The sequence below is a fragment of the Pseudoalteromonas sp. McH1-42 genome (genome assembly GCF_022347845.1).
Lineage (GTDB): Bacteria > Pseudomonadota > Gammaproteobacteria > Enterobacterales > Alteromonadaceae > Pseudoalteromonas > Pseudoalteromonas rubra_D.
The window spans coordinates 115,344-162,787 of the sequence record NZ_JAKRFU010000011.1 but is presented as its reverse complement, the minus strand read 5'-3'; the positions used below and the strand labels follow the sequence as shown (position 1 = coordinate 162,787).

At 48.3% G+C, this 47,444-nt stretch carries 47 protein-coding genes and 6 tRNA genes; 15 read left to right on the top strand and 38 right to left on the bottom strand.

Going from position 1 to position 47,444, the window contains the following annotated elements; genetic code table 11:
- The 15 genes from MHN31_RS11660 to deoC all read right to left on the bottom strand — a co-directional run.
- A partial coding sequence (locus MHN31_RS11660) for a GTP-binding protein (protein ID WP_235408380.1) occupies nucleotides 1-99 on the bottom strand: 99 nt, incomplete at its 3' end.
- A gap of 57 nt (nucleotides 100-156) precedes the next feature.
- Nucleotides 157-2,271, bottom strand: coding sequence for an elongation factor G (gene fusA / locus MHN31_RS11655; protein WP_010387306.1), 2,115 nt, complete (start codon nucleotides 2,269-2,271; stop codon nucleotides 157-159).
- A gap of 27 nt (nucleotides 2,272-2,298) precedes the next feature.
- Nucleotides 2,299-2,769 (bottom strand): 30S ribosomal protein S7, encoded by a 471-nt coding sequence (rpsG, locus tag MHN31_RS11650; RefSeq protein ID WP_010387307.1) that lies wholly within the window; start codon nucleotides 2,767-2,769, stop codon nucleotides 2,299-2,301.
- Between the two features lie 102 nt (nucleotides 2,770-2,871).
- Nucleotides 2,872-3,246, bottom strand: coding sequence for a 30S ribosomal protein S12 (gene rpsL / locus MHN31_RS11645; protein WP_010387308.1), 375 nt, complete (start codon nucleotides 3,244-3,246; stop codon nucleotides 2,872-2,874).
- A 191-nt stretch (nucleotides 3,247-3,437) separates the two neighbouring features.
- Nucleotides 3,438-7,619 (bottom strand): DNA-directed RNA polymerase subunit beta', encoded by a 4,182-nt coding sequence (gene rpoC, locus MHN31_RS11640; RefSeq protein ID WP_194867999.1) that lies wholly within the window; start codon nucleotides 7,617-7,619, stop codon nucleotides 3,438-3,440.
- 95 nt (nucleotides 7,620-7,714) lie between these two features.
- The gene (gene rpoB, locus MHN31_RS11635) at nucleotides 7,715-11,740 is read right to left on the bottom strand and encodes a DNA-directed RNA polymerase subunit beta (RefSeq protein WP_125563174.1); all 4,026 of its coding nucleotides are present in this window, start codon (nucleotides 11,738-11,740) and stop codon (nucleotides 7,715-7,717) included.
- A 264-nt stretch (nucleotides 11,741-12,004) separates the two neighbouring features.
- Entirely contained in the window at nucleotides 12,005-12,367 is a 363-nt protein-coding gene (gene rplL / locus MHN31_RS11630; RefSeq protein WP_023400585.1) for a 50S ribosomal protein L7/L12, read from the bottom strand.
- 70 nt (nucleotides 12,368-12,437) lie between these two features.
- Nucleotides 12,438-12,932, bottom strand: a complete 495-nt coding sequence (rplJ, locus tag MHN31_RS11625) for a 50S ribosomal protein L10 (RefSeq protein ID WP_010387318.1) — start codon at nucleotides 12,930-12,932, stop codon at nucleotides 12,438-12,440.
- Nucleotides 12,933-13,264: 332 nt separating this feature from the next.
- Nucleotides 13,265-13,969 carry a 50S ribosomal protein L1 gene (gene rplA, locus MHN31_RS11620; protein WP_010387319.1) on the bottom strand — a complete coding sequence of 235 codons (705 nt, stop codon included), beginning with the start codon at nucleotides 13,967-13,969 and terminating at the stop codon, nucleotides 13,265-13,267.
- Nucleotides 13,970-13,975: 6 nt separating this feature from the next.
- Nucleotides 13,976-14,404, bottom strand: coding sequence for a 50S ribosomal protein L11 (rplK, locus tag MHN31_RS11615; protein ID WP_010387320.1), 429 nt, complete (start codon nucleotides 14,402-14,404; stop codon nucleotides 13,976-13,978).
- Nucleotides 14,405-14,580: 176 nt separating this feature from the next.
- Complete coding sequence (gene nusG / locus MHN31_RS11610) at nucleotides 14,581-15,138, bottom strand: transcription termination/antitermination protein NusG (protein ID WP_010387321.1); 558 nt, start codon at nucleotides 15,136-15,138, stop codon at nucleotides 14,581-14,583.
- Between the two features lie 37 nt (nucleotides 15,139-15,175).
- The gene (gene secE / locus MHN31_RS11605) at nucleotides 15,176-15,553 is read right to left on the bottom strand and encodes a preprotein translocase subunit SecE (RefSeq protein WP_010387322.1); all 378 of its coding nucleotides are present in this window, start codon (nucleotides 15,551-15,553) and stop codon (nucleotides 15,176-15,178) included.
- A gap of 130 nt (nucleotides 15,554-15,683) precedes the next feature.
- A tRNA-Trp gene (locus MHN31_RS11600) sits at nucleotides 15,684-15,760 on the bottom strand.
- A 128-nt stretch (nucleotides 15,761-15,888) separates the two neighbouring features.
- On the bottom strand, nucleotides 15,889-16,329 hold the full coding sequence (locus MHN31_RS11595; RefSeq protein WP_125563188.1) for a hypothetical protein: 441 nt from the start codon (nucleotides 16,327-16,329) through the stop codon (nucleotides 15,889-15,891).
- Nucleotides 16,330-16,418: 89 nt separating this feature from the next.
- A complete protein-coding gene (gene deoC, locus MHN31_RS11590; RefSeq protein WP_239444318.1) occupies nucleotides 16,419-17,165 on the bottom strand; it encodes a deoxyribose-phosphate aldolase in 747 nt (248 codons plus the stop codon).
- Nucleotides 17,166-17,618: 453 nt separating this feature from the next.
- On the opposite strand from deoC, the gene cysG reads away from it, so the two are divergent.
- From cysG to MHN31_RS11545, 9 genes are all read left to right on the top strand, one after another.
- On the top strand, nucleotides 17,619-19,040 hold the full coding sequence (cysG, locus tag MHN31_RS11585; protein ID WP_194868001.1) for a siroheme synthase CysG: 1,422 nt from the start codon (nucleotides 17,619-17,621) through the stop codon (nucleotides 19,038-19,040).
- A 43-nt stretch (nucleotides 19,041-19,083) separates the two neighbouring features.
- Nucleotides 19,084-19,983, top strand: coding sequence for a sulfate adenylyltransferase subunit CysD (gene cysD / locus MHN31_RS11580; protein WP_010387327.1), 900 nt, complete (start codon nucleotides 19,084-19,086; stop codon nucleotides 19,981-19,983).
- Nucleotides 19,983-21,398: a sulfate adenylyltransferase subunit CysN gene (gene cysN / locus MHN31_RS11575; RefSeq protein WP_125563169.1), complete on the top strand. Its 1,416-nt coding sequence runs from the start codon at nucleotides 19,983-19,985 to the stop codon at nucleotides 21,396-21,398. Before cysD ends, cysN begins: the two co-directional genes overlap by 1 nt.
- Before the next feature lie 33 nt (nucleotides 21,399-21,431).
- Nucleotides 21,432-23,156, top strand: coding sequence for an SLC13 family permease (locus tag MHN31_RS11570; RefSeq protein WP_081694378.1), 1,725 nt, complete (start codon nucleotides 21,432-21,434; stop codon nucleotides 23,154-23,156).
- Between the two features lie 12 nt (nucleotides 23,157-23,168).
- Nucleotides 23,169-23,768 carry an adenylyl-sulfate kinase gene (gene cysC, locus MHN31_RS11565; RefSeq protein WP_125563167.1) on the top strand — a complete coding sequence of 200 codons (600 nt, stop codon included), beginning with the start codon at nucleotides 23,169-23,171 and terminating at the stop codon, nucleotides 23,766-23,768.
- Between the two features lie 15 nt (nucleotides 23,769-23,783).
- On the top strand, nucleotides 23,784-24,551 hold the full coding sequence (cysQ, locus tag MHN31_RS11560; RefSeq protein ID WP_138539484.1) for a 3'(2'),5'-bisphosphate nucleotidase CysQ: 768 nt from the start codon (nucleotides 23,784-23,786) through the stop codon (nucleotides 24,549-24,551).
- A gap of 63 nt (nucleotides 24,552-24,614) precedes the next feature.
- Nucleotides 24,615-24,980: a cupin domain-containing protein gene (locus MHN31_RS11555; protein ID WP_239444317.1), complete on the top strand. Its 366-nt coding sequence runs from the start codon at nucleotides 24,615-24,617 to the stop codon at nucleotides 24,978-24,980.
- 454 nt (nucleotides 24,981-25,434) lie between these two features.
- Nucleotides 25,435-25,511 (top strand) — tRNA-Ile (locus tag MHN31_RS11550).
- A 152-nt stretch (nucleotides 25,512-25,663) separates the two neighbouring features.
- Nucleotides 25,664-26,239 carry a hypothetical protein gene (locus MHN31_RS11545; RefSeq protein WP_049865212.1) on the top strand — a complete coding sequence of 192 codons (576 nt, stop codon included), beginning with the start codon at nucleotides 25,664-25,666 and terminating at the stop codon, nucleotides 26,237-26,239.
- 13 nt (nucleotides 26,240-26,252) lie between these two features.
- On the opposite strand, the gene MHN31_RS11540 is transcribed toward MHN31_RS11545, so the two are convergent.
- Nucleotides 26,253-26,747 (bottom strand): YbaK/EbsC family protein, encoded by a 495-nt coding sequence (locus MHN31_RS11540; RefSeq protein WP_125563157.1) that lies wholly within the window; start codon nucleotides 26,745-26,747, stop codon nucleotides 26,253-26,255.
- 269 nt (nucleotides 26,748-27,016) lie between these two features.
- On the opposite strand from MHN31_RS11540, the gene MHN31_RS11535 reads away from it, so the two are divergent.
- The 4 genes from MHN31_RS11535 to MHN31_RS11520 all read left to right on the top strand — a co-directional run bounded on the left by MHN31_RS11535 (nucleotide 27,017) and on the right by MHN31_RS11520 (nucleotide 30,958).
- A complete protein-coding gene (locus MHN31_RS11535) occupies nucleotides 27,017-29,512 on the top strand; it encodes an EAL domain-containing protein (protein ID WP_239444316.1) in 2,496 nt (831 codons plus the stop codon).
- A gap of 43 nt (nucleotides 29,513-29,555) precedes the next feature.
- Nucleotides 29,556-29,990, top strand: a complete 435-nt coding sequence (locus MHN31_RS11530; protein WP_010386279.1) for a transcriptional repressor — start codon at nucleotides 29,556-29,558, stop codon at nucleotides 29,988-29,990.
- 72 nt (nucleotides 29,991-30,062) lie between these two features.
- Nucleotides 30,063-30,530 carry a chemotaxis protein CheX gene (locus MHN31_RS11525; RefSeq protein ID WP_010386278.1) on the top strand — a complete coding sequence of 156 codons (468 nt, stop codon included), beginning with the start codon at nucleotides 30,063-30,065 and terminating at the stop codon, nucleotides 30,528-30,530.
- Nucleotides 30,527-30,958 carry a secondary thiamine-phosphate synthase enzyme YjbQ gene (locus tag MHN31_RS11520; protein WP_125563153.1) on the top strand — a complete coding sequence of 144 codons (432 nt, stop codon included), beginning with the start codon at nucleotides 30,527-30,529 and terminating at the stop codon, nucleotides 30,956-30,958. The genes MHN31_RS11525 and MHN31_RS11520 overlap by 4 nt, the downstream gene beginning before the upstream one ends.
- Here the strand turns inward: MHN31_RS11520 and alr are convergent, their stop codons facing one another.
- The 19 genes from alr to orn form a co-directional block, all read right to left on the bottom strand.
- Nucleotides 30,959-32,056 (bottom strand): alanine racemase, encoded by a 1,098-nt coding sequence (alr, locus tag MHN31_RS11515; protein ID WP_239444315.1) that lies wholly within the window; start codon nucleotides 32,054-32,056, stop codon nucleotides 30,959-30,961.
- Nucleotides 32,057-32,104: 48 nt separating this feature from the next.
- A complete protein-coding gene (gene dnaB / locus MHN31_RS11510) occupies nucleotides 32,105-33,484 on the bottom strand; it encodes a replicative DNA helicase (protein WP_046004973.1) in 1,380 nt (459 codons plus the stop codon).
- Between the two features lie 118 nt (nucleotides 33,485-33,602).
- On the bottom strand, nucleotides 33,603-34,544 hold the full coding sequence (locus MHN31_RS11505) for a DUF4097 family beta strand repeat-containing protein (RefSeq protein ID WP_239444314.1): 942 nt from the start codon (nucleotides 34,542-34,544) through the stop codon (nucleotides 33,603-33,605).
- Between the two features lie 9 nt (nucleotides 34,545-34,553).
- Nucleotides 34,554-35,039 carry a hypothetical protein gene (locus MHN31_RS11500; protein ID WP_138539481.1) on the bottom strand — a complete coding sequence of 162 codons (486 nt, stop codon included), beginning with the start codon at nucleotides 35,037-35,039 and terminating at the stop codon, nucleotides 34,554-34,556.
- The gene (locus MHN31_RS11495; protein ID WP_125563146.1) at nucleotides 35,032-35,583 is read right to left on the bottom strand and encodes a sigma-70 family RNA polymerase sigma factor; all 552 of its coding nucleotides are present in this window, start codon (nucleotides 35,581-35,583) and stop codon (nucleotides 35,032-35,034) included. Before MHN31_RS11495 ends, MHN31_RS11500 begins: the two co-directional genes overlap by 8 nt.
- A 153-nt stretch (nucleotides 35,584-35,736) precedes the next feature.
- Nucleotides 35,737-37,479: a polymer-forming cytoskeletal protein gene (locus MHN31_RS11490; protein WP_239444313.1), complete on the bottom strand. Its 1,743-nt coding sequence runs from the start codon at nucleotides 37,477-37,479 to the stop codon at nucleotides 35,737-35,739.
- Between the two features lie 4 nt (nucleotides 37,480-37,483).
- Nucleotides 37,484-38,008, bottom strand: coding sequence for a prepilin-type N-terminal cleavage/methylation domain-containing protein (locus MHN31_RS11485; protein WP_194868009.1), 525 nt, complete (start codon nucleotides 38,006-38,008; stop codon nucleotides 37,484-37,486).
- The gene (locus tag MHN31_RS11480) at nucleotides 38,005-38,400 is read right to left on the bottom strand and encodes a prepilin-type N-terminal cleavage/methylation domain-containing protein (RefSeq protein ID WP_125563140.1); all 396 of its coding nucleotides are present in this window, start codon (nucleotides 38,398-38,400) and stop codon (nucleotides 38,005-38,007) included. The genes MHN31_RS11485 and MHN31_RS11480 overlap by 4 nt, the downstream gene beginning before the upstream one ends.
- Nucleotides 38,391-38,852 (bottom strand): GspH/FimT family pseudopilin, encoded by a 462-nt coding sequence (locus tag MHN31_RS11475; RefSeq protein WP_049865203.1) that lies wholly within the window; start codon nucleotides 38,850-38,852, stop codon nucleotides 38,391-38,393. Before MHN31_RS11475 ends, MHN31_RS11480 begins: the two co-directional genes overlap by 10 nt.
- The gene (locus MHN31_RS11470; protein WP_125563138.1) at nucleotides 38,839-39,258 is read right to left on the bottom strand and encodes a type IV pilin protein; all 420 of its coding nucleotides are present in this window, start codon (nucleotides 39,256-39,258) and stop codon (nucleotides 38,839-38,841) included. Before MHN31_RS11470 ends, MHN31_RS11475 begins: the two co-directional genes overlap by 14 nt.
- A gap of 411 nt (nucleotides 39,259-39,669) precedes the next feature.
- Nucleotides 39,670-40,122 (bottom strand): 50S ribosomal protein L9, encoded by a 453-nt coding sequence (rplI, locus tag MHN31_RS11465; RefSeq protein ID WP_010386264.1) that lies wholly within the window; start codon nucleotides 40,120-40,122, stop codon nucleotides 39,670-39,672.
- A 35-nt stretch (nucleotides 40,123-40,157) separates the two neighbouring features.
- Entirely contained in the window at nucleotides 40,158-40,385 is a 228-nt protein-coding gene (rpsR, locus tag MHN31_RS11460; protein ID WP_010386263.1) for a 30S ribosomal protein S18, read from the bottom strand.
- 12 nt (nucleotides 40,386-40,397) lie between these two features.
- The gene (priB, locus tag MHN31_RS11455) at nucleotides 40,398-40,727 is read right to left on the bottom strand and encodes a primosomal replication protein N (protein ID WP_125563136.1); all 330 of its coding nucleotides are present in this window, start codon (nucleotides 40,725-40,727) and stop codon (nucleotides 40,398-40,400) included.
- A gap of 30 nt (nucleotides 40,728-40,757) precedes the next feature.
- Complete coding sequence (gene rpsF, locus MHN31_RS11450) at nucleotides 40,758-41,099, bottom strand: 30S ribosomal protein S6 (RefSeq protein WP_010386261.1); 342 nt, start codon at nucleotides 41,097-41,099, stop codon at nucleotides 40,758-40,760.
- A 222-nt stretch (nucleotides 41,100-41,321) separates the two neighbouring features.
- Nucleotides 41,322-41,397: transfer RNA gene (locus MHN31_RS11445), tRNA-Gly, on the bottom strand.
- 198 nt (nucleotides 41,398-41,595) lie between these two features.
- A tRNA-Gly gene (locus tag MHN31_RS11440) sits at nucleotides 41,596-41,671 on the bottom strand.
- A 49-nt stretch (nucleotides 41,672-41,720) separates the two neighbouring features.
- A tRNA-Gly gene (locus tag MHN31_RS11435) sits at nucleotides 41,721-41,796 on the bottom strand.
- 49 nt (nucleotides 41,797-41,845) lie between these two features.
- A tRNA-Gly gene (locus MHN31_RS11430) sits at nucleotides 41,846-41,921 on the bottom strand.
- A gap of 258 nt (nucleotides 41,922-42,179) precedes the next feature.
- Nucleotides 42,180-42,725 carry an oligoribonuclease gene (orn, locus tag MHN31_RS11425; protein ID WP_010386260.1) on the bottom strand — a complete coding sequence of 182 codons (546 nt, stop codon included), beginning with the start codon at nucleotides 42,723-42,725 and terminating at the stop codon, nucleotides 42,180-42,182.
- A 173-nt stretch (nucleotides 42,726-42,898) separates the two neighbouring features.
- On the opposite strand from orn, the gene rsgA reads away from it, so the two are divergent.
- Together rsgA and asd are read left to right on the top strand one after the other, a co-directional pair.
- A complete protein-coding gene (rsgA, locus tag MHN31_RS11420) occupies nucleotides 42,899-43,951 on the top strand; it encodes a small ribosomal subunit biogenesis GTPase RsgA (RefSeq protein ID WP_239444312.1) in 1,053 nt (350 codons plus the stop codon).
- A gap of 34 nt (nucleotides 43,952-43,985) precedes the next feature.
- A complete protein-coding gene (gene asd, locus MHN31_RS11415) occupies nucleotides 43,986-44,852 on the top strand; it encodes an archaetidylserine decarboxylase (protein WP_125563132.1) in 867 nt (288 codons plus the stop codon).
- Nucleotides 44,853-44,936: 84 nt separating this feature from the next.
- On the opposite strand, the gene MHN31_RS11410 is transcribed toward asd, so the two are convergent.
- The 3 genes from MHN31_RS11410 to thiE are packed head-to-tail and all read right to left on the bottom strand — an operon-like array spanning nucleotide 44,937 to nucleotide 47,437.
- Nucleotides 44,937-45,110, bottom strand: a complete 174-nt coding sequence (locus MHN31_RS11410; RefSeq protein WP_164517606.1) for a hypothetical protein — start codon at nucleotides 45,108-45,110, stop codon at nucleotides 44,937-44,939.
- Nucleotides 45,111-45,167: 57 nt separating this feature from the next.
- Entirely contained in the window at nucleotides 45,168-45,920 is a 753-nt protein-coding gene (locus MHN31_RS11405; protein ID WP_125563129.1) for a HesA/MoeB/ThiF family protein, read from the bottom strand.
- Nucleotides 45,917-47,437 (bottom strand): thiamine phosphate synthase, encoded by a 1,521-nt coding sequence (gene thiE / locus MHN31_RS11400; protein WP_239444311.1) that lies wholly within the window; start codon nucleotides 47,435-47,437, stop codon nucleotides 45,917-45,919. Before thiE ends, MHN31_RS11405 begins: the two co-directional genes overlap by 4 nt.
- Nucleotides 47,438-47,444 lie beyond the last annotated feature (7 nt).

The window sequence follows — 47,444 nt, the reverse complement described above, 5'->3', positions numbered from 1 at the left end:
AGTGATTGCTGCAGTTAGGGTAGTTTTACCGTGGTCAACGTGGCCGATAGTACCAACGTTAACGTGCGGTTTCGAACGTTCAAACTTTTCTTTTGCCATTTTAAAAATTCCTATAAAGAAATTAAAGTCCAGCCCTAAGACCGGACCGAACTAAAATTACTTAACAGCGCGAGCTGCAATAATTGCGTCAGCAACGTTTTTCGCCGCTTCTGCGTACTTGGAAAATTCCATTGAGTACGAAGCTCGACCTTGTGTTGCAGAACGAAGATCAGTTGCATAACCAAACATTTCAGACAGTGGGACCTGAGCATTAACTTGCTTCAGACCACCAAATGAGTCGTCCATACCTTCGATTATGCCTCGACGACGGTTCAGGTCGCCAACGACATCACCCATGTTTGCTTCAGGGGTGGTGACTTCTACCTTCATAACGGGTTCAAGAATCACTGGCTGCGCATCAAGCGCGCCCTTCTTAAAGCCCATTGCGCCGGCAATCTTAAACGCCATCTCGTTTGAGTCAACATCATGGAATGAGCCATCAAACAAGGTAGCTTTCACACCCAGCATAGGATAACCAGCAAGAACACCTTGCTTCATCTGTTCCTGGATGCCTTTGTCAACCGCAGGAATGTATTCCTTAGGTACCACACCACCTACGATTTCATTAACGAACTCGTAAATTGGTGCGTCTTCATCAGCAACTTCCATAGGTTCGAGCTTCAACCAAACGTGACCATATTGGCCGCGTCCGCCTGATTGACGTACGAATTTACCTTCGGCTTCAACCGAACCGCGGATCGTTTCACGATAAGCAACTTGAGGCTTACCTACGTTACATTCAACACTGAATTCACGCTTCATACGATCTACGATGATATCCAGGTGGAGTTCACCCATACCTGAAATAATGGTTTGGCCTGATTCTTCGTCGGTTTCAACTCTGAAAGACGGGTCTTCCGCAGCCAGCTTACCTAACGCGATACCCATTTTTTCTTGGTCAGCAACGGTCTTAGGCTCTACTGCAACTGAAATCACTGGCTCTGGAAATTCCATACGCTCTAACGTGATAACAGCATCATGAGCACAAAGCGTGTCACCTGTGGTGACATCCTTCATACCAATTGCAGCGGCAATGTCCCCGGCGCGAACTTCTTTGATCTCTTCACGCGAGTTAGAGTGCATCTGAACGATACGTCCAAAGCGCTCTTTTTTGCCTTTAACTGGGTTATAAACCGAGTCACCCTGACCTACTGTGCCGGAATAAACTCGGAAGAAGGTAAGCGTACCAACAAATGGGTCGGTGGCGATTTTAAACGCCAGAGCAGAAAACGGCGCATCATCGTCCGCAGGACGCGTTGCTTCGCTTTCATCGTCCAGGATACCCTGGATCTCTTTAACCTCTGTTGGAGACGGCATGTATTCAATCACGGCATCAAGCACAGCCTGAACACCTTTGTTCTTGAATGCACTACCACAGCTCATTGGCACAATTTCATTGTTCAATGTACGCTGACGGATCGCGGCCTTAATTTCGGCCTCGCTCAGTTCACCTTCTTCAAGATATTTGTCCATTAGCTCTTCAGATGCTTCTGCGGCAGATTCGAGTAGCTCTGCGCGCCACTCTTCTGCCAGCTCCTGAAGCTCTGCCGGGATCTCTTCATAGTTGAAAGTCATCCCCTGGTCTTCAGCATTCCAGTTGATGGCTTTCATCTTGATGAGATCGATAACACCTTTAAATTCATCTTCAGCACCGATTGGTAACTGAATTGGCACAGGTGCAGCGCCAAGACGCTTTTTCACCTGATCCACAACGGCCAGAAAGTCTGCACCGGTACGGTCCATTTTGTTGACGAAAATCATGCGAGGTACTTCGTACTTGTTCGCCTGACGCCAAACGGTTTCCGTTTGTGGTTGTACACCTGATGAAGCACATAATACGACTACAGCGCCATCTAGTACACGTAATGAACGTTCTACTTCGATGGTGAAGTCTACGTGTCCGGGAGTATCGATGATGTTTATACGATGCTCGTCAAACTGAGCATCCATCCCTTTCCAGAAACACGTGGTCGCAGCAGAAGTGATGGTAATACCACGCTCCTGCTCCTGCTCCATCCAGTCCATAGTTGCGGCACCATCATGCACCTCACCAATTTTGTGAGACAGGCCCGTGTAATAAAGTACACGTTCCGTGGTGGTGGTTTTCCCCGCATCTACGTGAGCACAAATACCGATATTACGGTAACGCTCAATAGGAGTTGTACGTGCCATATTATCCTCTTAAAGGTCTTGGGCAGATTACCAACGGTAGTGAGCGAATGCTTTGTTCGCTTCAGCCATACGGTGAACGTCTTCACGTTTCTTAACCGCAGTGCCTTTGTTGTCAGCAGCGTCGATCATCTCTTGAGCCAGACGAAGGCCCATTGATTTTTCGCCACGCTTACGTGCAGCTTCAACCAACCAACGCATACCTAGTGCGTTGCGACGAACTGGACGTACTTCAACTGGTACCTGGTACGTAGAACCACCAACACGGCGAGATTTAACCTCAACCTGTGGACGTACGTTCTCAAGTGCAGACTCGAAGATTTCTAGGTGCGACTTGCCTGATTTTTCAGCAGCCACGTCTAGCGCACCATATACGATTTTTTCAGCAGTAGACTTCTTACCGTCAAGCATTACTACGTTAACGAATTTAGCAAGAAGCTCTGATCCGAACTTCGGATCTGGAAGAATTTTACGTTGACCTATTACGCGTCTTCTAGGCATTTTCTTTCTCCGGTATCTTCAGGTTCGTCTTACTACGACGAATTCCCAAAACAAAATATATAAATTAAAACTTAAGTGCTTGGCCTTACTAACGGAGAACCATTAGCCCTTAGGACGTTTTGCACCGTACTTAGAACGACCTTGTTTACGGTCATTTACGCCAGCACAGTCCAGCGCGCCACGTACTGTGTGGAAACGCACACCTGGTAAGTCTTTAACACGACCACCACGGATTAGGATAACACTGTGCTCTTGCAAGTTGTGGCCTTCACCACCAATGTAAGATGTTACTTCGAAGCCGTTCGTTAGACGAACACGCGCTACTTTACGTAGTGCAGAGTTTGGCTTCTTAGGTGTAGTTGTATATACACGAGTACATACACCACGCTTTTGAGGACAAGCTTTAAGAGCAGCTGAGTTGCTCTTAGTAACCTTGCTGCGACGTGGCTTACGTACTAGCTGGTTAATAGTTGCCATTAAATAGCTCCTGAATTAATAAAAATTACTACTGAAAAAATCAAATTTCGCCAATTTAAGCGTTCTGTTATTCGAACGAATAAATGGGTGGCGGAATTTTAATGAGCAAAGTTTAACCTGTCAACCAAAACAACTAAAAAGGCAGCGTTAAAGCTGCCTTTTTATTGCAATTGACGTGTTTTTCGTCAATTTTAGTCTTGGCCACCAAGCAAGTCTGCATTTAGTGCGTCTGTCAGTGCCTGAGATGCTTCTTCAGCACTTACAGTTTGCTCTTCAACTGCAGCTTCATTTTGCTTACGACGGTTGATGCGATCTAAGTGGTAAGAGAAACCGGTACCCGCAGGGATCAGACGACCCACGATAACGTTTTCTTTCAGACCACGAAGCTCATCGCTCTTACCATTTACTGCGGCTTCAGTCAGGACACGTGTCGTCTCCTGGAACGAGGCTGCAGAGATGAAAGATTCTGTTGCCAGTGAGGCTTTGGTAATACCCATCAGCTGAATTTCGAACTTCGCTGGGATCTTACCTTGTTTCTCTAGCTCACGGTTTGCGATGTTAACGCGCGCCACTTCGGCTTGTTCGCCTGCCAGGAACTCACTGTCACCACCATCAAGGATGATACATTTACGTAGCATCTGACGAATGATGGTTTCGATGTGCTTGTCGTTAATCTTTACACCCTGTAGACGATATACTTCTTGTACTTCGTTTACGATGTAGTTAGATACGTCAGTTACACCACGCAGACGTAAGATGTCGTGCGGAGATTCAGGACCATCGGCGATAACTTCACCTTTCGATACCTGCTCACCCTCGAACACGTTCAGCTGACGCCATTTCGGGATCATTTCTTCGTATGCATCACCCTCTTCCGGTGTAATCACCAGGCGCTTCTTACCTTTGGTTTCTTTACCAAAGCTAACGGTACCTGTGATTTCTGCCAGGATTGCTGGATCTTTCGGCTTACGCGCTTCAAACAAGTCAGCAACTCGAGGTAGACCACCCGTGATATCACGAGTCTTCGAACCTTCCTGCGGAATACGTGCCAGAACGTCACCCGGCTGTGCCGTTGCACCATCTGTGATTTCGATGGTAGTGAACGAAGGCAGACGAATTTCCTGCAGACCACGCTCTTCATTTTCAATGATCAGCTTAGGCTCTTTTGCATTCACCTTAGCAAGGTCTTTAACAACCACACGCGTCAGACCAGTTAGCTCGTCTGTTTGTGCTTCAGTGTTAGAATCGTCGATGTCGCTGAACGATACTTTAGACTCGTGCTCGATGATGATTGGGTGACTATGCGGGTCCCAGGTCGCGACGATATCGTTACCTTTCACTTCTGCACCGTCACTCACTGACAATACGGCACCGTAAGGCACTTTATAGCGCTCTTTCTCACGGCCTTGTTCGTCAATAACCGTAATTTCGGTTGAACGTGAGGTGATCACGATCTTGCCGTCGGTATTGATTACGAACTTCGCATTGTGCAGCTTCATGCTACCGTTGTTCTTAACCTGAACGCTGTTTTCTGCAGACGCTCGAGATGCCGCACCACCGATGTGGAAGGTACGCATCGTAAGCTGTGTGCCCGGCTCACCGATTGACTGTGCCGCGATAACACCAACAGACTCACCCGCGTTGATGATGTGGCCACGAGCAAGGTCACGACCGTAACACTTAGCACATACACCAAAGTCGTTTTCACAGGTGATAACTGAACGTACTTTTACTTCGTCCACTGAGTGCTCTTCTAACAGATCACACAGCTTCTCATCAAGCATCACGTTACGTTCAACCAGCACTTCGTCAGTGCCTGGGATAACCACGTCTTCTGCAACAACACGACCCAATACACGCTCACGCAATGGCTCTACAACGTCACCACCTTCAATCAGCGGCTTCATCACTGTACCTTCAAGGGTACCACAATCTGTTTCGTTGATGACCAAATCTTGTGCAACGTCTACCAGACGACGAGTCAGGTAACCCGAGTTCGCTGTCTTAAGTGCGGTATCCGCAAGACCTTTACGCGCACCGTGCGTCGAGATGAAGTACTGTAGTACGTTCAGACCTTCACGGAAGTTTGCTGTAATAGGTGTTTCGATGATTGAACCATCCGGACGAGCCATCAGACCACGCATACCGGCTAGCTGACGGATCTGAGCAGCACTACCACGTGCGCCCGAGTCGGCCATCATAAACACTGAGTTGAAAGAGTCTTGCTCTTCTTCTTCACCCTGCGCATTCACAACCGTGTCTTTCGACAAGTTCGCCATCATCTCGCGTGATAAGTTTTCATTAACACGTGACCAGATATCGATAACTTTGTTGTATTTCTCACCCGCAGTTACAAGACCAGACTGGAATTGCTGGTTGATTTCTGTAACTTCAGCTTCTGCCGCTTCGATGATGCCTGTTTTAGTTGGTGGGATTTCCATATCGTTGATACCGATAGAAACACCTGACTTCATCGCATAGTGGAAACCGGTGTACATCACTTGGTCCGCGAAGATAACGGTATCTTTCAGACCCAGACGACGATAACACTCGTTCAACAGGCCAGAGATCTGCTTTTTACCTAGCGCACGGTTGATTAGTTCAAACGGCAGGCCAGTCGGCATGATCAAAGACAGGATCGCACGACCTACCGTGGTTTCAACCACTTCGGTCACATCTTTACGCTCACCTGTTTCGCCATCAATATGTACTTCTGCGATACGTACTTTTACGCGTGCGTGTAGCTCTGCAGCGCCAGTACGGTATGCTTTTTCAGCTTCTTTCGCATCTTTAAAGGCAATACCTTCGCCTTTTGCATTGATACGATCACGCGTCATGTAGTACAGACCCAATACAACGTCCTGTGAAGGTACGATGATTGGCTCACCATTCGCAGGAGACAGAATGTTATTGGTCGACATCATTAACGCACGCGCTTCAAGCTGTGCTTCCAGCGTCAACGGTACGTGTACCGCCATTTGGTCACCATCGAAGTCAGCGTTATACGCCGCACACACTAGTGGGTGCAGGTGGATTGCTTTACCTTCGATTAGTACTGGTTCAAACGCCTGGATACCAAGTCTGTGAAGTGTTGGTGCACGGTTCAGTAGAACCGGGTGTTCACGGATCACTTCGTCAAGTACGTCCCAAACCTCTGGTACTTCGCGCTCTACCATCTTCTTCGCAGCTTTAATGGTAGTCGCCATGCCGCGGCGCTCCAGTTTGCCGTAGATGAATGGCTTGAATAGCTCAAGTGCCATCTTCTTAGGCAGGCCACACTGATGTAGTTTCAGTGTAGGACCAACTGTGATTACAGAACGGCCAGAGTAGTCTACACGCTTACCTAGTAGGTTTTGACGGAAACGACCTTGCTTACCTTTGATCATGTCTGCAAGCGACTTCAGAGGACGCTTGTTAGAACCTGTGATCGCACGACCACGACGACCGTTATCTAGTAGTGCATCCACCGCTTCTTGCAACATACGCTTTTCGTTACGTACGATGATATCCGGAGCTGCGAGATCAAGTAGACGCTTAAGACGGTTGTTACGGTTGATAACACGACGGTATAAGTCGTTTAGATCAGACGTCGCAAAACGACCACCATCCAGTGGTACAAGTGGACGTAGATCAGGTGGCAGAACTGGTAATACGCTCATTACCATCCACTCAGGATTATTACCTGACTGGTGGAATGCTTCCATCAACTTAAGACGCTTAGTAATTTTCTTACGCTTAGTTTCAGAGTTGATGGTTGGCAGCTCTTCACGCATTTCAGCGATTAGCTGGCCCAGGTCCAAATCACGTAGCAGATCAAGTACCGCTTCGGCACCCATCTTCGCTTCGAATTCATCACCGTGCTCTTCCAGTGCATCCAGGTACTCTTCTTCACCTAATAGCTGACCACGCTCAAGCGTTGTCATGCCAGGTTCAGTTACTACGAATGATTCGAAGTAAAGTACACGCTCGATATCACGAAGCGTCATGTCCAGCATCAGGCCGATACGAGACGGCAATGATTTAAGGAACCAAATGTGTGCAACTGGGCTAGCCAGCTCAATGTGACCCATGCGGTCACGGCGTACTTTAGTCAGTGTAACTTCAACGCCACACTTCTCACAGATCACACCACGGTGCTTTAAGCGCTTGTACTTACCACACAAACACTCATAATCTTTTACTGGGCCGAAGATACGGGCACAGAATAAGCCGTCACGCTCAGGCTTGAAAGTACGGTAGTTAATTGTCTCAGGTTTCTTTACCTCACCGTAAGACCATGAACGCACCATGTCCGGCGAAGCAAGACCAATACGAATTGCATCGAATTCTTCGGTCTTATTTTGTTGCTTCAGAAACTTAAGTAAGTCTTTCACCTTAGCTCTCCTGTCGGAGTTAATCTTGAGGGCAAGCCTGGGCTCGCCCCTTCATTCTTTTCAGTCCGGTCTGGGCCGCTTGGCGGCCCGGCGGATCAACTTTCTTCCAATTCGATGTTGATACCCAGCGAGCGGATCTCTTTCAACAATACGTTGAACGATTCCGGCATGCCCGGTTCCATCTTATGGTTGCCGTCTACGATGTTCTTATACATCTTAGTACGACCGTTTACGTCATCCGACTTAACTGTCAACATTTCCTGTAGCGTGTAGGCAGCACCGTATGCTTCAAGTGCCCATACCTCCATCTCACCGAAACGCTGACCACCGAACTGTGCCTTACCACCCAGCGGCTGCTGAGTAACCAGGCTGTAAGAACCGGTAGAACGTGCGTGCATCTTGTCATCAACAAGGTGGTTCAGTTTCAGCATGTACATGTAGCCAACTGTTACCTGACGCTCAAATGCATCACCAGTACGACCATCATATAGCGTTACCTGACCACTTCTTGGATAACCACCCAGCTCTAGCATGTCTTTGATTTCAGCTTCGCGTGCACCGTCAAATGCTGGCGTTGCGATTGGCAGACCACCTTTCAGGTTATGTGCCAGACGACGGATCTCATCATCAGAGAAGTTAGCAATATCAACTTTCTGACGGCAATCACCGATTTCGTAGGCTTTCTTGATGAAATCGCGCATTTCGTGGAGTTCACGCTGCTCTTTCATCATGTCTTCAATGCGCTCACCAATACCGCGTGCAGCAAGACCCATGTGAGTTTCAAGGATCTGACCGATGTTCATCCGCGATGGTACACCCAGTGGGTTCAGAACGATGTCTACCGTACGACCTTTTTCATCGTAAGGCATGTCTTCAACAGGCACGATAGTAGAGATAACACCCTTGTTACCGTGACGACCCGCCATCTTATCACCCGGTTGGATGCGACGCTTAACTGCCAGGTAAACCTTAACGATTTTAAGCACGCCCGGCGCCAGATCATCACCTTGGGTGATCTTGCGACGTTTGTTTTCAAACTTCTTATCGTATTCCGCTTTCAGCTCGTCATACTGCGCAGCCAGTTGCTCTAATTCAGCTTGCTGCTCTTCATCAGCCAGGCTTTGCGTCAGTAGCTTTTCAGCGTTCAGATCTGCGATCTTATCTTCGCTCAGACCAGCACGTACCAGCAGGTCACGCGCACGAGTCAGAATACCACCTTCAAGGATACGGAACTCTTCGTTGAAGTCTTTCTTCGCTTCGCGAAGCTGCATGTCTTCAACTTCCAGTGCGCGCTTGTCTTTCTCTACACCGTCACGGGTAAAGACCTGAACGTCGATAACCGTACCAGATACAGAGTTAGGTACACGTAGCGAGCTGTCTTTCACGTCAGACGCTTTTTCACCGAAGATAGCACGTAGTAGCTTTTCTTCAGGCGTCAGCTGCGTTTCACCTTTCGGCGTTACTTTACCAACCAGGATATCGCCGCCTTTTACTTCAGCACCGATGTATACAACACCTGATTCGTCCAGCTTGCCTAACGCAGACTCACCCACGTTCGGGATATCCGCTGTGATCTCTTCTGGACCAAGCTTAGTATCACGAGCAATACACTGGAGTTCCTGGATGTGGATCGTAGTTAGACGATCTTCCTGAACAACACGCTCTGAAAGTAGGATTGAATCCTCGAAGTTATAACCATTCCACGGCATGAATGCCACGCGCAGGTTTTGACCAAGAGCCAGGTCGCCCAGGTCAGTCGAAGGACCATCCGCCAGAACGTCACCACGTACAACCGGCTCACCAACCATACAAGTTGGTTTTTGGTTGATACAGGTGTTCTGGTTAGAACGGGTGTATTTCGTCAGGTTGTAGATGTCGATACCCGCTTCACCAGGTACGCGCTCTTCTTCGTTAACGTTAACAACGATACGGCTTGCATCTGCATACTTCACCACACCGCCACGCTTAGCAACAATGGTTACACCAGAGTCTTTTGCCAGCGTACGTTCAATACCTGTACCTACCAGCGGCTTGTCTGCGCGCAGTGTTGGTACAGCCTGACGTTGCATGTTCGATCCCATCAATGCACGGTTCGCATCATCGTGTTCAAGGAATGGGATAAGTGCCGCTGCCACAGAGATAACCTGCTGTGGTGATACATCCATATACTGGATGCTGTCGCTTGGCATAAAGGTTGATTCACCTTTATAACGACATGGGATCAGCTCTTCTGCAAACTGGTTTTCTTCAGTCAGGTTAGTGTTCGCCTGTGCGATTACGAACTGACCTTCTTCAATTGCAGACAGGTAATCAACGTCATCCGTTACGACGCCGTCAACCACTTTACGATATGGGGTTTCAAGGAAACCATAATCGTTGGTACGTGCGTACGTAGACAATGAGTTGATCAGACCGATGTTTGGACCTTCAGGAGTTTCGATAGGACAAACACGACCGTAGTGCGTTACGTGAACGTCTCGAACCTCAAAGCCAGCACGCTCACGAGTCAGACCACCCGGACCAAGTGCAGAAATACGACGCTTGTGCGTTACTTCTGACAGCGGGTTGTTCTGGTCCATAAACTGAGACAGCTGTGAAGAACCAAAGAATTCTTTAACGGCAGCAGAAATTGGCTTAGCGTTGATCAGATCCTGAGGCATTACATTGTCCAGATCACCCAAGCTCAGACGCTCACGTACAGCACGCTCAACACGTACTAAACCAACGCGGAACTGGTTTTCTGCCATTTCACCTACAGAACGGATACGACGGTTACCTAAGTGGTCGATATCGTCCACATCGCCTTTACCGTTACGGATGTCGATCAACACCTTCATCACGCTAACAATGTCTTCTTTGCTCAGCGTGCCAGGACCTGTGTCAGTATCATAACCAACACGGCTGTTGAACTTCATACGACCAACCGTTGACAAGTCATAACGCTCGTCAGAGAAGAACAGATTATCGAATAAGGCTTCTGCTGCTTCTTTTGTTGGTGGCTCACCCGGGCGCATCATGCGGTAGATTTCTACCAGTGCTTCCAGACGGTTTGCCGTGCTGTCGATACGAACGGTTTCTGACATGTAAGCACCGCTGTCTACATCATTGATGTACAGGGTGTCGATTTTTGTGTGACCAGCTTTAACCAGCTCGGCCATCAACTCCAGAGATAGCTCAGCATTTGCTTCAGCAATGATCTCGCCAGTTGATTCATCGATGTAGTTTCTCGCAACCACACGACCAATGATGTACTCATGCGGTACTTCTAACTGGTCAATGCCCTTTTTCTCGATTGTTTTTATATGACGGGCTGTGATACGGCGACCCTGCTCAACCAGGACTTCACCGTCTGCATCTTTGATATCAAAAGCAGCGGTTTCACCACGTAGTCGAGATGGTACCAATTCCATCATCACTTTGCCGTTAGTCACTTCGAACGCAGTCGTTTCGAAGAACATGCCTAGGATTTCTTCTGTTGAGAATTCAAGGGCACGCAGAATGATTGACGCAGGCAGTTTACGACGACGGTCGATACGTACAAACAGGTTATCTTTTACATCGAATTCAAAGTCTAACCACGAACCACGGTAAGGGATCACGCGTGCGTTATATAGTACTTTACCCGACGAGTGTGATTTACCACGGTCGTTATCAAAGAATACACCAGGTGAACGGTGTAGCTGAGAAACGATAACACGTTCAGTACCATTGATAACAAAAGTACCTGTGTCAGTCATGAGCGGGATTTCGCCCATGTAAACTTCTTGCTCTTTAATGTCTTTGACTGTGCCTGGTGCTTCTTTGTCCATTAGCACAAGACGAAGTTTTACGCGAAGTGGAGCAGAAAAAGTCACACCGCGAATTTGACATTCTTTTACATCGAATACTGGCTCTCCAATACGGTAGCTAACGTATTGAAGCTCAGAATTGCCCGAGTAGCTTTTGATCGGGAACACAGAACGGAATGCCGCTTCCAGTCCGGTATCACCATCCGCGTCCGGTGTAATGAACTTTTTGAACGATTCCAACTGCGTTTGCAAAAGGAAAGGTATGTCCAAAACTTGTGGACGTTTACCAAAATCCTTACGGATACGTTTCTTTTCAGAATAAGAGTAAGCCATGGGGTTCCTCAGCTTGCTGATCTTTGACCCAACCTGTTCATGGAGAACAGACTTCATTGGCATCTAAGCCATGATAACAACATCTAATTGTCGTCCTATGAGTCACTCACTTTCAAAATACTTCTAACAGATTGAAAAATAAGAAAAACATAGGAATTTATTGCGCAACAGGAAAGCGTCGCTCTATAGCGCAAAAGGGCCGGTGATTAAATAATCACCAGCCCTTGCCTGATTGCTCAGGCAGCGAACCTAGCAAATGCCAGATTACTTGATCTCAACTTCAGCACCAGCTTCTTCAAGATCTTTCTTAAGTGCTTCAGCTTCTTCTTTAGAAACAGCTTCTTTGATTGGCGCAGGAGCAGACTCAACAAGAGCTTTTGCTTCTTTAAGGCCAAGACCAGTTGCACCACGTACAGCTTTGATAGCAGCAACTTTGTTACCGCCAGCGCCAGCTAGGATTACGTCGAACTCAGTCTTCTCTTCAGCAGCTTCAGCAGGACCAGCAGCAACAACAGCAGCAGCTGCAGTTACACCGAATTTTTCTTCCATTGCTTCAACTAGTTCAACAACTTCCATTACTGACATTTCAGCAATCGCGTCAAGGATTTGGTCTTTAGTTACAGACATTTTAAGTTTCCTAATTAATCACGAACCATGGGGTTCTAAAAATTTATTTGTGAAAGTAAGAAGCGTGCTATTAAGCAGCTGCTTCAGCTTTCTGAACACGTACAGCTTCAATTGTTTTACACAATTTACCAGCTGACGCTTCTTTCATAGCGCTCATTAGGCGTGCAACAGCTTCGTCGTAAGTAGGCAGCTTAGCTAGCATGTCTACGTCTACAACATTGCCTTCAAATGCAGCCGCTTTCAGTTCGAACAACTCGTTCTTCTTCGCGAAATCAGCGAAGATACGAGCTGCAGCACCTGGATGCTCTGAAGAGAAAGCGATTAGGCTTGGGCCCACTAGCGATTCGTTAAGGCACTCATAGTCAGTACCTTCTACAGCGCGCTTAGCTAGGGTATTACGGACAACTTTCATCCATACGCCTGCTTCACGAGCTTCTTTACGAAGTGCAGTGATCGCATCTACTGTTACACCACGAGAATCTGCAACAACTGCAGACAGAGCACCTTTGGCAGCTTCGTTGACTTCAGCAACAATTGCTTTTTTGTCTTGAAGATTTAAAGCCATGGGTGTTACTCCTGGTTATGATGGGAACATGTCCCAGTTCTACTTTACTCATCGTCTTACGACTGTGAGCTGCTTTTTACGGCGAGAACCAGAAGATTAGGAAAATCTAGCTGGGATTCACACCGTCTACGTAGGGAATTAAGTAACTAGGTTACACCTACGGTCTTGGACGGAAACGCAATTTATCGGATCATTGTAGACTATAAAGTCTACAAAGTGCCGAAATTATGCGCTTCAACCCGAATTCTTTGCTTCGTTTTGAGCTCAGCTCTCAACGAAATGGCGCAAAATTATAGTCTAATTTTTACGCCATGTAAACGCTTATCTCTAAATTAAGCCACTTGCGTGTTTAGAGTAGCTTGGTCTACAGCAACACCCGCGCCCATAGTCGTTGAGATGCTTACTTTCTTCACGTAAGTACCTTTTGCTTGTGAAGGCTTAGCCTTCTTAAGCGCAACGATAAGTGCTTCCAGGTTTTCCTGAAGCTGGTTCGCGTCGAAATCAACCTTACCAATAGTGGTGTGGATGATGCCGTTTTTGTCGTTACGGTAGCGAACCTGACCCGCTTTCGCGTTTTTAACTGCTTCTGCAACGTTAGGCGTTACAGTACCAGTTTTAGGGTTAGGCATAAGGCCACGTGGACCTAGGATTTGACCTAGTTGACCAACAACACGCATTGCATCCGGAGAAGCAACAACTACGTCGAAGTTCATTTCGCCTTTCTTAACCTGTTCAGCAAGGTCTTCCATGCCTACCAGATCAGCGCCAGCTTCTTTTGCTGCGTCAGCGTTTGCACCTTGAGTGAATACCGCTACGCGTACTTCACGACCAGTACCGTGAGGTAGTACAGTTGCACCACGTACGTTTTGGTCAGATTTACGAGCATCGATACCCAGGTTTACAGCAACGTCTACACTTTCAACGAACTTAGCAGTAGCTAGTTCTTTAAGAAGAGCAACAGCTTCGTTGATTTCGTATTCTTTAGTAACATCCACTTTTTCGCGGATAGTACGCATACGCTTAGTTAATTTAGCCATTCTCAATTACCCCTCTACGTTCAAGCCCATTGCACGTGCAGAACCTGCGATCGTGCGTACAGCTGCGTCCATATCAGCAGCAGTAAGATCCGGACGTTTAGTCTCAACGATCTCTTCAAGCTGAGCGCGAGTAACAGTACCCACTTTCTCAGTGTTAGGACGGCCAGAACCAGACTTGATACCAGCTGCTTTCTTAAGAAGGTAAGAAGCAGGTGGAGTTTTCATGTCGAAAGTGAAAGAACGGTCGTTGTAAACAGAAATGATTACAGGAACCGGTGCGCCTTTCTCGATAGACTCTGTACGTGCGTTGAACGCTTTACAGAATTCCATGATGTTTACACCGTGTTGACCTAGTGCAGGACCTACTGGAGGACTAGGATTAGCCATACCAGCAGCAACTTGTAGCTTGATTAAAGCTTCAACTTTTTTAGCCATGATAATACCTCGTTATGTGGGTCTTAGCCTTGTGCGCGCGAGGACGCGTACTCAGACGGCTTCCCAATTAAAAAACTGTCTTTTTGTGCGTCATAGTAATGACATACAAAAAGGCCGCTGATTATAGATTAACCAGCGGCCTTTGGCAATAACTTTTGCTGTTTTAAACAGCAAAATTATTTATCTTGTTCAACCTGTCCAAATTCCAGGTCAACTGGCGTAGAACGACCGAAAATAAGTACTGACACTTTCAGACGGCTCTTCTCGTAATCAACTTCTTCCACAACACCGTTAAAGTCAGCAAATGGACCATCGATAACACGAACCACTTCACCTGGCTCAAACAGAGTTGCTGGCTTAGGTGCTTCTGCATTTTCCTGCAGACGGTTAAGAATGCGATCCGCTTCTTTTTTGCTGATTGGTGCTGGACGATCTGACGTTCCACCAACAAAGCCCATCACGCGTGGTGTGCTGTTAACCAGGTGCCAAGATGCATCATCCATCACCATTTCAACTAACACATAGCCCGGGAAGAATTTACGCTCAGACTTACGTTTTTGTCCGGCACGCATTTCCACAACTTCTTCAGTTGGGACCAGTACTTCACCAAAGTAGTCTTCCAGACCTTCGATTTTAATGTGCTCAAGAATAGTTTGAGCGACGCGCTTTTCAAAACCTGAAAACGCCTGAATTACGTACCAACGTAATTTCTTTTCTTTGTTCTCATCCGACATGGGATCAGATCTCCAATCCAGTTAAAACGCTAACCTGTTACGAGGCCAAACCGGTTAAATAGCCAACTGCACGAAACAGAATGCCATCCAATCCCCACAGGATCAGTGCCATTACTACTGTTGCAGCCATTACGATAAAGGTCGTGTGTGTTGTTTCCTGACGCGTTGGCCAAACTACCTTGCGAACCTCAATTCTAGACTCTTTGGCAAAAGCGATAAAGGTACGCCCTTTTTCGGTTGTTGCTGCAATACCCAATGCTGCACCGACAGCGACCACAACGCCAATTGCGCGAGTCAATACTGAGATATCAGCATACATATAATTACCAACAACTGCGCCAGCCAGTAAAACGACTGCCAACATCCACTTTACCGTGTCCATCGAGCTAGACGGGTTTTCAACATTAGTGCTCATAATTTATTTTTACCTTAAATACAGACACAACAACCCTACATGAGAGCAGGGTTAATCCATTTCAATCCAAATTTACAAATAAGCGGTGGTGATAAGACCCATTATTTTAGATTTGGACTGATTATAAGAGTGGCAGGGGCGGCAGGACTCGAACCCGCAACCATCGGTTTTGGAGACCGCTGTTCTACCAATTGGAACTACGCCCCTGCAAAGTGGATGCCCATTATACTGACGAACAAACTGAAAACAAGAGTAAAAGATGCGCAAAGCGGTATTTGTGCCAATTTCAGCTAGGTGAAACTCATACTGAACCTCACTCAGTGGAAGTTTCTTAGTTAATACAAGCGCAGAGGATCACCATAAAAGAAGTCGCACAACAGCCATATCTGTTCAAAAGGATGACAATCTGGTACCACCAGATGCGCTAGCTCATTTTCAAAATCAGCCCGGTGCCACATCGGACTGGCATTGCGGATCAACAGCCAGACGCGCTGAGAGTGGTAACGCTTGCCCGCCTTTTGCTTGAGTAAGCGAGCAAGACCCGTATGCAACCGCTGTGTACTCGGAGCCTGTGCCATCAACGCCAGTTCGCGCTGCATGGTCAGCGACAAAGGGCGGCCAAGCACAGCCATGGCCTCCGTTTCACTGGCATAGAGATGCGCTACTTCAATATCTAAGCGCGACTGCGCCAGGTAACAGCTGACATCAGGTTTGGCCGGTTGGTTATGCCAGATGTGACGCATCGGCGTGTGAGTCAGTCGCTCATAACTTCGCATGAACAATTTGGCAGCGCCATGTTCCAGCTGCAGTTTTTCCCGCTCACTATCACGTATTACTGCCTGATCATGCTTCACACTACTTTCCGCTAGTCTGCACTGTCCAGCTCCCGATGGACATCTTGCAACAAGCTCGACGCACCAAAGCGAAAATGCTCGGCGGTAAGCCAGTCATCACCCATTGTCTTTTTTGCAAGGTGTAAGTAATCACTTGCTTGCTCGACGCTTTTAACTCCTCCGGCGGCTTTGAAGCCCACCGTCTTACCCGATACATGGATCCGCTCCAGCATGACTCTAGTTGCTTCCAGTGTGGCGTTCACCGGCACCTTACCAGTACTGGTTTTAATAAAGTCGGCACCAGCCAGAATCGCGACATCGCTGGCCTGCGCGATTTGTTGCGTATTTTCGAGTGCACCAGATTCAATGATCACTTTTAATTTGGCCTGAGCACCACACAGCTGCTTGCTTGAGCGTACATATTGCCATGGCGTATCCGGATCGCCCGCCTGTAACTGCTGATAAGGCATCACCAGATCAATCTCATCGGCTCCAGCCTGCAACGCCTCTTTCGTTTGTGTCAGCACCTGTTGCAATGAATGCTTACCACAGGGAAAGTTGGTCACAGTCGCGACCTTTACCTCAGTCCAGCCTCGGCGGTTTAATTCCTGTTTACACAGCGCGACAAACTGGGGATACACACATACGGCTGCGGGTAGCCCTAATTCGGGACGAATGCTGTCTAACAACGCAATGATGCTGGCCTCGTTATCTTGCTCGTTTAACGACGTCAGATCCATTAATCCAAGCACCTCGCGTGCGACGGCTTGCATTTTCATATTGGTTTCCTTTTAACTGCACCCTGCTCTGTGGACAAGCTGCATCATATGAGTCGGACCTCAACGTTAGCTGCTTGCCCTACCGGACCACAGGACATTTGTCCGCACCTTTTATGAGTGTACATCGGTCAAATGTTACTAAGCAGCCCCTGTCACCTGGTCAGAAAACAGCAAACATAGCGCTTCACAGGGGTGTCAATACGCCCGGCAAACGCTAAATTGTGGAAATTATAACTCATAACCAATAGCTATAACTGTGAACAAGTGTGTGCTGTCACGCTAAACCCCTTGATATATATGAGGTAAGCCATTTCGCTCCGTTTGATATAACTTTTAGTTATAAAAACTGGGTTTAAGTTATTTTTTCCCTGCCAGTACGCGGGATATTCTGCCACTCTAGAAAAAGCCAGAGTTGGCTTATATCAAGTTTTACGATGTTTAAGGGGCAACAGCGTGCAGTACTTACCTATCTTTACCAAGTTGGACAACAAACCCGTGCTGGTCGTCGGCGGCGGTGAAGTTGCTCTGAGAAAGATCCGCGCACTGCTCAAAGCTCGCGCCGATGTAACCGTATTGGCCCCTGAATTCTGTGACGAACTCATGCAGTTGTCTGAAGAAGGCGAACTGCACCTGAAAACAGCCTACTTTAGCGCCGACGCCGTTGACAGCATGGCGCTGGTTATTGCTGCCACCGACAACGATGACGTCAATGCGCAGGTGCGCGATGCAGCGGATGCGCGCAATATTTTCGTCAATGTGGTGGATGACCAGCCCAAGTGTAGCTTTATTTTCCCGTCTATCGTCGACCGCAACCCCATTACAATTGCGATTTCCAGTGCCGGTACAGCACCTGTCTTGGCGCGCCGCTTAAGAGAAAAACTCGAAACCCTGATCCCTCAGCATATCGGTCCACTGGCTGAACTGGTTGGCGGATTCAGAGACAAGGTCAAAGGCCGTTTTAAGCATTTTGCTGATCGCCGTCAATTCTGGGAGCGAGTATTCGACTCACATGTTGTCAGTAAAGTACAAAGCGGAGACACACAAGGTGCACAACAACAGCTGCATGATATGCTGAACGACACTGCAGAGCCACAAGGCGAAGTCTATGTCGTAGGCGCAGGCCCGGGCGATCCGGAGCTATTGACGCTCAAAGCACTACAATTGATGCAACAAGCTGATGTTGTGGTGTATGACTACCTAGTGTCCGATGAAATTATGGAACTGGTCAGACGCGATGCCGACCTCATCTGTGTCGGTAAACGTGCCGGACACCACAGTGTTAAACAAGAAGACACCAATCAGATGTTGGTTAAGCTGGCCCAGCAAGGTAAAAAGGTATGCCGTATTAAAGGCGGTGACCCGTTCATTTATGGCCGGGGTGGCGAAGAAGTTCAGGTACTGGCTGCGGCTAACATCCGCTATCAAATCGTCCCGGGCATCACAGCTGCTGCTGGATGCAGTGCCTATGCGGGTATTCCGCTTACACACCGTGACCACGCTCAGGCGATTCAGTTTGTCACTGGACACTGTAAAAAAGAAGGCCAGGAGCTGGACTGGCAGTCGCTGGCCAAACCGAATCAAACTCTGGCCATTTATATGGGGGTCATTAAGTCTCCACATATTCAGGCCCAACTATTGGCCCATGGTCGCAGTGAACACACACCGGTGGCCATCGTCGAAAATGGCACCCGCAAGTCGCAGCGTGTTGTGACCACTGAGCTTGGCCAGCTGGCAGCACAAATCGAAGCCAATAATATCCAGTCACCGGCATTACTGATCATTGGCGAGGTCGCTGCACTGCATCAGGAACTGGCCTGGTTTGGTAAAACAGAACAAATTGCAAGTTACGCTCAGCCGCTCGCTAAGATCGCCTGACGCATGAACCACTTTATTTTTAGTATTAAGTAGGACGACGACAATGGCTTTAACTCACCTTCAGCAACTTGAGGCTGAAAGTATAAAGATTATTCGCGAAGTCGCTGCTGAGTTTGAAAACCCAGTGATGCTTTACTCCATCGGTAAAGACTCATCGGTACTCCTTCACTTAGCACGTAAAGCGTTTTTCCCGGCAAAGATCCCTTTCCCTCTGCTGCATGTAGATACGGACTGGAAATTCCGCGAGATGATTGAGTTTCGAGATCGTCTGGCCAAAGAATACAACTTTGACCTGATTGTGCATAAAAACCCGGAAGGGTTAGAGATGGGCGTTGGTCCATTCACGCACGGCTCAGCCAAGCACACCGACATCATGAAAACCCAGGGCCTTAAACAGGCATTAAACAAGTACGGCTTCGATGCCGCATTTGGTGGTGCGCGTCGTGATGAGGAAAAATCGCGCGCGAAAGAGCGTGTCTATTCTTTCCGCGATAAACACCATCGCTGGGACCCTAAAAATCAGCGCCCTGAGCTATGGAATACCTACAACGGTCAGGTGAACCCGGGCGAAAGTATCCGTGTATTCCCGCTGTCAAACTGGACTGAGCTGGATATCTGGCAATACATCTACCAGGAAAACATTGAGATCGTGCCGTTGTATCTGGCAGAGAAACGCCCCGTGGTTGAGCGTGATGGCACGTTAATCATGGTCGACGACGAGCGTATGCCGCTGGCGGAAGGTGAAGTGCCTGAAATGAAGTCGGTACGCTTCCGTACACTGGGCTGCTACCCGCTGACCGGTGCAGTTGAGTCAGAAGCAAACACCCTGACCGGGATCATCGAAGAAATGTTGTTATCGACCTCTTCCGAGCGTGAAGGCCGGGTCATTGACCATGACTCATCCGGGTCAATGGAGAAGAAAAAACGTGAGGGGTATTTCTAATGTCTACCGCAAATGAAGTAAAAGAACTGGGGATTGAAACCTACTTATCACGCCAACAGGACAAAAGCCTGTTACGCATGATGACCTGCGGCAGTGTAGACGATGGTAAATCCACCCTGATCGGTCGCTTGCTGCACGACAGCCACCAAATCTATGAAGATCAGTTGGCGGCGCTGCACAAAGACAACGAAAAAGTAGGTAACGCTGGTGAAGAGCTGGATCTTGCGTTGCTGGTTGATGGTTTGCAGGCAGAACGAGAACAAGGGATCACCATTGATGTGGCGTATCGCTATTTCTCCACTGCGAAGCGCAAGTTCATCATCGCCGATACACCGGGACACGAACAGTATACCCGTAACATGGTGACGGGTGCTTCAACCAGTGATCTGGCGATTATTCTGGTGGATGCCCGCTATGGTGTACAGATCCAGACCAAACGCCACAGCTTTATCTGTGACTCACTGGGTATCAAGCAATTTGTTGTTGCCATCAACAAAATGGACATCGTTGACTTTGATGAAGCCGTGTTCGAGAAAATCAAAGCCGATTACCTGAAGTTTGCTGAGCAATTGGACGTCAATGACATCAAGTTTGTGCCTATTTCGGCTCTTAAAGGTGACAATGTTGTGACTCGCTCTGAGCACACGCCTTACTACACAGATCAGCCACTGATGGCGCTACTGGAAGACTCTCCGGCTGCTGAACCAAACAGTGCATTTGAAGCCCGCTTCCCGGTGCAGTATGTAGTACGCCCTAATCTGGACTTCCGTGGTTTTCAGGGCACGTTGACCTCTGGCGCGCTAACTGTTGGTCAGGCGATTAAGATTTTACCTTCGGGTAAAACCAGCACCATCAAAGAATTGGTGACGTTCGACGGTAACCTCGAGCAAGCTGAAACCGGTCAGGCACTGACCATCACTTTGAATGACGAAGTGGATGTCAGTCGTGGGGATGTAATTGTCCCGGCAGACTCATCGACTAAGGCAACCAACCTGATCCAGGCCAAGCTGGTATGGATGCACGAGGCGCCTCTGGTGCTAGGCAAAACGTACAACTTCAAGCTGGGCGCGAAGAGTACGGCTGCCATCGTGAAGCAGATTGATCACACCATTGACGTCAATACTCTGGAGCATGGCAAGGCTGACAGTCTACAACTGAACGAAATTGCAATCGTTACACTTGAGCTGACGGAAACCATCGCTGCCGATGTGTATCGTGATAACCACGAAACAGGTGCCTTTATCCTGATTGACCGTCTGAGCAACCTGACCGTAGGCGCAGGCATGATCGATGCCATTCTGGATGAGCAAGTTAGTGAAAATCAGCAATTCAGCGAATTTGAGCTGGAGCTGAATGCCCTGGTTCGCAAGCACTTCCCACACTGGCAAGCGCTTGATTTAAGCAAGCTGAAGTAACGGCTGTATGCCTGTTAACGGGAGTTATCTATGCTGCTAGAGCAGATCATCTTAACAGGCATCATGCTCGTGCTGGTCGCGTGTCTTTTTGGCACGCGGCTCAACCCGGCCTGGTTATTTGTTGGCGCTATCAGCAGCGCTTACCTGGCTGGGCTCATCGATCTGGAAACCATGCTGGTCAATTATGCGAACCCATCGCTGATCACCCTGGTTTTACTGGTTTTGGTATCTATCGCCATCGAAAAAACCACCCTAGTACAATACCTGGCGCGCTCACTGGCCAACGGCTCGCTGGCACGCTCGGTAATGAAACTGGGATTATCCACGGCTTTTTTATCGTCTTTTACCAATAACACCGCCGTGGTGGCGTCTTTGATCAGTACCATCAAAGACAGTAAAACCCATTCACCGTCTAAGCTATTATTGCCACTGTCCTATACCGCTATCCTGGGCGGGACGCTGACCCTGATCGGCACGTCAACTAATTTAATCGTTAATGGTTTCGCCATTGAGGCCGGTATGGCGCCGTTGGGCTTTTTTGACTTTACGCTGGTCGGTATTGGCGCGCTGGGTGTTGGCCTGGTTACCATTATTCTATTACTGAAGTTTTTGCCCGATCACGGCCGCAAAGAAGAAGAGGTTGTGCCTTTTTATCTGGAAGGGAAAGTAACCGCAGGCTCGAAACTGATTGGCCGGACAGTCGAAGAAAACGGCCTGCGTGACCTGCGTGACTTGTTCCTCGCTGAGATCATCCGCGGCGAGCGTCGTATTTGTGCGGTCACACCACAACAGGAAATACAGCAGGGCGATGTTCTGCTGTTTGTCGGCGACATCAAATCTGTGCCTTTATTGCGCCGCTTCGACGGCTTGCAGGTGGTACATGACAAACACGAAAAAGACGCCGAACACCTGGTGGAAGTCGTGATCAGTCAGTCGTCTAAGTTTTTAGGCAAAACACTCAAAGAGATCCGCTTTCGCGAACAGTTTCATGCCGCGGTGATTGCCATTCGCCGTGGTCACGACCGCCTGCCTGGTGGCCTGGGTCAGGTCAAACTGCAGGCAGGAGATTCTTTGATCCTAGCCCCTGGCGGAGATTTTTATCAGCTACCCGACCTAAAACGCGAATTTGTTTATATCTCTGGCCTGGACCTGCAAACCCATTTAACGCAGCCACAATCGAATAAAGTGATGGCTGCCTTTGTTGCCGTGCTCGGTCTGGGTATCTTCGATGTTGTGCCTTTAGTCAAAGGCCTGATGGTTTTATTACTCGGACTGGTGCTGTTTGGCTCCATCAAAGTCAGCGAGATGAAGCGCCGCTTTCCCATTGAATTGCTTGCCATTGTCGGCAGTGCCATTGGCTTAGCTAAGCTGATGATAGACACAGGGTTAGCCGGGCAAATTTCCGATGCGCTGTTTTATGTACTGGGCGACTTTGGTCCGTATGGTGCCTTTATCGCCATTTTTGTGATGACGGTGGTGTTCACCGAATTGATCACCAACAATGCGGCCGCCGCGCTGTCATTTCCTGTGGCATACGCACTGGCGATTGGTTTTGGTGTGAACCCACTGCCATTTGTGATGGCAGTCGCCTTTGGCGCATCGGCCAGTTTTATTTCCCCTTTTGGCTATCAGACTAATCTGATGGTATATAGTGCAGGTAATTACCGGATCAAAGACTATGTGACCGTCGGCCTGCCGCTCTCAATTATTTACTCGATCACTGTGCTGACGCTGATCCCCTTGGTTTTCCCGTTTTAGTGGATAGGAATTATGGATACGAATATTGTCTGGCATAACTATGCCGTAAATAAAACACATCGCAGCGAACAAAAAGGCCACCGTCCTGTTATTTTATGGTTTACTGGCTATTCTGGGTCGGGCAAAAGCACCGTCGCCAATGCACTAGAGAGTGCCCTGCAGCAACTTGGCGCACACACTTATTTACTCGATGGTGACAATGTGCGTCATGGTCTGTGTAAAGACCTCGGATTCAGCGACGAGGATAGAGTCGAAAACATTCGTCGTGTGGGTGAATTGAGTAAACTCATGGTCGATGCCGGCCTGATCGTACTCACCGCCTTTATCTCGCCCTTCCAGGCTGAGCGTGACCTGGTTCGAGAGCTGGTTGAAGAGGCCGAGTTTATTGAAGTGTATCTGGATACACCGCTGGAGGTGTGTGAACAACGCGATCCAAAAGGGTTATATAAAAAGGCCCGTGCCGGTGAGATCAAACACTTTACTGGCATAGACTCTGACTATGAGCCACCAAAAAACCCGGAGATCCGCATTAATACCGGTGAAAATAGTCTGGACCAATCGGTGCAACAGCTGGTAGCGTATCTACAACAGCGCGAGATAATCCATCTGTAGTACCAAGGAAAAACCATGAACGACACCGACTTACTCGAGGAGATAGTGAATCTGGCACGACGCGCCGGAGACAAGATCCTCACCATCTATGCCAAAGACTTTAACGTAGAGTACAAAGACGACAAAAGCCCGGTGACCGACGCCGACTTAGCCGCTAATGACGTGATCACAGCGGGTCTGAAAGCCCTTACCCCGGATTTACCGATCCTCAGTGAGGAAAGCGCAGAGATCAGCTGGCAGGAACGCCAGACCTGGCAACGTTACTGGCTGGTCGACCCCATCGACGGCACTAAGGAGTTTATTAAGAAAAACGGTGAGTTCACGGTCAACATCGCCTTAATTGAAAATGGCGAACCCGTCATGGGCGTGGTCCATGCACCGGCACTGAACGTGAGTTACTTCGCTGCCAACAGCATCGGCGCTTTTAAAGAGTGTGACGAAGCACGCATTGAGCTGAAAGTCACCCGTATAGCCAACCAAGGCACCATCCAGGTGGTTGGCTCACGCTCTCACCCATCACCTGATTTAGCTGAGTATCTCACACAGTTTGACGATGTGAACATGGTGCCAAAAGGCAGTTCATTAAAACTGTGTCTGGTCGCTGAAAGTGCTGCTGATGTCTACCCCCGTTTAGGCCCAACCAGTGAGTGGGATACCGGTGCAGGACACGCAGTCGCGAAAATCGCCGGTGCAACCGTTACCCAGCTGGACGGCAGCCCACTGCTATACAATCAAAAAGAGTCTTATCTGAACCCCTACTTTGTGGTTTCACGACTCAACTAATCTCTGAGCCTTATCCACCCGGATAAGGCTTGCTTCTCACGCCCGTCACCATAAGGAAATACTATGTCACACGCTGCGATCAATTTTGCCGAAAAGCTGGCGCTATTTTCAGAGCACTGGAGCCCTAAAGTCATTGCTGAAATGAACGACTATCAGTTCAAACTGGTGAAACTTCAGGGCGAATTTGTCTGGCACGATCATCCCGATACCGACGAAGTGTTCATTGTGCTATCCGGTGAGATGCACATAGCCTTTCGGGAGCGCACAGAGCATCTGAAAGAAGGTAACATGCTGGTTGTGCCCAAGGGCGTAGAGCACAAACCCTATGCCGAGCAAGAGTGTCAGGTATTGATTGTCGAACCCAAAGGCGTCGTCAACACCGGAGATGCCGACAGCTCACTCACCGCACAAAACGATGTCTGGATCTAGCCAGGCCGTGAGCAGACCTGAACCCAGTACTGAAACAAACTTAATGACCTATTCTGGCTTTTTATTAAGCAATTGAATCAGATATGTGAGACTTTTTCTTCTTTTGCTAGTGACAAGCCTGTTAAAAATTTTTATACTGCCAGCGCTTTTTAGGTCTCTGCTAAAGAGTATGCTCAATTTAGTGAGCACTACAATCTAAAAAATGGCCCTATAGCTCAGTTGGGCGAAACAAGACCGAAGCACCGCTTCGCAGCTTGTTGAGGTGGAGGCAGGACGCCGACAGGACCTCGCTTCATGGATGAATTTATTGAGCACTACAATTTAAAAATGGCCCTATAGCTCAGTTGGGCGAAACAAGACCGAAGCATCGCTTCGCAGCTTGTTGAGGTGGAGGCAGGACGCCGACAGGACCTTGCTTCATGGATGAATTTATTGAGCACTACAATTTGAAAATGGCCCTATAGCTCAGTTGGTTAGAGCACCCGACTCATAATCGGTAGGTCCCTGGTTCAAGTCCAGGTGGGGCCACCATTTTTCCTCCGCAATTATACTTCTGTAGTAAACTTCCACCTCTCAATGTGATTTTTATTATTCTCAAATAATTTACCTTACAAGCAAAAACCATAGCGCCCCAACCTGGTTCCAAGTATCCTAACAACTCCGCATATCAAAGGATTTTAATCATGCCTAATCAAATGTTTACCGATGTCGAACTGCGTATCATGTCTATTCACGTTAAATCGCTGGGCCTGGTGGACAAGTTACTCAGTGAGCGCAAGTTTGAGATCAAAGTGTTCAGTGCAGTAAGCGACGGGGTCGCGGATCATGCATTTAATATGGAACTCAATGTGATGCCAGTCAGTGAAGGCGGCACCATCAGCTTTGGCCCTGCTGGTTACACAATTTATCGTAACCGGGCCGGTCAGATCCCCCGTTTTCTGGATGCGCATATTGCCGTATTGGAAGATGACAGTGACATCCGCAGTACAGCTAAGCTCATGGCAAAAGTCAGAAAAACTACGGCATTTGGCGAGCTCACTCGCACTGTAGCAGCTGCGGCAGCAAACCCTTTGTTTGCTGTTGGGATGAATGTCGCGGAAAGCCTGATGGATATTTCTATTGATGTATTAAAAGAGAACCAGGATGACCTGTGGCTAAGGCGCTTTTTCAGCTTTAATTACAATATCGAAGGCTATGAGGGCGTCGCCGAGTTTGAGTCAGACGAAGTGCAGATCACACTACAACTCTTTACCGGATAACGCCCCATCATTATCAGGCTTTTACAGCAATCACCGTGCCCTGAGTCAGTGGTTCCAGTTTAGCCGCTGGCAACGAAAACACAGCGTGTGGCGTGCCAGCCGCAGCCCATATCGTCTCGTATTGCAGCAGGTCCTGGTCAATATAAGTAACAGGGAGGGTAAGGTGCCCGATGGGCGGAATACCGCCAATGGCAAACCCGGTTACCTCACGGGTAAATTCAGCATCGGCTTTTACCAGCTTTTCTCCCAGATGTTTTGCCACAACCTTTTCTTTTACCCGGTTGCTGCCACTAACCAACAACAACACTGGCTTACCGCTTTCTTTACCTTTAAAAATCAGTGATTTTACGATTTGCCCCAGTTCACACCCTATGGTGTGTGCCGACTCCTCCGCCGTACGCGTACTGCCGGGCAATTCCAGTACGGTAAATTCACACCCCGCAGACGTTATCGCATCCTGAACCCGCTGAGCACTTTTACTCAATGTCTTTGTATCTTGGCTGGTCATATTCACTCCTTTAGTTATTTTTTGCCAACCACTTCACCTTAACCAATAAACCGTACATCGGCCAAATAGATCAGCTTTAGCGCTATTGAAAATCTTTCATCCACTTGGCTCAGATCGAAAAAGCAGTATAAAAATGAGGATCCTGGTAGCAAATTGCCCATTTCAACTACACTTAATGTCAGGACAGTGGCGATAGCTGTGCCGTGAGCCAGGCACGTCAGAATGCAAATTATACTCGTCACAACAAATTCACTAAGTGAGACGTTCAGGTGACAAAACTGTACTCCATAGATCTCAAGTTCTGGTTAACGCTCGGTGCCTTTGTATTTGCAGCATTATTGGCCGCAGGGTTAATGCAGCTGCATCATCACACACAGAAAGAGAGCCTGCTGTCACTTAGCGAGGCCACCATCAGAAAAGATTTATCAATCCTAAACTTAACATTGCATCACCATTTTGCGGAAGATGAATACACAGAAGTGCAACGTACCCTAAGCGCGTTTTCTCAAGATCAGGGTTATAAATACTTAGCACTACTCAATACTCAAAACGACATTTTATATAGTAGTGGTTCCATTCAGCCACCGCCGTCCAGCAAAACTAATCTTAGACAAGGCGAAGTCTTAGAACAAAATGCGCAGACCCCGGCTGATTTCAGTATTCACTATACAAAAGAACAGTATCTATTCAGAGCTTACGTCAGATACCAGAAAGACATAGAGACACAACACACAAATAAGTTACCTGCAATTATCTATGCTGAGTATTCTATCGAGCCACACGCAACACGACTGCTCCATTATAACCACATTAAAATCGCAGCCATTTTGGCTGTTGCACCAATGCTCACAGTCATGGTGTTGTATTTTACACGGCTCTTTATTCACCGCCCGGTTACGCAACTAATGCTGCTCAGTGAGCATGTCAGCCGCTTTGATTTTAGTGATAAGCTGGAAACAAAAGGAACTGGTGAATTTAAACGCCTTGCCGACAATTTAAACAACATGGCACGTAGCCTGCAAAATGGCTGGAAACAAACGCAGCAGGCCGAAGCACAGGCTAAACGTAAACATGAAATACTAGAGGGTATCTTTGCTGCGCTACCGGACTTGTTCTTCGTGGTTGACAGGGAAGGGACGATTTTGGAGTATCACTGCGGTCAAAAAAGTGACCTGTTTGTCGCAGATAGCGAGTTCATGGGACGAACCATGCAGGATGTGCTTCCAAGCCAGACAGCGCGTTCATTTCACCGTGCCATACATGCCATTGACAAGCCAGGTCAGCTTACTCAAATTGAATATGCACTACCATTCGGCGATGGCAATCGACATTTTGAAGCCCGACTGAGTGCACTGCCGGGTTCAGATTATCTCGTCGTCGCAGTAAGAAATATCACAGATAAAAAGCGCCAGGAAGAGATCATTCTTCACCATGCCTTTTACGACACATTGACAGACTTGCCCAATCGCTTTTTGGTGCTCGATCGTCTCCAGCAACTGATCCATGATGCCAGACGAGACAAGTCACTGGTTGGTGTTGGCTTTATTGACCTGGACGACTTTAAAAAAGTCAATGACTCGATGGGACATGAAGTCGGTGATAAAGTCCTGATCCACTCAGCGCAGCGACTCAAATCGGCACTGCGAGAAAAAGACACGGTAGCTCGCTTAGGGGGCGATGAGTTCATCATTTTGCTGGGAGATCTGAAAACCAGTGCTGATATCCATCCTATTGCAACCAAGCTGGTTAAACTCTTTCATGCCCCATTCGACATTGACGGTCGCGCTTTTAATATTTCGCTGAGTCTGGGGATCGCGATTTTCCCTCAAGATGCCGACACCCCTAATGATCTGCTGCGTAAAGCCGACTCAGCCATGTATAACGCAAAGCAACAAGGTCGCAATACCTATTGCTTGTTCACTGAAAGCATGAGTAATACGCTACAGCGGCGACTGATGCTTGAAGAAAGCATGCAAGGTGCGCTAGAGCGAGGGGAGTTTGAAGTCTACTATCAGCCTCAGCTTGACCTCCAGGCACGTAAAGTCGTCGGCGCAGAGGCATTGTTACGCTGGCACAGTGAAACCATGGGACCAATCTCACCCGCTGAGTTTATTCCATTGGCTGAGCAAACAGGCTTTATTATTGAATTGGGTAAGTTTGTTTTAAACTCAGCAGCCAGTACGTTGCAACAGATCCATACGCAGTTTAATACGTCATTGCGTTTGGCGGTCAACTTATCACCCCGCCAGTTTAACGATCCGGATCTGCTCAGCCATGTGAAACACCTGATAGCACATTGTGCTTTACAACCCGGTACTCTTGAACTGGAGATCACAGAAGGCTTGCTATTAAGCGGTGACAGTACTATTAAGGCCACCCTTAACACCCTGCAAAAAATGGGGGTCTTAATCTCAATGGATGACTTTGGTACCGGCTACTCTTCGTTGAACTATCTGCGCCAATACCCATTTGACGTATTAAAAATTGACCAGAGCTTCATCGCCGACATGCATGCAGGCAACGAATCAGCATATCTGGTCAAAAATATCATTACCATGGCGCATGGCCTGGGGCTCAAAGTGATTGCAGAAGGCATAGAAGATCACGAGCAGCTAAACCGCCTGGTAGAATTCAAGTGTAACATTGGACAGGGCTACCTGATCGGTCAGCCAATGCCTGAAGCGGCATTTCAGGATTGGCTTGAACACAACTTTTCCCGTCCTGAGAATATAATGAATAAATCCCTGTCGATACAAGACTATTAAAAAGAATATGTTAGTATTGCATGGCAGTGTAAGGATTTAGAACATGAATATAGAACAACTGGTAAGTAAAGCTAAGCAAGTTTGTGACAACCGGGGTGCACGTTTTACCCCTATCCGAGAGAAAGTTTTTCGCTTACTCGCTGCCAAACAAGGCGGCGTAGGCGCCTATGACCTGTTGGAAGAGCTCAAGCTGACCGAATCCGGGGCTAAGCCAGCAACTGTGTATCGCGCATTGGATTTTCTCTCAGAGCTCGGGTTTATTCACAAGATTGAAAGCACAAATGCATTTATGTTGTGCCATCACTTCGATTGTATTCACCCTGTGCAATTATTGATCTGCGATTCCTGTGGTCACGTACAAGAGCTGCATTCCAATTCCATTTCACATGAACTGAATAACCTGGCTGCCGAGCATGGCTTTCTTGTTAAAGCACAAACGATTGAAGCACACGGGCGTTGTGGAAAATGTAATGAGTAGTGCAGCATAGTAAAAAGCCCACTACACTTAATTCAGCGTCCGTTACAATGTAGGAACCTAGGGAAGAAGCATATGAATGTAGAATTCATCAACCCTTTTTTATCGTCTCTGATGAATGTACTGGCCACCATGGCACAAACAGAACTAACGCCTGGCAAGCCTAAGATTAAAAAAGATGAAGTGGCACGTGGCGACGTGTCCGGGTTGATTGGCATGGTGGGCCCACAGACCAAAGGCTCCTTTTCTATCAGCTTTGATGAAGGTCTGGCTCTGACCATTATGGAAAGAATGCTGGGCGAGCGTCCGGAGAAAATTAACGAAGAAGTCACTGATATGGTGGGTGAAATCACCAATATGGTCACCGGTGGCGCAAAAAATTTACTGGGCGAAAAAGGCTATGAGTTTGATATGGCCACCCCAATCGTGGTGTCCGGGCCTGGCCACACCATCACGCACAAGTGTGAAGGCCCTAAGATCATCATGCCGTTTACGTCAGATGACGGCAACGCCAACATAGAGGTGAGCTTCGATAAGCTATGAGCTGGCATCAAACACACATCACACTCAGGCCGCGTCAACGCGGCTTTCATTTGATTGATGACGAAGTTCTGACCCAACTACCACAGCTGGGTTACTACAAAGTAGGCTTACTGCATTTGTTTATCCAGCATACATCTGCCAGTCTCACCATCAATGAAAATGCCGACCCCACCGTACGTATGGATATGGAAAGTCACTTCAACCACTTTGTACCTGAACGGCAGAGTTACTATCGCCATGATTACGAAGGGGACGATGACATGCCTGCGCACATTAAGTCGAGTACGCTGGGCTGCGAGGTCACGATCCCGGTAAGTCAGGGACGCCTGCAATTAGGCACATGGCAGGGGATCTATCTCGGGGAACACAGAGACCAGGCGGGCAGTCGCGCTATCGTCGCAACCTTGCATGGTCAGCTGCTGGAATAGTCAGTCTACTTGGTCTGTCTGAGCAAGGTAGTCATAGCTCACCCGAGGTGTGATATTGCATAGCAATTCATAGGGGATAGTACCTGCACACGATGCCACTTCTTCCACTGGCAGTGTAGGGCCCCACATTTCAACCTCGTCGCCAACGCGAATATCATCCGGGTTTCTCCCTATGTCCACCGTGATCATATCCATAGATACTGCGCCAACAATGCCATAGCGTTTATCCCTTATAACTACAGGTGTACCATCTTGCGCGTTACGCGGATAACCATCACCATACCCCATGGCCACGACAGCAAGCTGAGTTTGTTTATTGCTTTGCCAACGACCGCCATACCCGACTTTCTCTCCTGCATCCACTGTTTTGATAGCGATCACACGTGTTATCAAGCGCATCACAGGTTTAAGGCCATGCTCTGTGCCGACCCGGTTCAGCATCGGTGAGACGCCATACATCATCAAACCAGGTCGGATCCAGTCGCCATGAGACTGAGGCCAGCCGATCACCCCGGCAGAGTTAGCCAGACACTTGGCTTCCGGTTTACTCTGAACCAACCGCTCAAATGCGGCAATCTGGCTTGATGTTTGTGTATTATTGACATCATCCGCACAGGAGAAATGCGTCATCAGCTTAATCTTGGGGTCGACATTCTCACAGGCTTTAAGGCGCTGATAAAACGCTTCAAACTGCTCAGGCTCCACACCTAGTCGGTGCATTCCTGTATCTACCTTGAGCCAAACCGGCAAACGCGCGTCCAGCTGACTGGATTCAATGGCCCGCAACTGGTTTTCATCATGAATAATGGTTTCAAAGTTATTGGCGATCAGAATAGGCAAATCAGCACGGTTGAAGAAGCCCTCAAGTAACACGATTGGTTTAGTCAGGCCACCGGCACGCAACGCCAGCGCTTCATCAATGCGCGCAACCGCAAAGGCATCAGCATCATTAAGGTGCTGCGCAATCTTGACCAAACCATGGCCATAGGCATTGGCCTTAAGCACGGCCATCACCCGGGCACCTGGAGCCAGTGCCTTGATCTGTTTTAAATTATAACTTAATGCCGCGAGGTTAATTTCGGCGGTTGCCAGGCGCATGCTTACTCCTAATTCAGGCTGCCGAGTCAGTCACAACTGACAAATATCTTAGTATTCGTCATCCACTGCAGGGCCAGCATAATTGTCGAACCGAGAGAATTGCCCCTGGAAGGTTAACCTAACCTTACCAATCGGGCCATTACGCTGTTTACCGATAATAATCTCTGCAACGCCTTTATCCGGGCTGTCGTCGTTATACACTTCATCCCGGTAGATAAACATGATTAAGTCGGCATCCTGCTCGATAGACCCCGATTCACGTAAGTCTGAGTTAACCGGGCGCTTATCCGCCCGTTGTTCCAGTGTACGGTTAAGCTGCGACAGGGCTATCACCGGACACTGAAGCTCTTTTGCCAATGCCTTAAGTGAACGAGATATCTCGGCGATTTCTAAGGTCCGGTTATCCGACAAACTGGGGACTCGCATTAATTGCAAGTAGTCCACCATAATCATGCTGATCCCGCCATGATCCCGCGCTATCCGCCGCGCCCGAGAGCGCACATCGGTCGGTGTCAGGCCAGAGGCATCATCGATGTACATCTGGCCCTTTTCCATTAGCAAGCCCATAGTTGAGGACAGGCGTGCCCAATCGTCATCATCCAGTTGACCGGTCCTGACCTTAGTCTGGTTAATTCGTCCCAGTGAGGCCAGCATCCTCATCATGATCTGTTCTGAAGGCATCTCCAGCGAGTAAATAAGTACAGGCTTGTCTTGCGTCATCGCCGCATGCTCGGCCAGGTTCATCGCAAAAGTGGTTTTACCCATCGACGGACGTGCCGCGACGATGATCAGGTCTGACGGTTGTAGGCCTGCGGTCATCTGGTCAAGGTCAGAGTAGCCCGTGCTCACCCCGGTTACACCATCCTGCGGCGACTGGTAAAGCTCTTCGATCTTATCCACGGTTTTTTCCAGAATGCTGTGAATACTCTGCGGACCTTCGGTACTCTTAGTGCGTTGCTCAGCGATTTTGAATACCTTACTTTCCGCCAGGTCCAGTAATTCGTGGCTGTCGCGTCCTTCCGGGTTGAAACCCGCTTCGGCAATTTCATTGGCAACCGTGATCATCTCACGGACCACGGCACGCTCGCGGACAATACTGGCATAAGCATCAATGTTCGCCGCACTGGGGGTATTTTTCGCAATCTCAGCCAGGTAAGCAAAACCACCTACTGTGTCCAGCTGGTTATTCTTCTCAAGATTTTCCGAAATAGTGATAAGGTCAATCGGCTGGCTGGCCTCGACCAATTTGGTCATTGCCTCAAATATCAGCTTATGAGTGCGGGTATAAAAATCCTGCGCGACGACCAGCTCTGCCACTCTGTCAAACGCCTGGTTATCAAGCATGAGTCCGCCAAGCACAGACTGCTCAGCCTCGATGGAATGGGGGGGAACTTTCAGGGTATCGACTTGTTGATCAGGTTTCGCCATATCACTACAAACACTAAGGGAAAGACCTGTTATTGTATACGCAAATGGGGTGGAAATGAATCTTGATTATCTGTCTGATGATGACCACAGGAGGCGCACTGCGCCCCCACCGTTTGCTTTACAGTTTCTTCAATGCTATGCGTCCGCTGACAGTATCGATTTCCACATCCACATCTCCATCTTTGACCACAAATTCCAATTCCCGGGATGGACCATATTTGGCTTTCTTCTCTTTGTCTGTCGAAAGCTCATTGACGATCCTTCCACCTGCATGGGCATCAATATCGAAGCGTGCGGACAGTTCTGCCGGGAAGTAAAAGTCGACATCTCCGCTGACCGACTCAAAACGAATATTCGCGCTTTTTTCGAGTGCTCTTAGACGCACGTTGATCTCACCATTCACCGTACTCATACGTAAGTCTTTCAGGCTGGCAATGTCAAAATCTACTTCTCCATTGACGTTTTCAACGCGAATATCAGTAGCCTGAGTCACACTCTCAATGCCGCCATTGACCGCATTGAAACGCAACTTGCCATTTGATGCCATATCTTCAATGTCACCATTGACCGTTTCATAACGAATATTGCCAGATAACTTTTTGCCTTCAATATCGCCATTCACGGTCTCCAGTTCAACCTTGCCGCTGAGTTCATTGGCCTCAATGTCCCCGTTGACTGTGGTTACGGCCACACCAGCATCAAAGTGACTAACATCCACGTCAACACTCACCCCTTCAAAGTTAAGCTCGCTTTGCCGTGGCATATAAATCGTCAGCCGAGAGCCGTCTCGCTGGTTATTCCAGCTTTTACTGCGGCGTGGCATTTTAACGATAAACTCGGTCACACTGCCCTGAGTTTCCAGCGTATAGCCTTCGGCCAGTTCATCCAGTTCACCAATGACCTGAAAGCTTGGCTTATCCCATGATTTAATTGTCACTTTGCCTCGCTGGCTTTCGATAACGACTTTGCCATCCAGCGGTATCTCTATCTGTTCGTCAATCTTGTCACCCGCCAGGGCAAACAGCGGCAGCGTAGCCAGTCCAAAAATGATTGCTTTCATGCTTCTCTCCTAAATCTGTTGCCACTGGGGCTGATGTACCTTAGTGATTAAATCTAACTGCTGCTGGTAAACCTGTGCCAGCATCTTAAGCAGGGCAGCGTTGTCAGGGTCTTTCATCAGTGCAAGCTTAATCGCCTGCTCTGCTTCCTCTAGTTCCTGCAATGGCACTTGCCAGTCTTTCGTCAAGGCCGGCTGTGCCTCATACTGAACCAATAATGTCTGTTTCTTCTGTTCAAAAAAAGCACTCATATGGGTCATGGTATCTTCTCTGGGCTGCGTCATAATGACCTGCCAGCTCAGTAAACCTGCTGATACACAGGCTGCCACTCCCGCTAACTTTATCCAGGGGCTAGGTGGCGGAGCCACTGTACTGGATACATTGATGGCTTTTTCAATGCCCTGCCACAAGTCTTTTTGTGGTTCAGGCAGCTGGTCCTGATCTTGCTGGCGCGGCAGCTGTTGTTTCAGAAACTGCTCAAATGTTGGTTTACTCATTGTCATACCACTCCTGTAACAATTTCCTGGCCCGGTGAAACTGCGATTTACTTGATCCCACCGCCATATTCAACATGCTGGCAACTTCTTCGTGGCGGTACCCTTCCACCGCGTGCAAAACAAACACCAGACGTGCTCGCTCTGGTAAACGTAAGATCAGTTTGTCGAGCCCATTGAGCGATTGGCATTGCATTATCTCGGCGTATTCCATCCCACTGTCTTCGAGACTTACCACTTTTTGCAGCCAGTTTTTTTGTTTACGTAAATAACTGATCGCGACATTCGATGTGACACTGTGCAACCAGGTAGTGAATTTTGACTGCCCCTGAAACTGGGCAATTTTGTGCCAAAGTTGTACAAACACCTCCTGTGTCGCATCTTCCGCATGGGCCTGATCAGCGAGCAAACGCAAACACAGTCCATACACCCTGCGATAACACTGCTGATAGAGCTGTTCAAATGCCGCTTGCTCGCCTTGCTGAGCACGCTGCACTAACAACTCAATCGTGTCTGGATTAAATGCCTCTTTGGCATTGATTATCATAGAGTATTCCTTCGCTTGCGTGTCATCATCGTGACATATCAGGTGCCATAAAGAAAGTAACCCAATGGTGCGATGTTTAGAGGATAAGACGAGCGTGGAACAACAAAAGGTTTAAACAGGAAAGAAAAATTTTCTAAATAACTGACAGGCAGGTTACTCTTCGTCTTCATCCGGTGCCTGGTAATCTTCACCAGACTCAAAACGCCACCCCATAAACTCCAGTTTCGCCGGCGTAATCACGCCACCATTGCCAAGATTGAAGTTTTTCAGCGCTTCATCAAAGTGCACACCACTGCCGCCAGTCGCATCTATAGTTGCGCCGCGAATGGTGCCATAAAACTGGCCACTCCCGCGCATAGCAATGCTGGTCACCGGCGCATATATAACAGCATACATTGAACTGGCGCCGCGCATTGTGATGCCATTCTGGCCTGAATAGGATGAGAAAATGCTCAAGCTTGGAAAACCACTGTTAGTCAATCCTTCCTGCTCTGTGATGACTACCCCACTGGCGCCAAAATCCACTTTACCGGTGACAAAAATGGCCAGGCTGCTGCCTGCTTTGATGGTGATGCTGGTATGGCCCGTCATTTTGAAGTCTCCATCAACCAGCCAGATCACATCACCGCCTTCTATGGTAATGGTGCCATCACTGGTAAGCTTCATGTTTTTCATACCAAAGACATATTCGCCGCTGGTATTACTCTGGCCATGATTTTGCGTCAAATGCTGGAACAAATAGATGTCAGCAGGGCTCGAAGACCAGGTATCGCTACCACCCCGTATATAACGCCCCTCACTTGGCGTGAATACATAGTCGGTCTGTGCACCCACCGTAAAATCCGTGTAAGTGTTATTGCTGTCGATCACGGAAGGCATATTGAGCGGTAAAGCCAGTGGGTCACATTCTTTGTCAGGGTCATTAGGGTCATAATCTGGCGAACTTGGATCATAGACACGAACCGCTTCAACTTCAGGGTTCACATTGAAACGATCCGCTGAATAATGGAGCCCGTCCTGTACATGACTACTTTGAAAACTCCCCGTTCCCCCATACATGATATCTAGCTCAGCCTGATTTTGATTGAGGATCTCAGCACCCCACTTCATGCTTACGTCACCGTTTGCGCGCAGCACACCTGTGATCTGGCCGCCATTGTGTTTTACATACCCCTGAGTGAGTACATCTCCATCAACCCGCACCCCACTTCCCGCCGAAATGTCGATCCCGGTATTCGATTGCACGGTGCCCACGACAGGTGAAGACCCTTTGAGATACAAAACGCCAGATGCTTTTACATCTCCCATAATCGGTGAGTGACCATTCAATACCACATCTGCATCACCAATCACAGTATTCACGTCACCATTGCTGGTGCGCGTGTCTTCATAACTACCAACAGTAGAGTCATAGCTGTCAACCAGACCGCTACCTGCCAGATTAACGCCTTTACATCCAGTTACCGCATTTTGAAACACTGAACTGCGTTCGGCGGGCGTGTATTTAAAATAAGAGACCATTCGCGCATGCGCCTGATCATCATAACGCTGACCGAGGCTGGCAATCGACACTTCGTCTCCATTGACTGACAACTGTGCGTTATAGCTTGTCCCATCCAGCTCGCCAGTACCCAGCCCGGCGCCTATCTGCTGCACGGCTTGCTCAAGTGTCAGATTGGCGTTATTGGTGATGGCGGCTTTAAGTGCTTGGCCCCGCTCTATAACCCCTTTTTCGGCTAGGAGACGCGCGTTGAGGTCTTTTTGATAGTTACCACTCAGGCGCTCCTGCACCAGGGTATCTTTAAATGCAGCAAACACAACCACGCTGGCCACTGAACTCAGTAGCATGACTTTAATCAGGGTAAATCCACGTTGTCGTAAACTCTGCATCTTCATAGTGTCACCAATTAGCCGTCGCGAGCACTTGCTGGCTCGCAGCTACGTCTATTTGGATCCCCGCAGCATACTGCACAGGAATCCCCACCGGCGTTACAGTGATCGACGTGATCAAGCCGTTGACTGAAAAGCTCAAAGCATTCACACCGCGCAATAAGCGTTGTGCAGGCAAGTTATCCGAGCTGATATCACACAACAAATAACCATCAAGCAAAGAAAAAGTTTCTGTATAAGTGACTGCAGGTACACTGCCATCACAGGCCGGCGTGTTGGCTACCTGCGTAACTTCTAACGCGCTACCATTGAGTCTGACCTGGGGCGTAGAAGCTGTTTGTTTGATACTTCGGGTCATAAGCTGACTGGTGTAGCGGATAACTTCCTGCGCTTGTGCCAACTCCTGATTAACAGCAATGGTGCTGCGAATGGTCGAATAGGCCACTGCAATACCACCGAGCATAAACAGCCCTATCGATAATGCTATCAAAAGCTCCAACAGGGTAAATCCGCGGCTGTTCATCAGACGTCTCATAAGCAAACATTAACAAAGCTGGCATGCAGGGAAATTTGATCCACCCCCGTATCAGTCATACGTTCGTCATGCCAGCTGACTGACACACTCATATCAAGGTTAAACGTGTCGGGTAGCGTCAGCTTGAAACGCGGATCATTTGGGTACAATCCCGCCGCGGTAGGATTCGTACCAGGATTCAGACTGGTATTGACACTTTGGTAGTGACAAATATCCGGCCAGATACGTTCAATTGCATTCTGTCCATGGATCAGGGCAATGGTGTAGTTAAAGCTATTCTGTGCAAACTGTATGGCTTTTATCTGCGCCGCAGCAAGCCCCAGCAAGGCAATGGCCGCGATGACCATAGACACCATGACTTCCAGCAATGAAAAACCTTTTACTACGCGCAATTATCTGTCGCCTTACCCAACCAACTTTGCCCACTATGTAGAATGCACAAACGTACATCATCCGTTGCCGCATCGTTATCTGAAATCAGTATGTTACTAAATGCACTCAACTCACCACTTGAACGTAATGTTCTGTCGACCAGGTTCACCGCTACTTGGTTATGATCAATCGTAAAACGCTTTAAGGTCACTTCCTGACCTTGCTCAACCACCTTCATGACCCAGTCGCTGTTTTCCAACTCTAGCTTTACCGGCACTTCACGCTTTACCGCTTCACTGCGCGCAAAGCGATAAAAACTACTTAACTCATTTGCCGTGGTATTAACCCGGTCTTGTTTAATCTGACCAATTAAAGAAGGTGCTGCAACCATAGCCAGAATGGCAATAATCGCCAACACCACCAACAATTCAATGAGCGTTACGCCGCGCTGGGTGTGTTTACCAACAGTCATTCAGGTTGCCTCCCTGATTGCCCAAATGGTCTAAAGTCAGCACGCCACACACGTCTCTGTTCTGGCCCTCATCAGCCACTGGTGTCGCTCTTAAAATATAGCCCATATTGCGAAAATCACCGTTCGCACCTTGTGGCTTATTACGCGCCTCGTAGCTGAACGTGTAGAACTCAGCAGCAGGCAGACCCTGAAATGTTGCTGTATTGGGGTAACCCCCATTGCGGGAATAGATACGCTCCAACGTGGCACTGGTTTGCAACAACAAGTGTTGTGCATCCAGTCGTCTGCTTTCACGCACATACTCGCTGTAGTTTGGCAATGCCACACTGGCCAGGATGGCGACGATCGCAATGGCGATCAGCAGCTCTATCAAAGTAAATCCACGCATTCTGGAGGTCTTAAGCATATTGGGTTTCCCACCTAAATGATAACGCTGTCATAAATCATTGAGTAGACTGTATGACATTTAACCAATAAAAAAAAGTGCCTGTAATAAAAACAGTTAACTAAAATATCACAAAACAGAATTAGCTAAAACAGGAACGCGCTTACAGTCTATAACAGCCGGGCTTTTTACCCTAGAACAACCGTGAGGTCAGACCATTAGATTTTAGCTTCAATTGTTCCCGTAATGACTATAAGCCGTTTACGAGCGCCGTTGTTTTGATTTGGATTAATTTTCCGACTTGTGTTGTAAACCTTCCATGATGATCCCGATAATCATCAGATCCACACACTGAAAATTGGAGTTGTTATTGTCTTTCAGAGATTGGGAATACAACCGCGCACAGATGCGCGCGGTTGGTGCTTAATAAAATTAAGCTTCAGCGATCACGATTACTTTGATAGCTGTTGTCACGTCAGTGTGAAGCTGGATAGTTACGTCGAACTCACCTGTCTCACGGATAGTACCGGTAGGCAGACGAACTTCTGACTTAGCAACTTCAAGACCTACTGCAGTGATAGCATCGGCGATATCGCGAGTACCGATAGAACCGAATAGCTTACCTTCGTCACCCGCTTTAGAAACCAGAGTCACTTCAGCAAGTGCTTCTAGTTTTTCAGCGCGCGCTTGTGCAGCAGTTAGCTCTTCAGCGATTTTCGCTTCAAGCTCAGCACGACGTGCTTCGAAAGTTTCGATGTTAGCTTTAGTTGCAGGAACTGCCTTGCCCTTAGGGAAAAGGAAGTTACGTGCGAAACCAGATTTAACTGAAACCTGGTCACCTAGGCCACCTAGGTTTGCGATCTTGTCTAGTAGAATAACTTGCATGTCTCTACACCTTTTAAAAACTGTTAATCAGCTGCTTACTTGTGTAAGTCAGTGTACGGAAGAAGGGCTAGGTAGCGAGCACGCTTGATAGCAGTTGCTAGCTGACGCTGGTATTTAGCGCTAGTACCTGTGATACGGCTAGGTACGATTTTGCCACTTTCAGTTACATAGTTTTTAAGAGTAGCCAGATCTTTGTAATCGATTTGTTGTACGCCTTCCGCTTTGAAACGGCAGAACTTACGACGTCTGAAATAACGTGCCATGAGTAAATTTCCTCAATTAATTCTTTCAATATGTTGTGCATGTAATACAAGTTGACTCAAGCCACTGCGACTTTCGTGTCGGTTTAAAAAACCGCGTACCTGTAAGGTCTGCCCAACGTATAAATGCTCTAGTTGAGTCCGGAACTGCTGTCCGCTGGCAACCACCTGAATACGTACATAACTGTTACGATTTAGGTCGGCTTCTACCTGCATCGATTTATGTTCTAAAACAAAAATACAATGCGCGATGCCGGCGGGGCTTTGACTGTACTTAGGTGGCTTACAGACCGTGCCAGATAATACCAGCTGGTTTGTATACAGTTCAGACTGAGTGCTCACCAAACTACCAGGTCAATTCCGAATCAATAACGATTAAGCAGTTGCTGCTTCTTTTTTCTCTTCTTTAGCAAGAGGAGACGCTTCAGTTACAGCGTTCTTAGTACGCATAACCAGGTTACGAAGCACTGCATCGTTGTAGCGGAAAGAAGTTTCAAGCTCGCTGATTACTTCAGTAGGTGCTTCAACGTTCAACAGAACATAGTGTGCTTTGTGAAGCTTTTCGATTGGGTAAGCCAGTTGACGACGGCCCCAGTCTTCTAGACGGTGGATTTTACCGCCAGCTTCTGTGATGGCACCAGTATAACGCTCGATCATACCAGGTACTTGCTCACTTTGGTCTGGGTGAACCATGAATACGATTTCGTAATGACGCATGGATATTCCTTACGGTTAATATAGCCTTGTCCCGTTTCGGCCAGTCGGGGTAAGGCAAGGAACTAAAGTTAGTTAGGCCGAAAGAGCGCGTATTTTACGTGCCGCGCTAAAAATAAGCAATCAGTTTATCTCTGAAAATTGGTGGAATAAGATTTAAAGTTGAGTGAGTAAGTCAGAATGAAAAAATAAGGGTAAAATGAAGGTCGAAAACGAGAGGAAAGTTGGAGCGGCACACGAGGTTCGAACTCGTGACCTCGACCTTGGCAAGGTCGCGCTCTACCAGCTGAGCTAGTGCCGCATCACAATGTAGCTCTTAGTTTCCCGCTGGGCGCAACTTTGAGGTCGCGTCTAACGTTTAGCAGCTGAGCCAGTGCCGCATCACAATGTAGCTCTTAGTTTCTCGCTGGGCGTAACCTTGAGGTCTCGTCTAACGTTTAGCAGCTGAGCTAGTGCCGCTTCATAATAAAGTATCTAGTTTATACACCTGAAGAAGTGTTGGAGCGGCACACGAGGTTCGAACTCGTGACCTCGACCTTGGCAAGGTCGCGCTCTACCAGCTGAGCTAGTGCCGCATCACAATAAATACTCGTTTTTAATCAGTTGAGTAAACTGCTTATAGATTGGAGCGGCACACGAGGTTCGAACTCGTGACCTCGACCTTGGCAAGGTCGCGCTCTACCAGCTGAGCTAGTGCCGCATCACCATAAGTACTCTTTTTTAGTCAGTTGAGTAAACTGATTGTAGATTGGAGCGGCACACGAGGTTCGAACTCGTGACCTCGACCTTGGCAAGGTCGCGCTCTACCAGCTGAGCTAGTGCCGCTTCATAAGTTATGGAATATTAAAACGCTGGTGCGCGACGGGTCGCGTTTAACGTTTTAGCAGCTGAGCCAGTGCCGCATTCCACAATTGCTCGATTGTTTTAAACACTGGAGCACGACGGGTCGCGTCTAACGTTTTAGCAGCTGAGCTAGTTCTGCTTTACAATACAACGCCCCAGAGACAAATAAGCTTTGCCGTCTTGAGCGGGGCAGGATTCTACAAGATAGAAAAAGCATTGCAAGTACTTTTTCTAAATTTTTTAAAGATTGAAGAATTTTTGCTGATAGACCTTCAACTCCATAATGGAGTCTTTAATGTCGTCCAGAGCCAGGTGAGAGCTCTTTTTGTGGATCCCGTTCAACAGCTCAGGCTTCCAGCGACGTGCCAGCTCTTTAATCGTGCTAACGTCCAGGTTGCGGTAGTGGAAGTATTCTTCCAGCTCAGGCATGTATTTATTGAGAAAACGACGGTCCTGACCAATCGAATTACCACACATAGGCGATTTGCCCGGCGGCACCCATTGCTTCAGGAAGTCCAAGGTTTGTTTGATTGCATCAGATTCAGAATGAGAACTGGCCTTACAACGCGCAGTCAGGCCTGAGCGGCCATGCTGGTTTGTACACCATTCATCCATATTATCAAGTAATTCATCACTTTGATGGATAGCAATTACAGGTCCCTCAGCCAGTACATTAAGATCACAGTCTGTGATCACAGTGGCAATTTCGAGGATCCTATCTGTTTTAGGTTCCAGACCCGTCATTTCTAAGTCGAGCCAGATCAGGTTTGATTCATGAAAAGACATACACTACCTAACGGTACTTTCCTTTAGATCCAATGCAATTAGATATATCATATTAGCTTCATCACTCGACCAAAAGCTTTTTTTTACAAAGCGGGGCAATTTATTGAGTTATAGTCCATGATTGGCCTGTATACCACTCGATAGCAATAAATCGTGTCGCGAGTTTATTAGATATGGCAAAACGCAAAAAACTCAGTAAAGGCCAATCCAGACGGATCAGTGCCAATCATCAAAAACGCTTGCATAAAGCGAAACAACAATCCGACACTCAGGTAAACTGGCAAACAGACAATCTGGGCCCCACAGAACCCGCCGTGGTGATCAGTCGCTTTGGGCAACATGCCGATGTCGAGTGCGAAAATGGCGACGTGCTACGCTGCAATATCCGCCGTACCGTCACCAGCTTAGTGTGTGGTGACGAAGTGATTTTCCGTCGCGCCAAAGTGAGCGAAGGCGATTTGGCCGGCGTCATAGAAGCCGTCGAGCCTCGACGCTCTCAGCTTACCCGTCCGGATTTTTATGATGGCGTTAAGGTGGTGGCAGCCAATATAGATCAGATTTTAATGGTGTCCGCCGTGGTGCCTGAATTTACCCCACAGATCATTGACCGTTACCTGGTCGCCTGTGAAGACATGGGTATTGAACCAATTCTGTTGCTCAACAAGGTTGATCTGCTCGATGACGAAGGCCTCGACTATGTCGATGAAGTCTTGGATATCTATCGCGACTTAGGCTACCGCGTCTTACTGGTCAGTAACAAGACAGGCGAAGGGATCGATGAACTCAAAGCCCTGCTAACCGATAAGAACAATATCTTCGTTGGTCAGTCTGGGGTCGGGAAATCAACACTGGTCAATACGGTACTGCCTGATGCAGCCATCCTGACCCAGGAAGTGTCTGAAAACAGTGGCCTGGGTCAGCACACCACAACCGTCTCTAAACTGCATCATTTACCTAGTGGCGGTAACCTGATCGACAGCCCGGGGATCCGTGAGTTTGGTCTGTGGCACCTCGAAGTAGAACGCGTTACCTGGTGCTTTAAAGAGTTCCGTGAGTTTATCGGTGGCTGCCGTTTTCGAGACTGCAAACACCTCAACGATCCTGGTTGTCTGATCCTGGAAGCGGTTGACGAAGGCAAAATAAGCGAACTGCGCTTCGACAGCTATCACCGCATTCTGGAGTCGATGGCAGATGGCCGTGCAGGTGCGCGCGCGCCAAGAGTTTGATACTATCTTCAAAATTTTTTCAGGAATAATAAAAGTGAACTTGGATAAACTAAAAATTGCCCTGCAATATGCTTTACCCAAACATGCCGTATCACGTTTGGTGGGAAAACTGGCAGCAGCCGAAGCGGGTGCACTGACAACCACCTTAATTAAACTGTTTATCAAACAATACAAGATAGACATGAGTGAAGCGCTGCATGAAGATCCAGCTCACTATAAAACCTTTAATGAATTCTTTACTCGCCCGCTCAAGCCGGGGATCCGCCCGCTTGCTGAGGAAACCAGCATCGTGGCACACCCGGTTGACGGCGCCATCAGCCAGCTGGGCGATGTAGTAGATGGTCAGATCATTCAGGCTAAGGGTCATGACTACAGCCTGCAAACCCTACTGGGTGGCAAAGAGTCAGACGTAGCGCCGTATCTGGGTGGTAAATTTGCCACTATTTACCTGGCACCCAAAGACTATCACCGTATTCATATGCCCCTTGATGGTACGCTGAAAAAGATGATCTACGTACCTGGCGATCTGTTCTCTGTAAACCCTTTGACAGCACAAAACGTCCCGAACCTGTTTGCACGTAACGAGCGCGTTGTGGCCATCTTCGATACTGAAATCGGTCCCCTTGCCATGGTGTTGGTGGGCGCAACCATAGTCGCCAGCATTGAGACCATCTGGGCAGGCACTGTCACTCCACCCGCAGGCAAAGACGTCTTCAGCTGGGATTACCCGGCCGAGGGTGATAACGCCGTTAAGCTGAAAAAAGGCGACGAAATGGGTCGCTTTAAGCTGGGCTCCACGGTGATCCTGGCCTGGGGAGAAGATAAAGCCGACTTCCTCGCAAACCAGTTGCCAGAAACAGTCACCCGCATGGGCACGCCATTCGCGACCATTCGTGAATAACCCCACCCAAATAAGACACTAAAAAGCCCGCGCATGCGGGCTTTTTAGTGTCAGAGTACCAAGATATGAGTGCTAAACTGAACGTTAAGGACATCCAATCAGCGTACACACAGACCAGACGCACGAACCAGCCGGGCCTGTATAGCAAGGCGCAAGTACCGACACCCCACCAGCAACTTTAGGGGTTTCCTGCGGGTTTATCTCACGTCTTTGCGAGCTTAATTGTTTGAGGTTCTTTTTAGAGAGTGTGATTTTCATAATGTTTCCTTATTGATGAATAAATCGACAATACGAAAACACATTAGCATGACAGGATTAGCAGCACACCGTACATGCGGGATCTTTTTCCAGTGCAAATTGCCTCTGCTGCAAACTTAACGCATCAACCACTATCATCTCACTCGCCTTGTCTGGTACACCAGAGACAATCAAACTGACCGCTTTCATAGCCTGCATAGAGCCAATCATGCCAAGCAATGGGCTGACTACGCCGGCATTCTGACAATTTAATTCGGTAGATTCTGGCGACTCAGGGAAGACGCAATGATAGCAAGGAGACGATGCTCTGAAGTCAAACGTCATAAACTGTCCCTGAGTGCCCAGCGCTGCGCCAGAGATAAGTACTTTACGTTCACGCAGGCAATACTGATTCAGTAAGTAGCGCGTGGCGAAATTATCGCTGCAATCGAGGATCCAGTCACTGTCTTGCAAAACCGAGTCTATATTGCTCGTGTCGAGCTTCAATGACAGTGGGATAAGTGAAATTTGATTATTCAGACTCGCTAAGACTTTTCCTGCTGCTTTTGCTTTTGACTGGCCAATGTGATTAATCTTATACAAAATCTGCCTTTGCAAATTCGACAATTCAACCGCATCATCATCACAAAAGGTCAACTGACCAACACCGCTTGCCGCTAAGTAAAATAGCGCAGGGCTTCCCAGGCCACCACACCCAATTACGGCCACTCGGGCCGCTTTGAGCCGCATCTGGCCAGCTTCAGATACTGCATTGAGGAGCAAATGACGACTGTACCTAAGCCGCTCTTTGTCATTGAGCTCTGTACTCATGATTCGCCCGTGGCCCGTTTCAGGTCAATAATCGCTTGCCTGTGGTCACTGGCCTCTGTAATGGCACGCACCACCGCGACGCTCCCGACCCCCGTCGCAGCGACCTGAGGAGCACGAGTCAGGTCGATCCCCCCAATAGCCACTGTAGGGTACGTCTCACGCATCAGGGGCACAAAATGTCTAAGCTTCTCCAGCCCCTGGATCTGACCTGTCATGTCTTTCGTCGTCGTAGGGTATATTGCCCCAAACGCCAGATAGCTGGGTCGGTAGTTATGAGCGCGTAGCATTTCGTAAAAACCATGTGTTGATACCCCAAGACGTAAACCCGCCTGTTGAATGGCAACCAGGTTAGCCGAATCCAAATCTTCCTGACCAAGATGGACACCATAAGCTCCGTGGCGAATGGCCAGTTCCCAATGGTCATTGATAAAAACCCGACCCTGATACTTATCCCCCAAGGTGATCGCACACTGTATGTCTTCTTCCAGCGTAGTTTCGTCAGCCTGTTTAATTCTGAGTTGCACGGTTTTCACGCCCTCAGCCAGACATTTTTCCACCCAGTCTACAGAATCAACAACAGCATAGAGCCCCAACTCTTCTCCCACCGGAGCAAAGCCTGCGGCAAAGTTAAACTCTTCGCTAACCGCAAACTCCAGCTCATCGCCCAGCCAGCTGCCCGCCTCTATGACCTGGGGAAAATCGCTGATCTGCTCGGGGAACCCGGCGTGGGCCAGTGGCCCCCTGCCCTCACCAAATCGTTGTGCTACTTTCAACCCCTGATTGATGTAAGCTTTGGCCAGAATAAAGGCATCTTTAATAGGGTAACCTTTCGCCAGACATGCAGCGACAGAGGATGCAAAGCTACAACCAGTGCCATGACTATGTGGTGTTTGTATCGCCTCATTCCCAAGCCAATACTCCTCGCCCTCGCTCCAGCAATAATCTATACAGTAACCGTTAGGGTAATCCCAGTGACCCCCTTTAATAATCACCGATTTCACCCCAAGCTCCCTCAGTTTACGGGCAGCGTCCCTGACTGCGTCTGGGCCAATCAGATATACTCCAGTCAGTACTTGTGTTTCCTGCGTATTGGGCGTGATCACGTCAACCAGTGGCAAGAGGTACTTTTTCAGCGCATCCAGGGTATCTTCTTCGGTCAGCGCATCGCCACTGGATGCAATGGCAACAGGATCAAAAACCACCACAGGCGGTCTTTCCCAGCGGCTTTTGTACTGTGCCAAGTGCTCTGCAACCAACTGGATCTGCGTACTATTAGCGAGCATGCCAATCTTAATCACAGTCGCTTTTAAGTCAGCTTCGAGCGCCAGCAACTGAGATTCCAGTACTTCACTGGACACCGCGTTAATTTCCTCTACCGCGAGACTATTTTGCGCCGTCAGTGCGGTTACGGCCGTGCAGGTTTGCACACCAAAGCTGTGCATAGCTTTCACATCAGCCTGTATGCCTGCTCCCCCACCCGAGTCCGACCCTGCAATGGTCCATACCAGTTCAGCCACAATTACT

Bases quoted from the DNA above. Each gene is read 5' to 3' on its own strand.
- fusA (WP_010387306.1), bottom strand. From the start codon at position 2,271: ATGGCACGTACAACTCCTATTGAGCGTTACCGTAATATCGGTATTTGT.
- rpsG (WP_010387307.1), bottom strand. From the start codon at position 2,769: ATGCCTAGAAGACGCGTAATAGGTCAACGTAAAATTCTTCCAGATCCG.
- rpsL (WP_010387308.1), bottom strand. From the start codon at position 3,246: ATGGCAACTATTAACCAGCTAGTACGTAAGCCACGTCGCAGCAAGGTT.
- rpoB (WP_125563174.1), bottom strand. From the start codon at position 11,740: ATGGCTTACTCTTATTCTGAAAAGAAACGTATCCGTAAGGATTTTGGT.
- rplL (WP_023400585.1), bottom strand. From the start codon at position 12,367: ATGTCTGTAACTAAAGACCAAATCCTTGACGCGATTGCTGAAATGTCA.
- rplJ (WP_010387318.1), bottom strand. From the start codon at position 12,932: ATGGCTTTAAATCTTCAAGACAAAAAAGCAATTGTTGCTGAAGTCAAC.
- rplA (WP_010387319.1), bottom strand. From the start codon at position 13,969: ATGGCTAAATTAACTAAGCGTATGCGTACTATCCGCGAAAAAGTGGAT.
- rplK (WP_010387320.1), bottom strand. From the start codon at position 14,404: ATGGCTAAAAAAGTTGAAGCTTTAATCAAGCTACAAGTTGCTGCTGGT.
- nusG (WP_010387321.1), bottom strand. From the start codon at position 15,138: ATGTCGGATGAGAACAAAGAAAAGAAATTACGTTGGTACGTAATTCAG.
- secE (WP_010387322.1), bottom strand. From the start codon at position 15,553: ATGAGCACTAATGTTGAAAACCCGTCTAGCTCGATGGACACGGTAAAG.
- MHN31_RS11595 (WP_125563188.1), bottom strand. From the start codon at position 16,329: ATGCGAAGTTATGAGCGACTGACTCACACGCCGATGCGTCACATCTGG.
- deoC (WP_239444318.1), bottom strand. From the start codon at position 17,165: ATGAAAATGCAAGCCGTCGCACGCGAGGTGCTTGGATTAATGGATCTG.
- cysD (WP_010387327.1), top strand. From the start codon at position 19,084: ATGGCTTTAACTCACCTTCAGCAACTTGAGGCTGAAAGTATAAAGATT.
- cysN (WP_125563169.1), top strand. From the start codon at position 19,983: ATGTCTACCGCAAATGAAGTAAAAGAACTGGGGATTGAAACCTACTTA.
- cysC (WP_125563167.1), top strand. From the start codon at position 23,169: ATGGATACGAATATTGTCTGGCATAACTATGCCGTAAATAAAACACAT.
- cysQ (WP_138539484.1), top strand. From the start codon at position 23,784: ATGAACGACACCGACTTACTCGAGGAGATAGTGAATCTGGCACGACGC.
- MHN31_RS11555 (WP_239444317.1), top strand. From the start codon at position 24,615: ATGTCACACGCTGCGATCAATTTTGCCGAAAAGCTGGCGCTATTTTCA.
- MHN31_RS11545 (WP_049865212.1), top strand. From the start codon at position 25,664: ATGCCTAATCAAATGTTTACCGATGTCGAACTGCGTATCATGTCTATT.
- MHN31_RS11540 (WP_125563157.1), bottom strand. From the start codon at position 26,747: ATGACCAGCCAAGATACAAAGACATTGAGTAAAAGTGCTCAGCGGGTT.
- MHN31_RS11530 (WP_010386279.1), top strand. From the start codon at position 29,556: ATGAATATAGAACAACTGGTAAGTAAAGCTAAGCAAGTTTGTGACAAC.
- MHN31_RS11525 (WP_010386278.1), top strand. From the start codon at position 30,063: ATGAATGTAGAATTCATCAACCCTTTTTTATCGTCTCTGATGAATGTA.
- MHN31_RS11520 (WP_125563153.1), top strand. From the start codon at position 30,527: ATGAGCTGGCATCAAACACACATCACACTCAGGCCGCGTCAACGCGGC.
- alr (WP_239444315.1), bottom strand. From the start codon at position 32,056: ATGCGCCTGGCAACCGCCGAAATTAACCTCGCGGCATTAAGTTATAAT.
- dnaB (WP_046004973.1), bottom strand. From the start codon at position 33,484: ATGGCGAAACCTGATCAACAAGTCGATACCCTGAAAGTTCCCCCCCAT.
- MHN31_RS11505 (WP_239444314.1), bottom strand. From the start codon at position 34,544: ATGAAAGCAATCATTTTTGGACTGGCTACGCTGCCGCTGTTTGCCCTG.
- MHN31_RS11500 (WP_138539481.1), bottom strand. From the start codon at position 35,039: ATGAGTAAACCAACATTTGAGCAGTTTCTGAAACAACAGCTGCCGCGC.
- MHN31_RS11495 (WP_125563146.1), bottom strand. From the start codon at position 35,583: ATGATAATCAATGCCAAAGAGGCATTTAATCCAGACACGATTGAGTTG.
- MHN31_RS11490 (WP_239444313.1), bottom strand. From the start codon at position 37,479: ATGAAGATGCAGAGTTTACGACAACGTGGATTTACCCTGATTAAAGTC.
- MHN31_RS11485 (WP_194868009.1), bottom strand. From the start codon at position 38,008: ATGAGACGTCTGATGAACAGCCGCGGATTTACCCTGTTGGAGCTTTTG.
- MHN31_RS11475 (WP_049865203.1), bottom strand. From the start codon at position 38,852: ATGACTGTTGGTAAACACACCCAGCGCGGCGTAACGCTCATTGAATTG.
- MHN31_RS11470 (WP_125563138.1), bottom strand. From the start codon at position 39,258: ATGCTTAAGACCTCCAGAATGCGTGGATTTACTTTGATAGAGCTGCTG.
- rplI (WP_010386264.1), bottom strand. From the start codon at position 40,122: ATGCAAGTTATTCTACTAGACAAGATCGCAAACCTAGGTGGCCTAGGT.
- rpsR (WP_010386263.1), bottom strand. From the start codon at position 40,385: ATGGCACGTTATTTCAGACGTCGTAAGTTCTGCCGTTTCAAAGCGGAA.
- rpsF (WP_010386261.1), bottom strand. From the start codon at position 41,099: ATGCGTCATTACGAAATCGTATTCATGGTTCACCCAGACCAAAGTGAG.
- orn (WP_010386260.1), bottom strand. From the start codon at position 42,725: ATGTCTTTTCATGAATCAAACCTGATCTGGCTCGACTTAGAAATGACG.
- rsgA (WP_239444312.1), top strand. From the start codon at position 42,899: ATGGCAAAACGCAAAAAACTCAGTAAAGGCCAATCCAGACGGATCAGT.
- MHN31_RS11410 (WP_164517606.1), bottom strand. From the start codon at position 45,110: ATGAAAATCACACTCTCTAAAAAGAACCTCAAACAATTAAGCTCGCAA.
- MHN31_RS11405 (WP_125563129.1), bottom strand. From the start codon at position 45,920: ATGAGTACAGAGCTCAATGACAAAGAGCGGCTTAGGTACAGTCGTCAT.